This window comes from Kitasatospora sp. NPDC040550 (assembly GCF_055594965.1).
Genome location: NZ_JBVIWC010000013.1, coordinates 1 through 55,499 on the forward strand (window position 1 = coordinate 1; position 55,499 = coordinate 55,499).

Sequence of the window (55,499 nt, forward strand, 5' to 3'; positions counted from 1 at the left end):
TGCCCGCCGCCACCGCGGCCGCCGCCATGCGCGCCCGCGGCCTGGACACGTGGCCGGTGGTCGACCCCGACGGCCACGCCATCGGCCTGCTCAGCTTCTAGGCCGGCCCTGCCGGCGCCGACGCGCCGGCAGCCGCGTCTCCAGGGAGCTGTCCCCGGCGGCGTTCAGCATTGGGCCGCCGTCCTGGTCGGGGTCGCCCATCGCGTCGAGCATCAGGGTGCCGGTTCCCGGTCGCAGGCGGGTGTCGAGGGCAGGGGGTCGGACTCCGCGGGGACGGCCACCGAGTACTCCTCGCGGCCCCGGTCCCGGACCGGCCGGGGGCGCCCGCACGACTGCCGGGCTCCTGGCCCCGCGGGGAGCGGTCGGCCGGCGATCGGGGACTGAGGGGCAATCGCGTCCGGGGCGGCCTGGCAGGCTGGTCAGGTGTCGGCGGCCGACTCCTGGCCGCGCGGGGAACGGCGGAGCTCTTCGTTGATGCGCAGGGCTTCTTCGAGTTGGTCCTCGAGGATGACGATGCGGCAGGCGGCTTCGATGGCGGTGCCCTGGTCGACGAGGTCGCGGGCGCGCATGGCGATGCGCAGCTGGTAGCGGGAGTAGCGGCGGTGGCCGCCGTCGGAGCGCAGCGGGGTGATGAGGCCCTGTTCGCCGAGGGAGCGTAGGAAACCGGGGGTGGTGCCGGTCATCTCGGCGGCGCGGCCCATGGTGTAGGCGGGGTAGTCGTCATCGTCGAACGAGCTGACGGCGTCGGGGGTGTGCGGTCGGATGGTTGCCGTGGTCACTGCACCTCTTCTTGTTGTTGTGCCTGGGGACGCGCTGAGGGGCCCCGGGGCCATTGCGGCTCCCGGGGCCCCGAAGGGTTCTACACCATCTTCCGGCCTTCGGCCGGCTTCCTCATATCCGCACTGCCCCGGGATAGGGGGCATGCGGGGATCGCGTATGCGTGACCGGAAACCACCGTCCTTGCCTTGGGGTCTTCGGATTCCGCCCGGGCGACTTCCTCACGGGCCGGGCGATCCTGATGGCGCTCTGTCCCCTCCGTTCATCCTCTGTACTGACCTGGTACTGCGGAACTGCTGGTACTTCGCACTACGTGGTAGTGCCAACCACTCGGTACTGCTGTGGCGGTCCTTGCGGTCCACCTGGTCCGGCAGCCAGCCCCGTCGCCCGTCCTGCTCGACCACTCGGCTTGGAACCCCACTGCCGGACTCCCCGTGCGCGCGCCCGCAGTCTGGGCGCCTTCACCGGGATACCGCGTACTTCGACTGCTGGTACTGCACTTACCGAACTGCGGTACCGCTCGGTGGCGACCCCTGATGCCTGCGGGCCGCCCGGCCCGGCCGCCGGTCCTGTCGCCTTACTGCACCATCCCTGGCTTCAAGACCCTGCAACCGTACCGACCTGCGAACTCCTGTACTGCTACCGCCAGTTCGTGTCTGGCGGGTACCGCTGATCTCGTCGACGAGAGAAACACTAGCCACGGAGTGCACCAATGTCTACTCCAGCGGGCATAGATTTTTCGGCGCCGGTCGGGGAGGTAGTCTTCGCCCCGCACGGGGTGGGGCGGGGCCTGTCGCCGCAGCCGCGCCCAGGGCGGAGGACGCCGCGTCCCGCGGCCAGGACCACGAGTGAACGGGAGGCAAGCGGTGGAAGGGCCGCAGGCCGCGCGGCAGGTGCGCACCCCCGACCCCCATACCCAGGCGTCGCTGGCGGCGGCCATAGGCGAAGCAGTGCGCGACCGGGACGAGCGGGGCCTCCGCCGGCTTCTGGCCCGCTTCGCCGAACAGGCCGCCATCACGGACCTGCCCGCCCTGCGCGAGGCCATCGACACCCCCCACGGCGATGACGATCCGCCGGAGGCCCGATAGCCCGGTCGGCCCGCCGCGCTCCCGGACCGGAAGGCTCGGACAGCGGCATCACAGGTCAGGCAGACGCATCCGGCCCCACGCGGCGGATACCACCCCCGCCTCGGGCACTCCGGGCTCCACCGCTCGACCACCATCGCGCTGGTGTCCCGTGTGGCCGGGGCCCACAGCGGAGCAGCCCGGCCACACGGCCCCGCCCCGCCGAACGCAGCCCTGGCCTGCGAAGGGCCGAGGGCTGCGTCACGGCGTATGACCCGCCCCCCTACCTGCGCCCGGAGCGCCGGCTACCCAGACGCATGCCGCCGAGCACGAGGGCGGCGAGGAACAGGACGATCCCGATCACGAGCAGCCACAGCAGGCCCTTCACGAGGGCACCGACGAAGCCGAACACCACGGCGATCAGGACGATGAACAGAAACAGTGCCATCGCGGCTCCGCCTTTCTCACTTGTCGCGCTTCAAGGCGCCCTTCACACGGTCGGCGACGTCGCGCACGCCGTCCTTGACGTCCTCGGCGGCCTGCTTGAGCTTCGACTCCGCCTGGTCGGCCTGCCCCTCGCCCTTCAGCTCCTGGTCACCGGTCAGGTCCCCGACCTTCTCCTTGGCCTTGCCGGTCACGTTCTGCGCCTTGTTCGACAGGTCACCCATCGGTTGCTCCGTCCATCCGGTAGTGCACGAATCCCGCTGTCTGATCGTCCATCTTTGCCCGGTTTTGGGGATTTTATGCTCGCGGCACGACTGACGAGGCGCGGGCCGTCCCGAGGGGACCGCCCGTGAGACCGGACGGCGGCGCGAGGCGGTACGCGGGCCGGGGGATCTGCGCCGCGTACCGCCGGCCTGCTGACCGCGGTCAGATGACCGCGGCCAGGCGCCCGGCTCAGCGAGGCGCTCCTGCGGGCGGGCACGGGTGGCGGTCCGGGTTGCCGGGGGTGTCGGGGTCCTGCGGGGGCCAGGGCTGGGTGGCGAGCTGGTGGCGCAGGGCGTCGAGGCGGGCCAGGTGGGTGTCGAGGACGGTGCGGGTCGCGGTGCTCTGCTCGCGGATGCGCAGCTCGATGGCGGCCAGGCGGTCCTCGATGTGCTGCCATCGGTCCCGGGCCGGGGGGTCAGGCGCGTCGTTGGTCACTGTCGTGGCGGAGGCGGTCGGTGCGGTCGGTGAGGTCGTCGAGGCGGGCGGCGAGGTCGGGGTGGGCGTCGCCGAGGTGGCGGCGCATACCGGTCAGGGGCGCTATGAGGCCGGCCGGGTCGGTGGCGCCGAGGGCGGTGGTGAGTGCGTCCAGGGCGGGCCCGGCTTCGGGGGTGTGGCCGGGGGCGGCGGTGATCCGGGCGGCCAGGACGCGCAGGTCGGCGGCGTGGTCGCGGGCCCAGGCGTCGACGGCGCGGTCGGCGGCGCGGCGGTCGCGCACGGCCTTGACCCGCTCCGCGCCGGTGGCCGTGGTGCCGGTGGTGGCGGCGGCGGTGGGGCCGGCGGGGCGCAGGCGCAGGTAGCGGTTCTCGGCGGCCTGGCGGCTGGCGACGCCCATGGGCTGGGCGAGGTCGGCCCAGGTGGCGCCCGCGGCGCGGGCGGCCTCGACCATCGGGGCCTCCCATCCGGCGAGCTGGGTACGCAGCTCCCGCAGCAGCACGAGGGCGGCCAGCGCCTGCTCGGCACCGCCGTCCTGCGCGTCCTCTGCGGGGCGGCCGGGCACCCGGGCCGTGCGCACGGCGTCGTCGATGACGGCGAGCGCCGCGGCGGCGGCGAGGAAGGAGACCGGCTCGGGCCCGGCTGCGGGCTTCGGGGGCTTCGTGCTCATGCAGTCATTCTACGGACGACATCAGCGGTTTGTCATTGGATGGATGACGTGCTACAACGGTGTCAGGTGAAGCGCACTGGCACCCAACGATCAATGGAGGTGTTTCGCGATGCTGCTGCGCACTGACCCGTTCCGCGAACTCGACCGGCTGACCCAGCAGTTCCTCAACACGACCGGTACCTGGTCGCGGCCGACCCCGATGCCGCTGGACGCCTACCGCGCCGGTGACGAGTACGTGATCTGCTTCGACCTGCCGGGGGTGGCCCCGGACGCGATCGACATCGACGTCGAGCGGAACATGGTGACCGTCAAGGCCGAGCGCCGTCCGCACCGGCAGGGTGACGACGTGAAGTGGGAGCTGTCCGAGCGCCCGCTCGGCATCTTCTCCCGCCAGGTCATGCTCTCCGACACCCTCGACCCGGAGGGGATCACCGCCGACTACGACGCCGGCGTGCTGACCCTGAGGATCCCGGTCGCCGAGAAGGCCAAGCCCCGCAAGATCGCCATCGCCCACGGCGACGGCCGCAAGCAGATCCGGGCCTGACCCCTCCCCGCGCCGTCCCGTGCCGCCCGCAATCCCCCCGGCGGCGCGGCACGGGACACCCCGGCCCCGGCCCGACCTTCCGGACACGCCCGCCGCCCCGCGGGCCCAACGGACAGCGAGCCGCCCCATGACCACCCCGGCGCCAGTTCACGGTGCGGGTGCGCGGCGAGATCGACGACTCCGCCCCGGACCTTCGCCGCGCGCTGTCCCGCGCGCCGGCGGACCGCCGGCAGGTGGTGCTCGACCTGTCACAGCCGCCCCCGACCGGACGGAGGAACCCGCAATGACACTGCACTGGGAGGCGTTCCTGGACCAGGTCCGGGAACGCGGCGAATACGACACGCCCGAGGAAGCCGAACGCTGCGCGCGCGTCGTCCTGGCCCTGCTCGGCGCGCACCTGGTCGGCGCGGTGCGCTCGGACCTCGCGGCCCGCCTGCCCGAGACGCTCGCCCTGGTCCTGCTCAACCCGCTGCAGGCCACCGAACCGCTCAGCCCCGAACGGTTCGTGCGCGCCACCGCCGCCTGGATCGAAGGCGCCGCCGAAACCACCGCCCTGTGGGACATCGGCGCCGTCCTGTCCACCGTCGCCGACGCCGCCGGCGACCAGCTCATGGAGCAGATCCTGCTCCAACTGCCGCCCGGCTACGACGTGCTCTTCGGCCGCCCCGCCGCCGGCCAACGCCCCTGACCCCATCACGGCCGCCCCGGCGCGGCGGCCCACGCCCGGAAGGCCACCGCCATGACCCGGCACCGCCACCTGATCCAGCAGGTTCGCACCCTCGGCCGCTACCCGAGCGACGACGAAGCCGAACACGCCCTCACCGCCGTCCTGGCGCTGCTCGGCTCCCAGCTCACCGGCGACGAACGCTGCGACCTCGCCGCCGCACTCCCCGAACGGGCACGCGCCGTCTTCGCCTCCCAGATCCCCCTGCCCCGACCGGTCTCGGCCCCCGCCTTCGTCGAAGCCGTCGCCGACGCCCTCGGCACCACCCTCGCCGCAGCCCGCTGGGACACCTCTACCGTCCTGGCCGCCCTCACCGACCTCGCCGGCGACCACCTCACCGACCGCATCCTCCACCAACTGCCCCACGGCTGGGCCCTGCTCTTCGGCCGCGCCGACCTCACCCCAACCGCCGCCTGAACGGCCGACCATGACGCGACCGCAACCGCGGATGCCCCACCGACCAGCCCGCCTCGCGGGGCGGCGCCCTTCGCTCAGGTGCACCAGGAACACCGTGGGCCGGCCGTTCCTCGCTCTCGGCCGGGTCCTCCGGTCGGGCGTCGCGCGTTCCGGACCGGGCCGGGGCGGCGCTCAGGCGCGGGGGTCAGGGGCGGGGGTGGGCGGTGTGCCAGGTGGCGACGGCGTCGTGGACGGCCCGGTCGGTGAGCGGTTCGCGGTGACCCCAGTACGGCCTGGCGCGGTTCACCTTGCGGGTCAGCCGGGTGCAGAAGGCGTGCCGACGGGCCCGGTCGTCCCAGTCCTCGGTCATCTCCCCGCTGTAGCGGACGGTGTCCACGACCGCGGACTTGATCCGCTCGTGGGCCAGGTAGCGGGGCAGGTCCTGCTGCCAGCCGGGGGCGCTGCGGCCGAAGTGCTCGGCCCAGCCCTCGACGACCGCCTTCTCCTCCTCCGGCAGGTAGGCCATCTTGTGGAGGTGGACGGCGAGTTCGTAGAGCGGGTCGCCCCACAGGGCGAGCTCCCAGTCGAGGAAGACGGTCTGCCCGGCGCGCAGCAGCAGGTTCTTGCGGTGCAGGTCGGCGTGGACCAGGCCGAAGCAGCGGGGGCGCAGTTCGGCCCAGCCGTCCAGCGCGGGGCGCAGCGGGTCCGCCGGGAAGCCGAGCGCGGCGAACAGGTCGGCGTACTCGGCGGCGTACCGGTCGTGCACGCCGCGGGTCACGTCGGACAGCCGGCGGGCGAAGCCGGGGGTGTCACCGCCCTGGGGCCAGTCGACCGGGAGCCGCGGCAGGGCGTCCAGGGGCACCCGGGCGGCTTCCGCGAAGAAGCGCACGACGTCGGTGAGCACGTGCCGCGGTACGGGCGTGCCGCGCGGGGCGGTGTCCTCCAGCAGCCGGCCCTCCACGAACTCGTGGATCTGGAAGCGTGGTTCGGCGCTGGTGTGCACCACCTGCGGGACGTTGCGCACGTACCGGCCGACGGCGGCCAGGACGGCGTCCTCGGGCCAGACCGCGAGGTCCATCGTGGCGGCGCCCGGGATCGGGATGCGGACCAGGACCGGCGCGCCGTCGAGCGTGTCGACCCGCAGGTTGTGGTTGTAGTACCCGGAGGCGCCGTCGGTGGCCCGGAGTGCCGTGCGGTACAGGGTGATCGGATCGTTGCTCACGGGGTGCCCTCCACGAGTGCGAAGATGACGCGTGCCATGCGGTCCTCGACCGCCGCCAGCGAGTCGATGGGCTGGATCGCGGCGCGCGCCCGGGAGCGGGCGCGCTCGATCGCGTCGTCCGCCGTGCCCAGCCGTTCGGTCAGGAGGCAGGCCGCGAGCACCAGGGTCGGGTAGACCTCGGCGGTCTCCAGCTCGCCGATCGCCCAGCGGGCCGAGCGGTCGGCGGCCGTGCCGTCGCCGCGCCGGGCGTGCACGTAGGCGCGGAACAGTTCCGCGCGCGCCCGCCCCGAACGGTAGTGGGCCCGCTCCAGGTGGTGGCAGGCCGACTGCAGCGCGGCCGCCGCCTCCTCCGTGCGACCGAGGTTGAGCAGGGCCCCCGCCAGCGCGGTGTACGCCTTGCCCAACTCGTGCAGGGCGCCCATCCCCTGCTGCACCTCGATCGCCGCGGAGGCCTCCCGCACCCCGGCCGCGGGGTCGGTGAGCGCCATCAGCTCGGCGCGGTTGACCAGGATGTTGGCCGAGCCGACGAGGGAGCCGGCCCGCTCGTACTCGCGCTCGGCCTCGTGGAGGTGGCGCAGGGAGGCGTCCCAGTCGAAGGCGAACCGGTGGGCGAGGTGGCGGAGCCTGGCGACGTCGCCCCGCAGCTCCGCCGCGTCGTCCGGGGCATCGGCCTGGATGCGCGCCGCCAGCGAGTCGGCGTCCAGGAAGCGTCCCTGGCACATGTGCAGGTCGGCGGCCCAGAGTCCGGCCGTCAGCCGGGTCGCGCCGTCGTGCTCGTCCCAGACCCGGCCGTACAGGCTCAGCGCCTCGGCCGTGCGCCCGGCGATCCGGCGCCCGTTGGCCGCCGCCACCGCCAGGCGGGCGCCGACGGTCGTGGTCATGGTCCATGTCGCCCGGGGCGTCAGGTGGTTGGCCGTACTCGCGTCCCCCATCAGGACCGCGGCCTCGGTCTCCAGGCACAGTGCGGTCTCGGACAGTTCGGGGTCGGCGGCCGGTCCGGCGGCCAGGTGGCCGCGCAGGTCCCGCAGGATGCCCTCCACCGTGGGCCGCCCGCCGTGCCGCAGTGCGCGATCGGCGTGGTCCAGCACATCCGGCCCGCTGAGCCGTTGCGCCCGCAGCCCGTGGTAGACGGCCTCCTGGAGCGCCCGGACGTTGCGTCGGGCGGCCTCCGGCCCGCCGACGGCCGCCTGCCCCGCGGTGCGCTGCGCCGGGACCGCGGTGCCGCTCCCGGCGCCGTAGCGCTCCCAGTAGCCGAACAGGACGGTGTGGATCTCCCGCCCGGCCGCCGGGGAGAGGCGGCTGCGCAGGGCCGCCAGCATCAGCTGGTGCAGGCGGTGGAAGCCGTCCTCGGCGCGGTGGACGAACGAGTAGGAGGTCAGTGCCTCCCACACCAGGCGGTTGCCCGGCAGGTCGAAGCTCCGGGCCAGGTGCCGGAACAGCGGGTAGTCGAACTGCCGGGCGGCGGAGAGCACTTCGAGCAGTCGGACCTCGTCCGCGGCCACGTGCGCCAGGAACCGCTGGAGGATCTCCTCGGCCGACACCGCCGTCCGGGCCCCCCGCCCGGCGGCCGTGGCGGGCTGCTGGGTACGGGTGTCGATCGCCAGGTGGAGGTAGAAGGGGAGCCCCACGCTCGCCTCCGCGATGGCGCTCCGCTCGGCGCCCTCACCGATGCCCGAGTGCTCCAGCAGCTCCAGCCGGGCCTCCATCGGCAGGCCCGCGATCCGGTGCGAGCGGATGATCTGCGCCCAGGCCGGGTCGTAGGCGTTCCACCCGAGCGGCTCCCTGCTCGCCACCACGACCAGGCCGCGGTCCAGTTGGGCGATGAGGTCGCGCAGCCAGGCGTCGGCGGACGCCACCCGCCCCGAGCGCACTGGGGTGGGGACGAGGGCCTCGAAGGCGTCCACGAAGAGCACGTACGGCTTCGCCCGGCTGCCGTCGCGGAGCTCCTCCGCGAACAGGAAGGTCACGGCGTCGACCAGGTCCGCGTTCGACAGGCCGTCCAGGTGCCGCAGGGTCTCGTCCTGACGGATCGTCCGGCGTCGCCGCCCGCTGCGCACCGCGAACTGGGTGAGCTTCACCAGACCGACCGCGCTGCCGAAGACGGGCAGACCGGTCAGCTCGTCCACCACCTGGGTCAGGACCTCGCTCGCGTCGACGAACGGGAGGTCCTTGCGGTTGATCCGCAGATGCGGGTGGAGCCGCTGCCACAGCACCGCGTAGGCGATGTCGAAACGGTCGAACTGCACGCCCTGGGAGCCCAGTTCGACCCGTAGCGCGGCGAGCGCGTCCTCCTGCTGGCGCATCACCGGGTTCTGCAGGTCCAGCAGGGCCGTACGGTGGCCGCCGGCGCACTGGGTCCTCAACTCGCGCAGCAGCCGCGACTTCCCGATCCCCCCGACCCCGGTCAGGTTCAGCACCCGGGGTTCCGGGTCCGCGTGGTCCGACTCCGTCCGCTCCAGCTCCGTCCGCTCCAGCTCCGACCGGAACGCCTCGAGCGCCGCCAGCCGGTCCACGAAGCGTCGCTGCTGCGCCACCGCACGCCGAAACCGCGGTTGAATGCCCACCCCTACCCCCGTCCACCCGTGCCGGTGCCCGTACGCGGAGAAGCAGAACGTGCCGACCGGCACCCTCCGTCCTGTTGTACCAGCTCCCGGCGCCCGGTCTGCCCCGATGGGGCGATGCGGCGAGGGCGGTGGGGCGGCGGGCGGAAATGGGGTTGCCAGGGGCGGTTGGATGGGGGGATGGGGAAGAAGGAGCGGGTGGCGCCGACGGTGTACGTGTCGGTGGACGTGGAGGCGGACGGGCCGATTCCGGGGCCGTACTCGATGGTGAGCTTCGGGGCGGTGGTGGCCGGGTGGGACGACGGGGCGGGGTTCCGGCGGGCGGACGCCGTGGGGGCGGGAGCGGCGGGGTTCTACCGGGAGTTGCGGCCGATCAGTGCGGACTGGGTGCCGGAGGCGCTGGCGGTGTCGGGGCTGGAGCGGGCCGCGCTGGAGGCGGGCGGGGCGGAGCCCGGGTCGGCGCTGCGGGAGTTCGGGCGCTGGGTGGAGCGGGTGCGGACCGGGCCGGACGGGCTGCGGTACCGGCCGGTGATGGTGGCGTACCCGGCGGTGTACGACTGGCAGTTCCTGTACTGGTACCTGATGCGGTTCACCGGCTCCAGCCCGTTCGGGCACTCCGGGTGCCTGGATCTCAAGACGCTGTACGCGGCGCGGGCGGGGGTGCCGTTCGCCGGGATCGGGAAGCGGTCGATGCCGGCGGAGCTGCTGCCGGACCTGCCGCACACCCACCACGCGCTGGACGACGCGCGGGAGCAGGCGGTGCTGTTCGCGAACCTGTGGGAGTGGGACGGGGCTACTCGGGGGTGAGGGCGAGGACGGCGAGGTCGTCGGCGAGCAGGCCCGCGTACCGGTGGACGTCCTGGGCGAGGAAGGACACCACCCGGTCCGGTGCCGTGCTGCCCAGGGCGGCCAGGCGCGGGGCGAGCGGGTAGAAGGCGCCGCCGGCGTCGCGGGCCTCGCTGACGCCGTCGGTGTAGAGCAGGACGGTGTGCCCCGGGGGCAGGGCGACGGTCGTCGGCTTGGCGGGTTCGTCCTCGGGGCGCAGGTGGCCCAGGCCGAGCGGGAGTTCGTCGGCGCAGGCCACCGGGGCGATGGTGCCCCGGCCCAGCAGCAGCGGGGTGGTGTGGCCGCGGTTGACGAACTCCACGCAGTCGGTGCCCGGGCGGTACTGGAGCAGGACGGCGGTGACGAACAGCTCGTCGTCGCCCCGGTCGGCCGCGTCGCGCAGCACCGCGCGGTCCAGCTGGTCGGCGAGCTCGACCAGGCCCGGGGTGTCGTGGGCGGCCGCCCGGAAGGCGCCGAGCACGTCGGCGACGGTGCGGACCGCGCCGAGGCCCTTGCCGCGGACGTCGCCGAGCAGCACCCGGACGCCGAAGCGGGTGTCGCACACCTCGTAGAGGTCCCCGCCGACCAGCACCTCGGCCTGGGCCGGGCGGTACAGCCCGGCGACCCGCAGGCCGCCGGCCCGCTCCGGCACCGGCCGCAGCACGGTGTGCTGCAGGGTCTCGGCGACGGTGCGGGCCTGTAGCAGGGTGCGGTTCTGCCGGGTGCGCTGCCAGGACAGGGCGGTGCCCATCACCCCGGACAGCGCGGTGGCGATGTACACCCAGACGTGGTGCTGCTCGTTGACGTGGCCCGCACGCAGGGCCAGCAGCAGCTGGAGGGCCAGCGCACCGCCCGTGGTGACGGCGGTCAGCACCGGGCCGTAGCTGAACGCGGCCACCACGGGCAGGGCGGTGAGCAGGAAGCCGGCCGCCACCGCGTCCGGGACGACGGCCTCGCTGACCAGGTCCAGGAGCAGCAGGATCACCGGCAGCCAGGGCACCCAGCGCGGCACCCGGGACTGCGCGACCGCGAGCTGCGGCGGGCGGGGGGCGGACACGGCGGGGACCTCCTGGCTGACCGGACCTGGGCGATTCGCCAGGGATGACCGGATTCGTCCCTCCATGCTCCCCCACGGACGGCCCCGTCACGAATGGCCGAACGTCCCGGGTTCCGGCGGGCGGGGACCGCGCCGGGCCGGACCGGGAGCGGACGGTCGGGGGGGCGGTCAGCGGAGGGTGACCGGCAGCGTCTCGTAACCGCGCAGCACCAGGCGGTCACGCCGGGTCGGGACGCCGCCCTGGGCGAGCCCGGGGAAACGATCCAGCAGGGCGGGCACCGCGAGCTCGCCCTCCAGCCGGGCCAGCTGGGAGCCCAGGCAGAAGTGGGTACCGCCGCCGAAGCTGAGCGGCTGGCTGTCCGTGCGGGACGGATCGAACACCGCCGGCCGCTCGTACCGGGCCGGGTCGTGGTTGGCCGCGCCGATCAGCAGGGTCAGCCCGCTGCCGGCCGGGACGGGCAGGCCCTCGACCGACAGGCCCTCCTCCAGGGCGACCCGCGCGGTGGCCTGGACCGGGGAGTCGAAGCGCAGCACCTCGTCGGTGAACCCGGCCGGGGTGACCGTGCCGCTGCGCAGTCCGGCGGCCACCTCGGGATGGCGGAACAGCAGGGCGAGACCGTTGCCGAGCAGGTTGGTGGTGGTCTCGAAGCCGGCCACCAGCAGCAGCACCAGGTTGGCCAGCAGTTCCGCGCCGGACAGCCGCCCACCGTCCTCGACGGCGATCCGGGCCAGGTCGCTGACCAGGTCGTCCTGCGGGCGGGCCAGCCGTTCGGCGATCAGCGCGGTGAAGTAGTCGGACAGCTCGTCGGCGGCCCGGTCGGCGGCGCCCAGCTCGTCGAAGTCCTGGGTGACCTCCAGGGCGACGGTCAGGTCGGAGGCGAGGTCGCGGAAGCGGTAGCGGTCCCGCTCGGGCACGCCGAGCAGCTCGCAGATCACCCCGACCGGCAGCCGGAAGGCGAAGGCGTCCATGAAGTCCACCGGGGAGCCGTCGGCGCCCTGCTCGGCCATCCCGTCCAGCAGTCGGCCGATCGCCGCCTCCACCGCGGGGCGCAGGGCGGCGACCCGGCGGGCGGTGAACACCGAGGCGATCAGCGAGCGGACCCGGGGCTGGTCGGGGGCGTTGCGCTGGAGGATCGAGCGGCCGAACAGGGCGAGCGAGGAGTGCTCGGCGAACTCCGGGGCGAGGCCGGCCGTCATGTCGGCGGTCGCGACGCCGAAGGCCGGCGTGCGGAGCACCTTGTTGACCGCCGCGTAGCCGCTCACCACGAACATGCCGTCCCCGGCCGGAACCACCGGCCCGAGCTCGTGCGCCCTGGCGTAGAGCGGATACGGGTCGGTCCTGACCTCCGTGGTCATCAGCTGCTCGATGATCGCGGCGCCGTCCATCTGGTGCTCCCCTCCGACGTGCTGGTTCCTGGTTCGTGAACAGCGGGCGGGCACGGCGGAGTTCCCGCCGCCGACGGACCCGGCGGCATCGGCGGGTCCGGGGCCGGGCGGCGGCGCGGATAGGCTGGTCGACATGGAGATCTGGATCAACCCGCGTTGTGGCAAGTGCCGGACGGCGCTCAATGAGCTGAACGCCGCCGGGGCGAAGTACACCGTGCGGCGCTACCTGGAGGACCCGCCGACCGCGGCCGAGCTGGAGCAGGTACTGGAGCGCCTGGGTCTGGAGCCGTGGGACATCACCCGCACCGACGAGCCGGTCGCCAAGGAGCTGGGGATGAAGGGGTGGCCCCGGGAGGCGGGCGAGCGGGCCCGCTGGATCGCGGCGATGGCCGAGCACCCCGTGCTGATCCAGCGCCCGATCATCACCGCGGACGACGGGCACGCCGTCGTGGCCCGGACTCCCGAGGTGCTCAAGGCCGTTCTGCCGTAGGCGTTCCCGTCTGCCGTCGGCGGTCCGGCCTGCCGTCGGCGGTCCGGGCCGATCGGTCAGTGGAGCTGGGTCCGCTCCACCGGGCGGCCCGGGTGCCAGTTGAGGACCCACAGGGCGTCGCCGTCCAGAGTGGTGTGCACCACCTGCTGGAGATCCAGCCGGAAGAGGTGGAACGGGGTGGGCGGCGGCTCCGGCAGGTCGGCCGCGAAGGCGGCGAGCTCGTTCTCGTCGGTGACCTCCACCGCGCGGCCGGAGAGCTTGGAGTCCCCGCCGGCCATGGTCTCGTCGCCCGGGTGGGCGTGCAGCGCGAACCGCGCGTCCCGCTGGAGGTCGCGCGCCTTGACCGCGCCGTACATCGACCCGAGCCAGGCGTCGGCGCCGACGAAGTCGACCTCCGACCCGCTCACCCGGGGTGAGCCGTCCTTGCGCAGCGTCGCCAGGACGTGGTGCTTGTTGGCGTCGAAACGGGCCCGTACCAGGGCCGCGAGTTCGGGTGCCTCGTGCTCGAAATCCTGCCAGGTAGCCATGGCGCCAGTCTGGCACCCGGCACCGACGACCGCCGGGTACGAACGGTGCCGCACGGCGGGGTGCGGTGGGCGGGCGTTGTCGGTGAGCGGGCGTTGTCGGTGAGCGGGCGTTGTCGCTGGGCGGACGTTGTCGGTGGGCGGTGCCAGACTGGCGGGGTGACCACCACGAGCTCATCCGCTTCCACGGACGCCTCGAACGCCTCCACCCGGTACATCGCGTTCCTGCGCGCCATCAACGTCGGCGGCCGCACGGTGAGGATGGAGCGGCTGCGGGCGCTCTTCACCGAGCTGGGGCTGGGCGGTGTCCGCTCCTACATCCAGACCGGGAACGTCTTCTTCCACACCGACGAACCCGACCGGGCCGCCCTGACCGCGCGGATCGAGGCGCACCTGGAGCAGGCGCTCGGCTACCCCGTGCCGGTGCTGCTGCGGACGGTCGACGAGGTGGCCGCGCTGCTCGCCGCCGAGCCGTTCCGGGGCGTCGAGGTCACCCCGGACGTCCGGCTGGTGATCGCCTTCCTCTCCGAGCCGCTGCCGGCCGAGCTCGCCGGGCCGCACCGCTCGCCGAAGGGCGACTTCGAGGTGCTGGGCACCGATGCGGGCGCGGCGTACGTGGTGGTCCACCTCCAGGACGGCAAGTGGGTCACCAAGGAGATGTTCGGCACGTCGTACCGGGGCGCGGTGACCTCCCGGTTCCTGCACACCACGGAGAAGATCCTGGCCGCCGCGCGGAAGGACTGACGGCCCGGCCCGGGCGGCGGACGGACGGTATTCGGGCGGCGGACTGACGGGCGGGAAGCCCCCGGGCGGAGTGGGAACCGCGCAGGTGGAGCGGGCGTCTGTCGCTCAGTGAGGTACGAACCCCGCGCCGGGAGCCCGCGCGATCTGGACAGTCGAAGCCGGTCGAACCGACAATCGGGCCATGACGCAGCCTGAGCTCCCCACCGGCGCCGTCCGGCCGTCCGACGCCGAGCGGGACCAGGCGCTCGGGCTGCTCCGGGACGGCGCGGGCAGCGGCCGGCTGTCGCACGACACCTTCCTCGGCCGGATGGACATCGTCCTCCAGGCCACCAGCCGCGACGAGTTGGACGCGGCGGTGGCCGGGCTGCCCACCGGCGGGCCGGTCGAACGCTTCGTCCTGCGGACGGTCGGCCGGGCCTCCGCCTTCGGCACCCGGCTGAACCGGGCCTGGCGCACCGAACGGCTGCCCGGGCTGAGCCTGCCGCAGGCCGGGGCGGGGCTGCTGACGATCGGCCGGATCCCCGGTTCGGGGCTGCGGCTGCACGACGCCTCGGTCTCCCGGCACCACGCCGAGTTGCGGCACGAGAACGGCGGTTGGGTGCTGTACGACCTCGGGTCGACCAACGGCACCCATGTGAACGGGCGGCGGATCGCGGGCGGGATCCCGGTGCGGCCGGGCGACCAGGTGCGGTTCGGGAACCTGGAGTTCCGGCTCGCACCGCACTGAGCCGCGGCGGTACCGGGCCGACAGCGGCCCCGGGTCAGTGCGGGAACTGCCGGGGCGGCCGCTGGCTGGGCAGCTCGTCGCGGAACTCCTCGATGAGGCTGGAGATCTGGCGGGTCACCACGGTGTGCTCCAGCCGGTCCAGGTAGCGGTTCTCGGCGGCCAGCGCCTCGACCGTGACCCCGAAGTAGAGCGTCATCAGCGGATTGACGAAGAGCTGCTCGCCCTTGGTCCGCTCGGTGAACTGCACGTCGCCGAACTCGCCGCGCAGCGCCGCCGCGACCGAGCCGTTGACGATGCTGGGGTGCTTCGGGAAGGCGGCCCGGGCGTGCTCGACGGCGTCCAGGTAGAGCGCGCCCTCCCGGCTGCCGCGCGGGATGGAGAAGGCCCCGAGGTAGCCGCCGGCCCGGTCGATCGCGGCGAGGTTCTCCAGCACCAGGGCGTGGTTGACGCCGTGGTGGGCGTCGATGCCGAAGCCCAGGCAGGCGACCAGCCGCTCCGGCACCTCGGACAGGCCGGCCACGGCGGCCAGGCTCGCCATGTCCTCCTCGGGCGTGCCGAGTCCCGTCTCGTCGCCGCGCATCAGGATGTCGGTGCCGCCGTCCACCAGCAGGACCGCGTCCACGCCCAGGTGGGCGACCAGTCTGCGGTAGGCCTCGCGGAGCAGTCTGACGCCCACCGTCGGGAAGGCCCACACGGTGTCGGGCATCCCGTGCAGCCGCAGCCAGCGGGCCAGCGTGCGTTCCGGGAAGTAGCCCTCGGGGGCCGGGGTGTCGGGCCCGATCCTGGCCACGTCGGGCTCGTGCCAGACCTCGCCGGGCAGCCCGTAGAGGTGGGTGAAGGAGAGGTTGGCCAGGTGCACGTCCTTGCCGGCGGCCCGCAGGGCCAGCGCGATCGGCAGTCCGGCGTAGACGTCGAAACCGCCGCCGGCGCCGGCGATCAGGATGCGCTCGGCGGCCAGCAGCCGCGTGATCAGCGGAGGTTGCAGCAGAGAGGTCACCGCCGGACGGTAGCGCACGGGCGGTGACCTCGGCCCGGAATTGTCAGTGCCGGGTGCCAGGATGCGGACATGACCCAGGATGCCGGCACGGCCCAGGACACGGCGCTCACCCCCGACGTGCTGCTCGAAGCCCAGGAGCGGGCTCGCGAGTTGATCCGGTGCGGCTTCCAGGAGCCGGACGAGATAGCCGAGTCCCTGGTCGAGGTCCTCGACGACCAGGGGCTGACGCAGGAGGAGGCGGAGCGGATCGTCGCTCCGCTGTGGGAGGAACGGCTGGCCGAGCAGGCCCGCTGGCCGAAGGTCACGGACGTGGACCGGCTGGAGCAGGCCTTCGACCTCCTGGAGGACCAGGGCATCGTCGCGGCGATGGACTTCACCTGCTGCGCCGCCTGCGGCTACGCGGAGATCGGCGGCGAGGCGGCGGAGGACTCCCGGGGCTTCGTCTTCTTCCACCAGCAGGACACCGAGGCGGCCGCGGCCGGGCGCGGGCTGATGCTGCGCTACGGCGGCTTCCACACCGGGGAGGAGCCGGACGGGGCCGCGGAGCAGCGGACGGTGGAGATCGGCCGGGCCGTGGTGGCCGCGGTGGAGACGGTCGGCCTTCCGGTGGAGTGGGACGGCTCGCCGCACACGGCGATCCGGGTCGCCCCGCTGGAGTGGCTCAACCGCCTGCCGGAGTAGGAGCGGCCGCGCGCCGGGGAGCGCTGCGGGCTGAGGTCATGGCTCCGACGGTAGGGGGTGCCGGGCCGGGCGCCATCGACCGCCGGCGGTACGCCTCCCCCGGTCGGACCCTCGGGGCGGGGGCTGCCTCGACCCCGACGCGGACGGGTCGAATCCCCCAGGGAGCAGAAGGAGTTGAGGACACTCGTCGACAACGCGCCGACCGCCGGGCAGTAGCTCGACGACGGCTCCGACGCGGCTCGGCCGGTGGGGCATATGTCCTCGGCACGTGCCACGCGCGTAGATCGACGGCCCGCGAAAGGACCCGGCGCTCAGTCGACCAGGCTCCCCAGACCGCCGCCGGCCACGCCCTCGCCCGCCGCCCCCCACAGCGGCGCGGTGCAGCGCTGGTAGGTCGCCTGCCAGTGCGGCCAGTTGCGGGCCACATCGTCGTCGCACTCGGCGAGCAGCCGCTCGACCAGCACCGGGTCGACCCCGTCCAGCAGCCAGGCCAGCGCGTCCGCCGTACCCGGGCCGTCCGCCCCGCGCAGCAGGTCGAGCAGTTCGGCGAGGCCGCCGAGCCGGGAGCTGTCGGCCACCACCAGCTCCATCCGGGGCAGCAGCTGCCGCTCCTCGATCCGCAGGTGGGTCTCCAGCCGGGCGGCCAGGTCCTCCATCGCGTAGGCGACCGGCCAGGCGCTGCCGGTGTCCCGGCTGGCGATCCGGACCAGCGTGGTGACCCGGGTGAAGGAGTGGTCCAGGTTGTGGTGGTCGGCCTCCAGCCAGTTGAGCAGCAGGCGCAGCTCGGGCGCGAAGCGCCGCACGATCGGCCAGATCCGGGTGTCCTGCTGCTCGTGGTGGCAGGTCAGCATGGCGGTCATGAAGGTCCAGTGCCGCAGCACGGCCTCGCCCTTGTCCTCCTCGTCGGGCTGGAGCAGCCGCAGCGCGTTGGGCAGCCGCGCGAGGTCCCGGCGCAGGGCGGCGTGCACCAGCCGCAGGCCGGCGAACCGGACGGTGACCGGCTCCTCGTCCGTGGCCGGCCCGTACGCGTCCCGGGGGTCGACTCCGGGCTCCGCCTGGGCGGGGACGGAGACGGCGGGCGGGGGCAGCAGGTGGATCGGCATGGCACTCTCTTCACGGCTGGTGAGGACGGAGGGGCGGCCGGTGAGGACCGCCCCATCCAAGGTGCTCGCAGTCGATCAGAAGCGAATCAATGTCCGATTGACGCGCAGGTCACGGGCCTGCGCGGGGGTGGGGGCGGCTGCTGCGACCGCCCCCTCCCGAGGCCCGGATCACTCCGAGGCCGGGCCCTCCAGGTTGGCGCTGAGCCACTGCAGGGTGTCCGGGATCATCTTCTTGAAGTCCGAGGTCAGGTGCTTGCCGCCGGGCTGCTCGTAGTACTGGATGGTCACCGGGGCGACGGCCTTGGCCACCCAGCTCTTGACCAGGTCCTTCTCGTAGCCGTTGGCCCCGCCGGCGGTGACGTACATCTTCACGTCGGCCTTGCCCTGGGTGATGAGCAGGTTGGGGTTGTTGGCCGCCTTCTCGGCGTCGTGGCCCTTCCACAGCCCGGAGTCCGGGACGAAGTAGCCGTCGATCGGCACGGCGGCCTTGTAGACGTCCGGGTACTGGAGGGCCATCTTGGCGCTGCAGAAGCCGCCGGTGGAGGCGCCCATCACGCCCCAGCTGTCGCGGCCCTTCAAGGTGCGGAAGTTGGCGCGGACCCAGGCCGGGATGTCCTCGGCCATCCAGGTGCCCATCTTCGGCTGGCCCGGGATGTCGGAGCAGTCCAGCGCGTTCTTCTCGTCGCTGTTGAAGTTCTGCACCGGCATGATCATGATGAACGGGTGGGCCTTGCCCTGCTTGGCCAGCTGCTCGTCCGCCTCCTGGATCGGCAGCTGGTTGTCGGTCCAGGTGTTGTAGCCGTTGCTCTGGCCGCCCGCGTAGAGGGTCAGCACCGGGAAGCCGGTCTTGGCGAACTTGGGGTCGTTGTACTCGGGCGGCAGCCAGACCCAGACCTGGCCGGTGACGCCGGACTTCGCGCCGGTCACCTTGGTCATCATGATCGGGCCGGCGCCGGTGTCCCGGACCTTGTTGAGGCTGGCGGCCGGGCCGGTCGGCATCAGCACCTTCCCGCCGCCCGGGGTGGGCTGGTCGGCGGTGGGCGTCCCGGGGACGGCGCTGCCCGTGGCGCTCGGACCGCCCGTGCCGGTGGTCGCCGCCGGGGTGCCGTCGGCCGAGGAGCCGTTCCCCTTCCCGCCGTCGGACCCTCCGCAGGCCGCGAGCGAGGCGGCCAGGGTGAGCACGGCGGCGCCGGTCAGGACGGCACGGGAACGGGACGACTGCCTAAGCACGGTGAGGACTCTCCGACCGATGTCGCGCCCGGTCCGTCTGACCGGGCGGCGGCCCCCCGGTGGGGCCGGACAGGCCCGGGGGCGCGGGCGCTGTGCGGTCCCCGGAGCAGTGGTGCGCCGTCCGTCGCGGAAGGGCACCTTCCTGCGATCTTATGACGTGGCCCGGGGCGGGCCGGTTGCGAGGTGGCCACCGGAAATCCAATGTTTGTTCGCGATCAGGTAAAGGCCTTCACCGGGCCCGCCGGACGGCGGGGGCCGTACGGCGGGGAGCACGGGCACCGGCCCGTCCGGCCGTCCGGGTTTTGGATGCTTTGCCCAGTGACGGTGGCCCGCACATTCGCAACGATCGCTCCGGCACGCTCTTCGAGCGGGTCCGGGAAGAGTGTGACCGTACCGGTACCGAGCCACCGAGCACCGAGCACCGGGCCACCGAGCCACCGAGGAGAGCGCCATGCTGGAGCAGATCGCCGTCGTCACCGGAGCCGGGAGCGGCGTCGGCCGGGCCGTCGCGGTGGAGCTGGCCGCGGCCGGCTGGCGGCTGGTGCTGGCCGGGCGCCGGGCCGAGCAGCTGCACGGGACGGCCGCGGCCTTCCCGCCGGGCGTGCTGCCCGCCGACGTGGTGCCGACCGACGTCACCGACCCGGCCGCGGTGGACGCGCTGTTCGCGACGGCCGTCGGGCACCACGGCCGGGTGGACCTGCTGTTCAACAACGCGGGGACCTTCGGCCCGGCCGTCCCGGTGGACGAGCTGGCGGTCGAGGACTGGCGGGCGGTGGTCGACCTCAACCTGACCGGCGCCTTCCTCTGCGCCCGGGCCGCCTTCCGGCAGATGCGGGCCCAGTCCCCGCAGGGCGGCCGGATCATCAACAACGGCTCGATCTCCGCGCACGTCCCGCGCCCGCAGTCGATCGCCTACACCGCGACCAAGCACGCGGTGACCGGGCTGACCAAGTCGCTCTCGCTGGACGGCCGCCCGTACCGGATCGCCTGCGGCCAGATCGACATCGGCAACGCGGCGACCGACATGACGGCCGCGATGAGCGCCGGGGTGCGGCAGGCCGACGGCCGGATCGCGCCCGAGCCGACCATGGACGTGGCGGACGTGGCCCGCACCGTGCGGCACATGGCGGCACTGCCGCTGGAGGCCAACGTGCAGTTCGCCACCGTGATGGCGACGGCGATGCCGTACATCGGGCGGGGCTGAGGCCTGCCCCCGGGAGCCCCCGGGAGCCCCCGGCAGCGGGGCGCTCACTCGTCGTTCGAGTAGCGGTACCGCAGCCCGCCGTCCCGCCGCTCCAGCCGGTAGACGCTGGTGGTCGGCCAGTACTCGCCGTCCGCCACGACGGGCAGTTCGGCGCGGAGCACCATCCGCAGGGCGGGCGGCGGGGCGGCGGCGTGGACCCGCTTGCGGTGGCCGTCCCAACGGCCGCCGCACAGTTCGAGGTCCAGGACGAGGGGAGCGGTGCTCATCCCGTGATGGTGTCAGCGCCGCCCCCGCCCGGGAGGTTTGAAGCGGCGCGGCCACTCACACGGGGGACCCCCGTCAGCCGTGGGCTGACGAGGGTCCCGGGGAGAGCAGGGTGCGGGCGAGCGGCATGCGCGCGGGCAGGGTGCGGGCGAGCGGAGTGCTACGGCCGCCAGGTGTCGTTCAGGGTGACGTTCCCCGAGCCCGGCGCGGTCGCCGTCCGGTTGGCGCCGGACTCCCAGGTCACCGCCCCGCTCGCGTCCTTGCGCAGGTACTTGTACTGGAAGGACGTGCCGGCCGGCAGCGAGAGCGCCAGCGACCAGACCGGGTACCCGGCCGAGGACAGCGGCAGCGCCTTGGCCGGGTCCCAGCCGCCGAGCGCCGCGGCGTCGCCGACCACGTACAGGTTCTGCCCGTTCGAGGTGGTCGCGTTGACGTTGAAGGAGGCGCCGGACACCGCCGTGCCGGGCTGGACGTACAGCGCCACCGCGTCGCCCGCGCCGACCGTCGCGGTGAACTGCCCGTTGGCGCCGACCTGGTAGGTCGGGCCGGTGCAGCCCCCGCCGGGCTGCGGGTCGCCGTGCTGGACGTCGCAGTACGTCCCGGCCGGCAGCCCGGTCTGGAAGGTCTGGGTGATCGCGCCGCTCTCGTGGTTGATCGCGACGTAGCCCCGGTTGCCGCGGCCGAAGGCGATCGCGTTGTTGCCGTTGGACCACCAGTCGGTCACCCCGGTGCCGGCGACGGCGTTGCGGAAGCCGACCATGTTGGCGATCTGCCGCCAGGCGTGGGTGCAGTTCCAGCCGTCCTGGTAGCAGGCGTTGACGGTGCCGCCGTTGGGCGGGCCGTCGTCGTTGCTGGTGAAGCCGTAGCCCGAGTAGACGTTGGGCGAGCCGTAGGTCGAGGCCAGCAGGAAGACGTTGGCCAGGGTGTAGGTGCTGCCGTAGGTGTAGTTGAGGGTGGAGCCGTTGCGCTCGGTGTCCCAGTTGTCGACGAAGCTGCGCGCCTGGTTGCTCGGCAGGTAGCCCCAGGAGGCGCCCCAGGTGCTGAGGTTGGCGAGCTTGTCGCCGGTGAAGACGCGCTTGAGGTCGGTGCCGACCCGGAACTCGTCGACGTCGCCGTTGCCGGTGTACTCGGTGGGCTGGACGGGCTCGCCCGCGCCGTAGATGACCTCCTGCACCCAGTAGGCGTTGGGGTTGGCCATCTTGGCCTTGATCGCGGCGAGGTCGGTGGCGGCGATGTGCTTGGCGGCGTCGATCCGGTAGCCGTCGACGCCGAGCGAGCCGAGGTCGTCCAGGTAGTGGGCGATGGTGGTCCGGACGTGGTCGCTGCCGGTGTCCAGGTCGGCGAGGTTGACCAGCTCGCAGTTCTGGACGTTGCCGCGGTCCTGGTAGTCGGTGATCGGCTGGCGGCAGGTGTGGAAGTCCTGGTCCTGGTACGTGCCGGGATAGTTGTACTTGGTGTACGCGGTGCCGCCGGTGCCGGTGCCGGAGCCCGCCGTCATGTGGTTGACGACGGCGTCGGCGATCACCTTCACCCCGGCCGCGTGGCAGGTGTCGACCATGTTCTTGAAGGACGTGCGGTCGCCGAGCCGTCCGGCGATCCGGTAGCTGACCGGCTGGTACGAGGTCCACCACTGCGGGCCCTGGATGTGCTCCTGGGGCGGCGACACCTCGACGAAGCCGTAGCCCTTCGGGCCGAGGGTGGTGGTGCAGGCCTGGGCGACCGAGTCGAAGCGCCACTCGAAGAGGGTGGCGGTGACGTCCTTGCCGTTGTTCGCGGGCGGGGCGGCCTGCGCGGCGGGGGCGCCGAGGGCGGTGCCGAGCGAGAGGGCGAGCGCCGCCGAGGCGGCGAGCGCGCCGGCCGTACGGGCGGGCCTGCGGGTGGGGGTGGTGACCACGTTGTCTCCTGGGGGTGGCTGGGGTGGGGGCAGCCGGGGGCGAAGCTGCAAGAAGCTTCTGTAACTTGCCGGAAACTTGCAGCGCTGAACCTAGGGCGACCGGAACAGACCGTCAAGGTCCCAGGAGATACGTTTCTGCATCGCCGTGGGGCAGCACCCGGCCGGAGCCCGACCGAAGCGCGGCCGGGGCCTTCTCCGAAGCGCGGCCGGAGCCCTTCACGAAGCGCGGCCGGAGCCCGCTCCGGAGCACGACAAGGGCCCGGCGGCCGGAGCCCTTCACGAAGCGCGGCCGGAGCCCGCTCCGGAGCACGACAAGGGCCCGGCGGCCGTAGCCGCCGGGCCCCTCACCTGCCCTGGTTCACCGGTCCCTCAGGAGCCGGTGCGACCTCAGCCGGTCTGGACGGAGGTGTCGTCGATCACGAAGCTGGTCTGCAGCGAGGAGTCCTCGGTGCCGGTGAACTTCACGGTGACCGTCTGGCCCGCGTAGGCCGAGAGGTCGAAGGTGCGCTGCTGGTAGCCGGCCGCGGCGTCCACGTTCGAGTAGGTCTTGAGCGTGGTGCCGTTGACCGAGACGGCCAGCTTGTCGTACGCGGTGCTGCCGGTCTCGGCGGTGTCGACGTGCAGCCAGAAGCTCAGCGTCGCCTTGCAGCCGGCCGGGATGCTCACCGTCTGGGACAGCGTGTCGGTGTGGGTGCTCCCGTAGCCGTCCAGGTACGCCTTCCAGCTACCGCCGTGGGACGGCTCCGAGGAGCTGTTGTCGATCACGCCGCTCGACGCGGTCCACGGCGACGCCGTGCCCGTCTCGAAGCCCGGGTTGCCGAGCAGCTGGGCCGGGGTGCAGGAGCCGCCGCCACCACCGGTGACCGTCCAGGTGAAGCTGGTCGTACCGGACTTGCCGGCCGAGTCCTTCACCGTGACCGTCACGTTGGAGCTGCCCGCGGCGGTCGGCGAGCCGGTGATCACACCGGTCGAGGCGTTGATGGCCAGGCCGGCCGGCAGCCCCGTCGCCGAGTAGGACAGCGGCGCCGTCCCGCCCGAGGCCTTGATCTGCAGGTTGACCGAGCCGCCCACCGCGGTGGACTGGTTGCCCGGGCTGGTGACGCTGACGCCGCCCGGGTTGGGCAGCGAGCCGACGTTGACGGCGGCCCAGGCGGTGGCGACCGCGTTGTACTCGGCGCTGTTGGCGCCGTACAGGTCGGTGGCCGCGTTCAGGGTCGCGGTGCGGGCGGCGGCGTAGTCGGTGGTGGAGGTCATGTAGGCGGTGAGCGCCTTGTACCAGACCTGCGCCGCCTTGTCCCGGCCGATGCCGGAGACGGTGATGTTGTTGACCGTCGGGCTGTTGTAGCTGACGCCGTTGATCACCTTGGCGCCGCTGCCCTCGGCCAGCAGGTAGAAGAAGTGGTTGGCCACGCCGGACGAGTAGTGCACGTCCAGGTTGCCGACGCCCGAGTACCAGGAGTCGGCCGAGGTGCCGTCCTTGGAGGGCTTGTCCATGTAGCGCAGCGGCGTGCCGTTGCCGTTGATGTCGATCAGCTCGCCGATCAGGTAGTCCGGCACGTCCTTCTGCAGGTTCGCGTAGAACTCGACCATCGTGCCCATGATGTCGGAGGTGGCCTCGTTGAGGCCGCCGGACTCGCCCGAGTAGTTCAGGTTGGCGGTGGCCGAGGTGACGCCGTGGCTCATCTCGTGGCCGGAGACGTCGAGTTCGGTGAGCGGGTGGGTGTCGCCGGAGCCGTCGCCGTAGGTCATGCAGAAGCAGCCGTCGTCCCAGAACGCGTTGACGTAGCCGGTGTCGTAGTGCACCCGGCTCATCGCGCCGACGCCGTCGTTCTTGATGCCGTTGCGGCCGAAGGTGTTCTTGTAGAAGTCCCAGGTGACGGCGGCGCCGAACTGGGCGTCCACGGCGGCCGACTCACGGTTGCTGGCCTGGCCGTTGCCCCAGGTGTCGGAGGACTTGGAGAACAGCGTGCCGTTGCCGGAGGTGCCGTTGTTCATGTCCGTGGTGTACTGGCCGCCGCGGGTGGCGTCCTTGAGCGAGTAGGTGGAGCCGCTCTGGGTGGTGGTCAGCGGGACGGTGCCGACGAAGACGCCGTTGCCGGAGCCGCGCTTGATGCCGTCCGCCTTGCTGAGCACGGCACCGGTCTTGGCGTCGGTGACGACGTGCAGCTTGCTCGGGGTGCCGTCCGACTCGCGGCCGTTGACCACGGTCTCGTAGGCGAGCTTCGGGGTGCCGTCGGCGGCCCAGACGACCAGCCGGGGCGCGCCCTCGACGGTGCCCTGCTCGGCGGCGAGCGCGGCCTCCTGGGCCTTCGGCGCGGCCAGTGCGGGGGTGGTGTTGACGCCGGCGAGGTTGGCCTCGCTGGCCTTGGTCACGCTCTTGGTGGCGCCGGTGGCGTCCTGGTGGACGATCAGGTCGCCGCCGAGGACGGGGAGTCCGGCGTAGGTGCGCTCGTAGCGCAGGTGGCGAGCGCCGTTGGCGTCCTGGACGACGTCCTTGGTGACCAGCTGCTCCTTGCCGTCCAGGCCGAGCGCCTGGGCCAGGGAGGCGGTCTGCTGGTTCGCCGAGGCGATCAGCGCGGCCCGGCTGGCCTGCTGGGTGGCGACGGCGGTCGGCGCGTCCGGAGCCGCCTGCGCGATCACCGGTATGCCGGTGACCAGCAGCGCGGTGGTGGCGGCCATGACAACCGCTGCCTTCCGGACGTGGGCGTGACGTGACATGCGGACTCCTTTTCCGACCGGCAGACCGGGTGGATCGACTCGGCGTGCGCGGTGGAGGGACCTGGGCCGCGGTTGCGGCGCAGTGGGGGCCCCCGCCGGGTGCAACGGGGGTGCGGTTGCAGTGCTTTGCGTTGCTTTGCGTTTGCGTCGGCGTTGCAGTGCGGTGCGGTGCGGTGCTCGCACGTCGTGCAGGGTTCGTTGCAAGGTCGGGAGGCGCTGCACCTGAACTCGGGCAGCTGCACCGGGGGGTGGGGCCCCCTCGTCTGCAGCCGGAGGAATCGTGGCAGCAAACGCGCCGTTAATGACAGATGCATGCCACCGATTGGCCGATTAATTACCGAAACCGTATGCACGACGCTTAGTCAGTTGTGTTACGGCATGACGAAGTCTTGAACACGGTTTTCATGCCCCCGGCAAAGTTCGATCACCACCGGAGGTGACTGACCAGCGGTCAGGGCCGGTGCCCGCCCCGACCGGGGCCCGGCAGCGCCGCACCGGGGCGGCACGTCACACTTCCGGCCGTGCCATCGCCGGTTTCCGGCCATTCCCCGGCCGGAACGGAACCGGGCCCCGCAGCGCCCGGCCGGAACGGAACCGGGCCCCGCTCCGCCCGGACGGCGGTGCGGGGCCCGGGAACCGGGGCCGGCGGGATCAGCCCTGCACGAACACCGCCACGGTGCGACCCGGCACGGTGAACGTGCCGGTGGCCGGGTCGAAGCCGGACTGCTGCACCACCCGGTCCACCCCGCCCGCCTGGACGGGGTGCAGCGCCTGGCTCGTCCCCTTCGCGGCGGCCACGGTCTGCGCCTGCGCGGTGGGCGTGGCGTTGAAGACGACGGTGATGCCCTTCGCCGCCCCCGCCAGCCCGGTACCGTCCAGGTGCAGGGTGATCACCCCGGGCGTCTCGCCGGGCGTGCCGGAGAGCGGGTACGACAGCCGCTGCTGGACGTCGGCCAGGGTCGGCAGCGAGAACAGCGGCGAGGACTGCTTGATCCGCAGGAACTCCTGGAACTGCGCGGTGGTCGCCCGGATGTCGGCCGCTCCCACGGTCAGTCGCGGGTTCGCCAGCAGCGGCCCGGCGGTCGGCCAGAGCTCCTGGTCGTCCTTGGCCGGCGGCAGGCCGCGGCCCCAGCCGTTGCCCTGCGAGGCGTCCCAGTGGATCGCGTTGAACCAGTCCCCCGAGTCATAGGAGTTGGAGTCCAGCGACTTGGAGCGCAGCAGGTCGCTGCCCGCCTGGGCGAAGCCCGCGCCCTGGGTGAGCGCGGTCAACGACAGCCCGAGCGCCTGCATCCGGGCCCGGTCGGCGGGCGCGGTGGTGGTCGGCAGCTTGTACGCGAGCGCGTCGAACAGGTCGGTGTTGTCGTGGGCGTCCACGTACTCCACCGCCTCGCCCGGCTTCGCCGCGTACCCGGTCGGGGAGCCGTTGTAGTCGACCTGCGCCCCGGTGACGGCCTTCCCCGAGCTGTCGGTGAAGGAGTAGCCGGCCAGGTTGCCGGTGAGCCCGACCTTCAACTGGTCCATCTGGTGCAGCAGTCGGGCCTTCTGCTCCTGCGGGCTGCCGTTCGCGGCCGAGCCGTTGGGGTCGGTGTACAGGCCCGAGGCGAAGCCCTGCTGCGGCGCGGAGCCGAGCATGAAGTTGCCGCCGCGGGCGGCGTCGCGGAGCCGGTCGTCGAAGGTGGCGATGCCGGTACCGGCCATGTTGGCCTGGGTGGCCTGCGGGAACCGGGCGTTGTTCGCGACGGTGCCGAAGTTCCAGCCCTCGCCGTAGAGGAAGACGTTCCTGCCGTCCACGCCGTCCGACTCGGGCGTCATCTTCCGCAGCGCGGCCTGCACGTCCAGCATGGTGGACTTCGGGTCCAGGCCCATCAGGTCGAAGCGGAAGCCGTCGACCTGGTACTCCCTGGCCCAGAGCGTCACCGAGTCGACCACCAGCCGGTTCATCATGGCGTGTTCGGGCGCGGTGTCGGCGCAGCAGCTGTCCGTCGTCACCTTGCCGTCGGCGTCCAGCCGCTGGTAGTAGCCGGGCACCACCTTGTCGAGCACCGAGTGGTCGGCCTGGCCGGCGGCGGCGGTGTGGTTGTAGACCACGTCCAGCACCACCCGCAGTCCGGCCGCGTGCAGCGCCTGGACCATCTGCCGGAACTGCACCGTCCGGGCCGTGCCGTTCGGCTCGGTGGCGTACGAGCCCTCCGGCACGTTGTAGTGCAGCGGGTCGTAGCCCCAGTTGTAGGCGTCGTCGGCGGCCACGGCCGCCACGCACTCCTGCTGCTTCGGGCCGTCCGGGGGCAGGGACTTGAGGTCGCAGGCGGGCAGCTTCTGGTCCGCCCGGTTCTCCCGGATGGTGGCGATGTCGAAGGTCGGCAGCAGGTGCACCGTCGTCACCCCGGCCTTGGCGAGGTCGCGCAGGTGCCGCATCCCGGCCGAGTCGGACTCGGTGAACGCCAGGTAGGTGCCGCGTTCGGCGGCCGGGACGCTGGTGTCCTCCACCGAGAAGTCCCGGACGTGGAGTTCCTGGATCTGCTGCTGCGCGGGCGGGACGGCCTTCGGGCGGGCCTGGTCGTCCCACCCGGCCGGCTTGAGCTCCTTGGCGTCCAGGTCGGCGACCAGGCTGCGCCTGGAGTCGGTGGAGAGCGCCACCGAGTACGGGTCGGTGACGGTGTTGACCACCAGCTGCTGCACCGAGGGCGCCCAGACCTTCACCTGGTACAGGTAGTACTTGCCGTCCAACTCCTTGCGGTCCCGGACGACTTCCCACACCCCGGTCTCGTCGTCCAGCTTCATCGGCAGCGTCCGCGGGGTGCCCCCGGTGGCGCTGTCGAAGACCTGGACGGACACCTGCTGGGCGGTCGGCGCCCAGAGCGAGAGGGCGACCTTGCCGTCGTAGTGGGCCGGGCCGAAGTCCACCTTGCCGGTGCGGCGGGCGTACAGGTCGTCCAGTGCGCCCGGGGTCTGGACCCCGGTGCCGGCCAGCACGGCGCCGCTGGGCAGGTGTTCGGTGAACAGCAGCTGGCTGCGCAGCGCGGCCGGGACGCGCGCGGTGTCCCGGTTGTCCACGGTGAAGGCCCGGTAGCCCGCCAGGTGCGGGTACGCGGCCTTCTGGGCGTCGGTCAGCCCGCCCGCGACGGGGGTGAGCCGGATCCAGGTGCCGGGCTTGGACAGCACGCCCTTGTCGGCGCGGATGCCGCCCTCGGGGTCGTAGACCAGCTGGGCGCTGGTGCCGCCGGCCAGGGCCTGGTCGGTGGCGCCGTAACCGGCGGGTACGACGACGGTCCGCGCGTCGATCCACTGGGCCCTGGCGCTGCCGAGGTCCAGCTGCGAGGCGGCGGCCGGGTTCTGCGGCAGCAGGTAGCCCTCGCGGCCGCCGAGGATCCACACCTCCTTGCCGTTGACGGCGAAGTCCAGCCACTGGTCGGCGGGCAGGTCCTTGTCGTTGCCGTTGTGCAGGATGTAGCTGAGGCTGGTCGCCCCGGGGGCGAGCGGCACCTCGAAGACGGCGCCGAAGGCATCGCGGCGCACCGGCAGCAGCGGCTTGCCCCAGTCGGTGGGGGCGGCGGCGCCGGTCCAGTCGTGCAGGCCCCAGCCGTCGTAGTTCCCGTCGGCCCGGTTGTAGTGGATGACGGCGGTGTCGGCGGGCGGGCTGCTGGTGGGGCCGGGGTTCGTGGTGCGGACGGTCGGGTCGCCCTGCTTCAACCACACCTCGCCGCTGCTGCCCAGGTCGAGGTGGCGGTCGGCGTCGACGTCCTTGGCGCCGTTCTTCTCCACGATGAAGCCGAGGTCCGAGGCGCCGGGCTTGAGCCGCACGTAGGCGAAGGCGCCGTACGCGTCCCGCCCGGTGAAGGGGTGTCCGGCGGGCCAGGTGGTGCCCTCGCCGTCGGCGAGGTCGCCCCAGGCGTACAGGTTCCAGCCGTCGTAGTCGCCGTCCGGCCGGTTGTAGTGGACGACGGCGTACGGGCGGGCGCCGGCGGTGGGCACCGGCTTGGGCGCGGGGGTGCCGGTGGTGAAGCTCGCGGTGGCGGAGCGCAGGTGGCCGCTGGAGTCCTGGACGACGGCCTTGTAGCGCACCACCGTGCCGGGGGCGACGGCGCCCAGGTCCTGGGTCACCGCGTACGTCCCGGTGTCGGCGGTGCCGAGCGTCTGCCACGGCCCGTTGCCGGTCTGGGCGGCGAAGGTCACCCGGTCGAAGCCGCCGTCCGTCTTCGCCCCGATCGTCACGAGCCCGGTCGAACCGTCCGCCGGCGGCCGCACCGACAGCTGTGGCGCGGCGGCGACCGGCGCGAGCCGGGCGCCGGCCTTGAGGACGACGGAGGACAGCGCCGGAACGGTGACGGTCACCTTGCGGTCGGCGCCGCTGGTGATCCGCGATCCGGCGGCGGGGTAGACCGGGTCGAAGCCCATCCCCGCCGAGAAGGTGTCCAGGGTGACGGTCTTCGCCTCGGTGGCGTTGTTGACCGCCACCAGGTACTCGACCTGCTGCGCGGCGTCGATCCGGGAGAAGGCGTACACGCCCGGGCCGTCGGCGGCGTAGCGCTGGATCTGCGCGCCGTCGGCGAGCGCCGGGTTGTCGTGGCGCAGCTTCGCCAGGCCGGCGATGCCCTGGTAGAGCTCGCCGCCCTGCCCGTACCGGTCGGCCGCCCCCGAGGGGCCGCCGAGCACCCGGTCGGCGTTGTAGGAGGGCGTCTTCGAGGCGAACATGTCCTGCCGGGCGTCCTTGTCGCCGCCCGCGCCGGTGAAGCCCTGCTCGTCGCCGTAGTAGACGACGGGCTGGCCGCGGGTGAGGAACTGCAGCTCGTTGCCGAGCCGGTCCTTCTTGAGCAGGGTGGCGTCGTCGGCGCCCGGGTTGTCGGCGAGCAGGAAGGAACCGAAGCGGCCCATGTCGTGGTTGCCGAGGAAGGTCGGCAGCTCGTAGGCGTCGGTGTCGGCGCTGGTGTAGCGGTAGTCCTGGCCGTAGACGTCGGCGAGGTCGCGCGCCGAGCCGCCCTGGGAGACGTACGAGCGGGCCGCGCCCTGGAACGGGAAGTCCAGGGTGGCCTGGAGCTTGCCCTTGGTGACGTAGGGCGAGGTGACGGCCGGGTCGCCGGAGTAGACCTCGCCGAACATGAAGAACTTCTTGTTGCCCTGCTTGGCGGCGAAGTCCTTGAGCGCGGGCGCCCATTGCTGCCAGAAGGCCATGTCGACGTGCTTGACGGTGTCGATCCGGAAGCCGTCCACCCCGGCGTCCTTGACCCACTGCTGGTAGACCTGCTCGAAGCCCTTGACCACCTTGGGGTTCTGGGTGTCGAGGTCGTCCAGGCCGTTGAAGTCGCCCTCGGTGGCGGACTCGCCGACGAAGGTCGAGTCGCCCCGGTTGTGGTAGAGCGCCGGGTCGTTGAGCCAGGACGGGGTCTTGGCGGTGGCGTCGGCGGGCTTGCGCAGGACCGGGGTGTAGGGGAAGGAGTCCTTGGTGATCTTCGGCCAGGGGGCGCCCGCGTCGGCGACCGCGGTCTCGTCGACCGGGTTGCCGTCCGCGTCGAGGGTCGGGTAGGCGCCGGTGGACCGGTAGGAGTGCTGCTGTTCCGCGGCGTCGATGACGTCGGCGGTGTGGTTGGTGATGACGTCGAAGAAGACCTTGATGCCGCGCGCGTGCGCCTTGGCTATCAGCTCCTTGAGCTGGTCGTTGGTGCCGAAGTGCGGGTCGACCTGGGTGAAGTCGGTGATCCAGTAGCCGTGGTAGCCGGCCGAGGCGTCGGCCCCGCTGCCCTGCACCGGCTTGTTCTTGAAGATCGGGGCCAGCCAGATCGCGGTGGTGCCGAGGTTCTGGACGTAGTCGAGCTTCTGGATCAGGCCGGCCAGGTCGCCGCCGTGGTAGAAGCCCTTGTCGGTCGGGTCGAGGCCGTTGTCCAGCCGGGCACCGGTGATGCCGCCGGTGTCGTTGGCGGTGTCGCCGTTGGCGAAGCGGTCGGGCAGGACGAAGTAGAACTGCTCGCGGGTGAGGTCGTGCCGTCCGGCGGTGGCCGCCAGGGCGGCGTCCGAGGGCGGGGGCGGCGGGGCGGCGGCGAGGGCCGCGGGGGCGCCGCCGAGGGTGGCGGCGGTCAGCGCGGCGGCCAGCAGGACGGCCGTGCGGCCGGGTCTGCGGGCGGGTCCGCGGGGAGGACTGCTCCGTCGGGGGCGGAGCGGCGTATCGGCCACTGAGGGGCTCCCTTAGGGGAAGGGGCGATCGATTTCCCAGGAAGCTAGCGGCCTGCAATCTGTTTCAGCAAGATGCAGAAAGCGTTTCGTCCCGGGAAATTCCAGGCCACCGGCCCGCCCGGCCACCCCGGTTACGCTCGAACGGCCGAGCGCGTGACAATGGGACGTATGTCCGTCCCACCGGTAAGCACCAGACCCGACCGCACCCCCTACCCCGGTGGGATCCGCCCCCTACCCCTGGAGGGGGACAGCCGGTGAAGAATCCACTTCCAGAGGATGAGCAGACGGCTACGAGTGGTCTGGCAGACTTCTCGTCCATGGGGGAACCGACCGAGATCCAGCGAGGCGACGCCCGGCGCGCCGACGCGGCCCACGGTGGCGGTTCCGAGGCGACCGAGGCCACGCCGGCCCGGCTGCCCGAAGGAGCCACCCGTGCCGCCCAGACCCGCACCGCCGCCCTGCGCGGCCGCATCCGGGACCAGCGGCGCTCACCGGCCCGACCGCGGATCTGGTTCGAGCTCGCCCTGATCGGGATCAGCTACTGGCTCTACTCGCTCGTGCGCAACGCCGTCCCGGAGCAGGAGGCGATAGCCCAGAAGCACGCGCGCTGGATCTGGGACCTGGAGAAGGACCTCGGCATCGCGGTCGAGCGCTCGATCAACCACGCCGTGGACGGCGTCGGGTGGCTCATCACCGGGATGAACTACTACTACGCGACCCTGCACTTCATCATCACCATCGGTGTGCTGGTCTGGCTCTACCGCAGCCACCCGGGCCGCTACGTCGCCGCCCGCACGGTGCTGTTCGTCACCACCGGGATCGCCCTGGTCGGCTTCTACTTCTTCCCGCTGGCCCCGCCGCGGCTGATGACCGACGGCGGCTTCATCGACACCGTGCAGGCCCACCACACCTGGGGCTCGTTCGCCTCCGGGCCCGCCGCGCACGTCTCCAACCTGTACGCGGCGATGCCCTCGATGCACATCGGCTGGTCGATGTGGTGCGGCCTGACGATCTTCTTCCTGGCCCGCCGGACCTGGGTCCGGGTGCTCGGACTGATGTACCCGGCGGCCACCCTGGTGGTCATCATCTCGACCGCCAACCACTTCTGGATGGACGCCGTCGGCGGCGAGATCTGCCTGACGGTCGGCTTCCTGGCCGCCCGCTGGCTCTACCACGAGTGGGTCTACAAGCTGCCGCAGGTGCCCGCCCGGGAGCAGGCCGAGGAGCCGGTCACCGTGCCGGAGCAGTGGAGCGAGCCCGCGGTCAGCAGCGCACGGCGCTAGCCGACGGCCGGGGAACGACCGACGCGAGAGGGGCCCCTGATCCAGGGGCCCCTCTCGCGTGCCGGTCAGGCCGACCCGTAGAACAGCCGGTCCACCACCGCCCGGGCCCGCCGGGTGGTGCGCCGGTAGTCGTCCACCAGCTCCCCGCTGTGCCCGGCGCCGTACCCGAGGTAGCGGGCCACCCCGGCCAGCTCCCGGGCCTCCCCGGGGAAGCTGTCCCCCGGCCGCCCGCGCACCAGCATCACCGCGGAGCGCACCCGGGAGGCCAGCACCCACGCCGCCTCCAGCACCTCCGCGTCGGCCGGCTCCACCAGCCCGGCCCCGACCGCCGCCGCCAGGGCGGCCCTGGTCCGGGTGGTCCGCAGGCCCGGCACCTCGTGCCCGTGCTGGAGCTGGAGCAGCTGCACCGTCCACTCCACGTCCGCCAGCCCGCCCCGGCCGATCTTGGTGTGGGTGGTCGGGTCGGCACCGCGCGGCAGCCGCTCGGCCTCGATCCGCGCCTTGATCCGGCGGATCTCCACCAGGTCCCGCTCCGGCACCCCGGTGCCCGGGTAGCGCAGCGGGTCGATCAGCTGCCGGAACCGCGCGCCCAGCTCCTCGTCCCCGGCCACCGGCTCGGCCCGCAGCAGCGCCTGGCTCTCCCAGGCGTGCGACCAGCGCCGGTAGTAGGCCGCGTACGAGGCCAGGGTGCGCACCAGCGGGCCGCTGCGCCCCTCCGGCCGCAGGTCGGCGTCGACCAGCAGCGGCGGCTCGGTGGACGGCGCGGCCAGCAGGGTGCGCAGCTCATTGCAGACCGCCTGGGCGGCCCTGGCCGCGTCCTGCTCCAGCGAGCCGAGCAGCGGCTCGTGGACGAAGAGCACGTCCGCGTCCGAGCCGTAGCCGAGCTCGTGCCCGCCGAAGCGGCCCATCGCGATCACCGCGATCCGGGTCGGCAGGCCCCCGTGCTCGGCCTCCCAGCCGGCCACGCAGGCGCGCAGCGCGCCCTGGAGGGTGGCGGCGTTGAGCGCGGTCAGCGCCTCCCCCGCGACGTCCAGCGCCTCGGCCGGGTCGTCGCCGAGCCGGCCGAGCACGTCCGCGGCGGCCGTCCGGAACAGCTCCCGGCGGCGCACCGAGCGGGCGGCGGCCACGGCGGCGGCGGCGGACCCGGCCCGGCCGACGGCGGCCAGTATCTCCGACTGGAGCGCCGCCCGGCCGCGCGGCACCGGGCCCTGCGGGTCGCCCAGCATGGCCACCGCCTCGGGGGCGCGCAGCAGCAGGTCGGGAGCGAGCCGGCCGGCCGACAGCACCCGGGCGAGCTGCTCGGCTGCGGCGCTCTCGTCCCGCAGCAGCCGCAGGTACCAGGGGGTGCGGCCGAGCGCGTCGGAGACCTGGCGGAAGTTGAGCAGCCCGGCGTCCGGGTCGGCCGACTCGGCGAACCAGCCGAGCAGCACCGGCAGCAGGGTGCGCTGGATCGCGGCCTTGCGGCTGACCCCGGAGGCGAGCGCGCTGATGTGCCGCAGCGCGGCGGCCGGGTCGGTGTAGCCGAGCGCCTCCAGCCGGGCCCGGGCCGCCTCCGGGGTCAACCCGGCCGCGCCGGGCGGCAGTTCGGCGACGGCGTCGAGCAGCGGCCGGTAGAACAGCTTCTCGTGCAGCCGCCGCACCTCGACCGCGTGCCGCTTCCACTCGCGCTGCAGCGCGGCCACCGGGTCGGAGCGGGTGTCGTCGTTGATCAGCGCGGCGAGCGAGCGGGCGAGCCGGCGCTGGTCCTCCTCGGCGGTGGGCATCAGGTGGGTGCGGCGCAGCCGGTGCAGCTGGATGCGGTGCTCCAGCGAGCGCAGGAAGCGGTACGCGGTGTCCAGCGAGGCAGCGTCCGCCCGGCCGACATACCCGCCGCGGGAGAGCGCGGCCAGCGCCTCCAGGGTGTTGCCGCTGCGCAGCGCCGGGTCGGTGCGGCCGTGCACCAGCTGGAGCAGCTGGACGGAGAACTCGACGTCGCGCAGTCCGCCCGGGCCGAGCTTGAGCTGGCGGTCGACCTCGGGGGCCGGGATGGAGTCGATCACCCGGCGGCGCATCTGCTGCACGTCGGTGACGAAGTTCTCCCGGGCGGCGGCCTGCCAGACCATCGGGGCGAGCGCCTCGACGTACGCGGCGCCGAGCTCGGCGTCCCCGGCGACCGGACGGGCCTTGAGCAGGGCCTGGAACTCCCAGGTCTTGGCCCACCGCTGGTAGTAGGCGAGGTGGCTGGCCAGGGTGCGCACCAGGGGGCCGTTGCGGCCCTCCGGGCGCAGGTTGGCGTCCACCGGCCAGATGGTGCCCTCGCCGGTGGTGTCCGAGCAGAGCCGGGTGAGCGCGGCGGCCAGCCGGGTGGCGGCCTTGACGGCCGCGTGCTCGTCCACGCCCTCGCGCGGCTCGGCGACGAAGATGACGTCCACGTCGGAGACGTAGTTGAGTTCGCGGCCGCCGCACTTGCCCATCCCGATCACCGCGAGCCGGCAGGCCGCGGCGGCCTCCGGGTCCTGCTCGGCGGCGAGGTCCAGGGCGGTCTGGAGGGTGGCGCCGGCCAGGTCGGCGAGTTCGGCGGCGGTCTGGGCGAGGTCGGTGGTGCCGGTGAGGTCGCGGGCGGCGATGGCCAGCAGGCAGCGCCGGTAGGCGATCCGCAGGGCGTTCTCCGGGCTGCGGTCGGTGCCCCGGACGCCCTCGGCGAGGGCGCGGCGGAAGTCCGCCGGCCCGGGGTGCATGTCGCGCAGTTCGAAGGTGACCAGCGCGTGCCAGTCGTGCGGGTGCCGGGCGAGGTGGTCGGCGAGCGCGGTGGAGACGCCGAGCACGCCGAGCAGCCGGTCGCGCAGCGGCTTGGAGGTGGTGAGGGTGTCCCGCAGGGTGTGCCGTTCGGCCTCGTCGGCGGCCTCCAGCAGCCGGGCCAGGCCCAGCAGCGCGAGGTCGGGGTCGGCGGTGGCGCCGAGCGCGTCCAGCAGCACCGGGTCGTCGGCCAGGCCCTCCAGCCCGGGGCCGTCCAGCAGGCGCACCGCCTTCGCGGGATCGGTGAACCCGCGCCGGACCAGCCTGATCTCGGGCCGGCTGACCCGGCTCCCGGCCCGCTGTTCCTCCACCGCCATCGGCCCCTCCATCCGTCCGCCCCCGCAGGCAGGTTACGCGCCCCGGCGGCCCCGCGCCGGGCGTGACCGCCGGGTGGACCGCCCCCGTGACGACGGCCCCGCCGCCGCCCGGGCGGGCGGCGGCGGGGCCGGAGGGGTTCGGACCCGCCGCTCAGAGCACCTGCTCAGAGCACCTGGAGGTTCTTGCGCAGCTCGAACGGGGTCACCTCGGAGCGGTATTCCTCCCATTCCTGGCGCTTGTTGCGCAGGAAGAAGTCGAAGACGTGCTCGCCCAGGGTCTCGGCGACCAGCTCGCTGCGCTGCATCAGGTCGATGGCCTCGCCGAGGTTCTGCGGCATCGGCTGGATGCCGAGGGCGCGGCGCTCGGAGTCGGTCAGCGCCCACACGTCGTCGTCGGCGCCGGGCGGGAGCTCGTAGCCCTCCTCGATGCCCTTGAGGCCGGCCGCGAGGGTGACGGCGTAGGCGAGGTACGGGTTGCAGCCGGTGTCCAGGGAGCGGACCTCGATCCGGGTGGAGCCCTGCTTGCCCGGCTTGTACATCGGCACCCGGATCAGCGCCGAGCGGTTGTTGTGGCCCCAGCAGATGTACGAGGGGGCCTCGCCGCCGGCGCCGGCGGTGCGCTGGGAGCCGCCCCAGATCCGCTTGTAGGAGTTCACCCACTGGTTGGTGACGGCGGCCGTCTCGGCGGCGTGCCGCAGCAGGCCGGCGATGAACGAGCGGCCGACCTTGGAGAGCTGGTACTCGGCGCCGGACTCGTGGAAGGCGTTGCGGTCGCCCTCGAACAGCGAGAGGTGGGTGTGCATGCCGCTGCCGGGGTGCTCGGAGAACGGCTTGGGCATGAAGCTCGCGTGCACGCCCTGCTCCAGCGCGACCTCCTTCATGACCAGGCGGAAGGTCATGATGTTGTCGGCGGTGGACAGCGCGTCGGCGTAGCGCAGGTCGATCTCCTGCTGGCCGGGGGCGCCCTCGTGGTGCGAGAACTCGACCGAGATGCCCATCGACTCCAGCATGGTGATGGCCTGTCGGCGGAAGTCGTGGCCCACCCCGCGCGGGGTGTGGTCGAAGTAGCCGGACTGGTCGGCCGGGATCGGCGCGGTGCCGTCGCCGGGCAGGTTCTTCAACAGGAAGAACTCGATCTCGGGGTGGGTGTAGAAGGTGAAGCCCTGGTCGGAGGCCTTCTCCAGGGTGCGCTTGAGCACGAACCTGGGGTCGGCGTAGGAGGGCGAGCCGTCCGGCATCAGGATGTCGCAGAACATCCGCGCGGTGCCCGGGGTCTCCGAGCGCCACGGCAGGATCTGGAAGGTGGTCGGATCCGGCTTGGCGATCATGTCGGATTCGTACACCCGGGCGAATCCCTCGATCGCCGAGCCGTCGAAGCCGATGCCCTCCTCGAAGGCCTGCTCCAACTCGGCCGGCGCCACCGCCACCGACTTGAGGAACCCGAGCACATCGGTGAACCACAGCCGGACGAACCGGATGTCACGCTCCTCGAGCGTCCGAAGCACGAACTGCTGCTGCTTGCCCATGGGGACAGTCTCACCTCTGCTCTTTACGCTCGTGTTACGCCCGGGAGGCCCCCGAAAGACCTCGTCGAGCGATTGCCCCCATCATGGCCGATCCCCGCCCGGCACGGCAGGGCCGACCCCCCTGGGGCTCGTCCTCGCAGGACATTGCGTCAGTTAGACGATTAGACTTCGGAGCATGCCCACTCTCCGTCTCGCCCTGAGCCAGATCGACCCCTGGGTCGGTGACCTCGACCGCAACAGCGATGAGGTGGTGCGCTGGACCAAGCAGGCCGTGGAGGCCGGCGCCCAGCTGGTCGCGTTCCCCGAGATGGCCCTGACCGGCTACCCGGTCGAGGACCTCGCGCTGCGCGGCTCCTTCGTCGAGGCCTCCCGCGGCGCCCTGGTGGAGCTGGCCGCCCGGCTGGCCGACGACGGGCTGGGCGAGGTGCCGGTGGTGGTCGGCTACCTCGGGCGCTCCGACCACGCCTCGCCGCGCTTCGGCCGCCCCGCCGGGTCGCCGCAGAACTGCGCCGCGGTGCTGCACCGGGGCGAGGTGGTGACCCGCTTCGCCAAGCACCACCTGCCCAACTACGGCGTCTTCGACGAGTACCGCTGGTTCGTCCCCGGCGACCAGCTGCCCGTGCTGCGGCTGCACGGGGTGGACGTCGCGCTGGCGATCTGCGAGGACATCTGGCAGGACGGCGGCCGGGTCACCGCCGCCCGCGAGGCCGGGGCCGGCCTGCTGCTGGTCGTCAACGGCTCGCCGTACGAGCGGAACAAGGACGACCAGCGGCTGGAGCTGGTGCAGCGCCGCGCGGCCGAGGCGGGCTGCACCCTGGCGTACGTCAACATGGTCGGCGGCCAGGACGAGCTGGTCTTCGACGGCGACTCGATCGTGGTCGGCGCGGACGGCGAGGTCCTGGCCCGCGCACCGCAGTTCGAGGAGCACCTGGTGCTGCTGGACCTCGACCTGCCGGCCGCCGGCAGCGACCACACCGACGGCCTGCTGCTGAGCGACGGGCTGCACCTGGTCCGCACCGAACTGAGCGACGCGCCGGCCCCGGTGCCGGCCGGCCCGCCCGCCGCCGCCATCGCGCCCCGACTGTCCGACGAGGCCGAGATCTGGGCCGCGCTGGTCTCCGGCACCCGGGCGTACGTGGTCAAGAACGGCTTCCGCTCGGTGCTGATCGGCCTCTCCGGCGGCATCGACTCGGCCCTGGTGGCCGCGATCGCGGTGGACGCGCTCGGCGCCGACCACGTGCACTGCGTCTCGATGCCCAGCCGCTACTCCTCCCAGCACTCCCGGGACGACGCGGCCGAACTGGCCCGCCGCACCGGGCTGCACTTCCGGACCGTCTCCATCGCCCCGATGTTCGACGCCTACCTGGACGCCACCGAGCTGACCGGCCTGGCCGAGGAGAACCTCCAGTCCCGGCTGCGCGGCACCCTGCTGATGGCGATCTCCAACCAGGAGGGGCACATCGTGCTCGCGCCCGGCAACAAGAGCGAGCTGGCGGTCGGCTACTCCACCCTGTACGGCGACTCGGTGGGTGCCTACGGCCCGATCAAGGACGTCTACAAGTCACTGGTCTTCCGCCTCGCCCGCTGGCGCAACGAGGAGGCCGAGCGGCGCGGCGAGGTGCCGCCGATCCCGGAGAACACCATCGTCAAACCGCCGTCCGCCGAGCTGCGGCCGGACCAGGTGGACAGCGACTCGCTGCCCGACTACGACCTGCTGGACAGCGTGCTGGACCGCTACATCGAGGGCGACGAGGGCCGGGACGCGATCGTCGCGGCGGGCTTCGACCCGGCCGTGGTGGACCGGGTGGTCCGGCTGGTCGACACCGCCGAGTACAAGCGGCGCCAGTACCCGCCGGGCCCGAAGATCTCGGTGAAGAACTTCGGCCGGGACCGCCGGCTGCCGATCACCAACCGCTGGCGGCGCGGCTGACCCCCCGAGGGCTCAGCTGTACGTGAAGGCGGCGGCCACCGCGAGGTGGTCGCTGCCGTCCCGGGGCAGGGTGCGGGAGTCCACCGGCCGGAGCCCGCCCTTGCTCATGATCTGGTCGATCCGCGCCATCGGGAACGCCGCGGGCCAGCTGAACCCGAAGCCGTCCCCGGCCGCGCCCTGGGCCGAGCGCATCTGCGAGGTGACCGGCGCCAGGCTGCGGTCGTTCATGGTGCCGTTGAGGTCGCCGAGCAGCAGGACCTTCTTCACCGGCTCGGCCTGCACGGCGTCGCCGAGCGCCTGGGCGCTGATGTCCCGCTGGTGGACGGTGAACCCGCCCTCGGCCTTGAGCCGGACGGACGGCAGGTGGGCGACGTACACCGCGAGCGGGCCCTGCGGGGTGGTCACCTCGGCCCGGAACGCCCTGGTCCAGCCCATCCTCAGGTCCACCGGGGCGACCCCGCCGATCGGGTACTTCGACCAGAGCCCGACCGTCCCCTCCACGGAGTGGTACGGGTACGCCGCGGCGAGCCCGGTCTCGTACTCCCGCAGCTGGCTGCCGGCCAGCTCCTGGAGGGCGACGATCTGGGCGTTCGAGGCCACCAGGCCGCGGATGGTGCCCGGCACGTCGGTGTTGCCCGCGGCGACGTTGTGGCTGACCACCGTCCAGTCGCCCTTGCCGCCGCTCTTGTCGGACAGCAGCCCGCCGAACAGGTTGACCCACAGCACGGCGGGCACCAGCAGGGCGATCAGGGCGGTGGCGGAGCGGCGCAGCAGCGCGGGCACCAGCAGCACCGGGACTGCCAGCCCCACCCAGGGCAGGAAGGTCTCCAGCAGGCTGCCGAGGTTGCCGACGCTGTTCGGCACCTGGGCGTGGAGGCCCAGCAGCACGGCGGTGAGCAGGGCCAGCAGGGCGATCAGCAGTCCGCGCCGCCAGGTGCCGCTGCCGCGGGCGTCCCGGCCCCAGTGCCGCAGGCCGAGGAAGCCGCCGGTACGGCCCACGTCCTCGCCCGCACCGCCACGGGCCGTGGTCCGTTCGGTGCTGTCCGCCTGCGCCATGCCGTGGCTCCCGTCGCTCGTGCCGTCGCCGTCCGTTGTCCGGTCCGTGGGGGTACGGGCGCGGTGCCGGACTGGTGCCGGTTCGATCGGTTACCCGGCTCAGCCTATGCCGGGACAGACGCGCGGCCCCGGGAGCGGGTTCCGGCGTGGCCCGCTTTGGTGAGCCAGGCCACGTCGGACACGAAGGAGTGAAACCTCAGCGGCGCGCGATGCCGTCGAGCACGGAGTCGACCAGCTGGCGGGAGAGGTCCGGGTCCTCCAGGTCGGTGTCGTCCGAGAGGACGCTGCGGTAGAGGATCGGCCCCATCAGCAGGTCGCCGAGCAGTTCCACGTCGAGGTCGTCGCGGATCAGGCCCTCGGCGACGGCCCGCCGGATCGCGAGGATGCCGACCTCGCGGCGCGGCTTGATCACCCGTTCCCGGTAGGCGTTGTGCAGCTCCGGCAGGGCCTGCATCTGGCCGAGCGTCGCCTTGAGCACCCAGCGGGTGCGCTTGGCCAGGCCCCGCCGGCGGATGTAGTCGACCATCGCGATCAGGTCCTCGCGGGCGCCGGCGCCGGTGGGGGCCGGGATCGGCTCCTCCAGCCGGCTGACCAGGTCGACCAGCAGGGCCTCCTTGTTGGGCCAGCGCCGGTAGATGGTCGCCTTGCCGACGCCGGCCGCGGTGGCGATGCCCTCGATGGTGAGTTCGGACAGCGCCTTGCCGTCGGCCATCAGGTCCTCGACGGCGGTGAAGATGGCCTGCTCGGCGGCCTCGCTGCGGGGCCGGCCGCGGCGTACCGCCGCGCAGGACTGCCCGGTGTCGGCGCTCGGCGTGTCCGTCCTCATCCCCGCTGCCTCTCGCTCGCTGGTTCCGGGCGCACGGGCGCCGCGGTGGTCCGCCGGTCCGGGCCGGGGCCCTGCCGGTCGGGGGCACCGACCGGCAGGGCCATTGTCGCTCAGCCGTCCGCAGGTCAGGCGGCCGCGGCCGCCCGGGGCTGGTCCTGCTGCCCGGGAACCTGCCCGCCCGGGCCGCCGGGAACACCCGCGGGGGCGGCGGCGCGGCGCGGGAGCAGGAACCAGGCGACCAGCGCGCCGACCAGCGAGATGCCGACCGAGAGCGAGGCCACCACGTGCATGGCGTGGATGAAGGAGTCGTTCGCCGGACCGATCAGCCCGTCGGCCAGGCCCCCGGGGACGTGGTCGACGAAGGCCCGGGTGGACTCCAGCGACTCGGCGGCCCGGTCCAGGTTGGCCCCGGCCTTGTCCTGCACGGCCTGGGGCAGCTGGTGCAGCGGGCCGGTCATCCCGTCGCGGTAGACGGTGGAGAGCACCGCGCCGAGCACGGCGACCCCGAGCGAGCCGCCGACCTGGCGGAAGGTGTTGTTGACGGCGGAGCCGGCGCCGGCCTTCTCGCGGGGCAGCGAGCCCATGATCGCGACGGTGACCGGCGGCATGACGTGCGCCATGCCGGCGCCCATCACCAGGCCGAGCACGACCAGCACCCAGATCGGGGTCGTCGCGGTGAGCACGGTGTAGCCGACGAAGCCGAGCGCGACCAGCACCATGCCGCCCGCGGCCGTGGCGGCGACCCCGAAGCGGTCGACCACCAGCCGGGCCCGGGGGGCGAACACCAGCTGGGCGGCGGCCAGCGGGAGCATCAGCACGCCGGCCTGGAGGGCGCTGTAGCCGCGCACGCTCTGGGTGTAGAAGACGCCGAAGAAGGAGACGCCCATCAGCGCGAAGAAGATCACCGCGACGACCACCACCGAGGCGCTGAACACCTTGTTGCGGAACCAGGTGACGTCCAGCGCGGGGAACGGCGTACGGCGCTCGAACCAGACGAAGGCGACCAGCGCGAGCACGCCCAGCAGGGTCGGGCCCCAGGCCGCGAACGCGGTGAAGTCGGCCAGCTCGCCGCCCTTGATGATGCCGTAGATCAGCGCGACCAGGCCGATGATCGACAGCAGTACGCCGACCGGGTCCATCCGGCCCGGGTTCGGGTCCTTGGACTCGGGGATCAGGACGGTCATCGCGATCAGCGCGACGATCACGATCGGCACGTTGACCAGGAAGACCGAGCCCCACCAGAAGTGCTCGATTAGCAGGCCGCCGGTGATCGGGCCGATGGCGATGGCCAGGCCGACCGCGCCGGCCCAGATGCCGATCGCCTTGGGCTGCTCGTCCCGCTCGAAGACGTTCATGATGATCGCCAGCGTGGCGGGCATCGCGAGCGCGCCGCCGACGCCCATCAGGGCGCGGTAGCCGATCAGTTCACCGGGCGAGGCGGCCATCGAGGAGAGCAGCGAGGCGATCCCGAAGACCACCATCCCGCCCAGCAGGGCGCGCTTGCGGCCGAAGCGGTCGCCGAGCAGGCCCGAGGTGAAGAGCAGCCCGGCGAACACCAGGGTGTACGAGTTGATCGCCCATTCCAGGTCGCTCTGGGTGGCGCCCAGTCCGACCGGGGCGGGGGTCGCGATGGTCTTCATCGCGACGTTGAGGATCGAGTTGTCGAGCACGACGACGAGCAGGGCGAGCACCAGGGTGCCCAGGATCGCCCAGCGCCGGCGGTGGATGGCTTCCGGCACGCGGGGTGGCGCGGCTGCGGTGGTCATTGGTCTTCCCGTCCGTGTTGGCGTGGCACTGGCGGGCATTTGCGAGTCGCTTGCGTCTCGTAACCCCCTGGACCAGGGTAGCGGCCAATACGATACGAGACGAGTCCGTTTCGTAAAATGGAAGCAAAGCCCGAGGGGTGCGAGGGGCCCGAGGGGCCCGTGTGGCGCGGATCGCACCCCGCCGACCGCACCCCTCTTTGCGCACACGCCGGGGCGTGCAAGCATGGAGGTGATCCGGGGACGCCGTACGGCGCCACGAGACGACAACCCTTCAGGAGCCCGTTCGATGAACGCTTCTTCGCCTTCGCCTGCCCAGAACCAGGCGTCGACCGCCACCCTCTACGGCGGGGTCACCAACCGTCGCGTGACCGTCCGCGACCTCGCCGCCGCCAAGCAGCGCGGCGAGAAGTGGGCGATGCTCACCGCCTACGACGCCCTCACCGCGGGCGTGTTCGACGAGGCCGGGATCCCCGTCCTGCTCGTCGGCGACTCGGCCGGCAACTGCCACCTCGGCTACGAGACCACCGTGCCGGTGACCATGGATCAGATGGTGATGCTCTCCGCCGCCGTCGTCCGCGGCACCCAGCGCGCCATGATCGTCGCCGACCTGCCGTTCGGCTCGTACCAGGAGTCGCCCGCGCAGGCCATGCACAACGCGGCCCGGCTGATGAAGGAGGCCGGGGTCGGCGCGGTCAAGCTGGAGGGCGGCGAGCGCAGCGCCCGCTCCATCGAGCTGCTGGTCGAGGCCGGCATCCCGGTGATGGCCCACATCGGCCTCACCCCGCAGTCGGTGCACGCCTTCGGCGGCTACCCCGTCCAGGGCCGCGGCGACGAGGCGGCCCACCAGCTGCTCCGCGACGCCAAGGCCGTCCAGCAGTCCGGCGCCTTCTCCGTGGTGCTGGAGGCCGTCCCGGCCGAGCTGGCCGCCCAGGTCACCGAGCAGCTGGCGATCCCGACCGTCGGCATCGGCGGCGGCCCGGAGACCGACGCCCAGGTGCTGGTCTGGACCGACATGGCCGGCATGACGGCGGGCCGGGTGCCCAAGTTCGTCAAGAAGTACGCCGACCTGCGCGGCGTCCTCGGCGAGGCCGCCCGCGCCTACGCGGAGGACGTCCGCACCGGGGCCTTCCCCGCCGAGGAGCACAGCTTCCACTGACGGCTCCCCCCGCCCCTGCTCCGAGCCGCTCGGAGCAGGGGCGCTGTCATGCCGGGGAGGGCCGTGACAGCGGGCTGACAGCCCGGGCCGCCGGGCGACAGGGCGCTGACAGCCGGGCCGGACAACCTGGGGGCATGACAGGAATCGCGACCGCCCCGAACACGCGGGGAACAGCCGGGAACGCCGTCGAGGTCCACGGCATCGTCAAGCACTTCGGCACCACCAAGGCCCTCGACGGCGTCGACCTCACCGTCCGCGAAGGCACCGTCCTCGCCCTGCTCGGCCCCAACGGCGCCGGCAAGACCACCCTGGTACGGGTCCTCTCCACGCTGATCAAGCCGGACGCCGGCACCGCGTTCGTCGGCGGCTACGACGTCCTGCGCCAGCCCAAGCAGCTGCGCCGCACCATCGGCCTGACCGGCCAGTACGCCTCCGTGGACGAGCTGCTCTCCGGCTACGAGAACCTCTACCTGATCGGCCGGCTGCTCGACCTCTCCAGCCGGGAGGCCAAGGCCCGGGCCACCGAGCTGCTGGAGCGCTTCTCGCTCACCGAGGCCGCCAAGCGGATCGCCAAGACCTACTCCGGCGGCATGCGCCGCCGCCTCGACCTGGCCGCCAGCATGATGGGCCGCCCCCGGGTGCTCTACCTGGACGAGCCCACCACCGGCCTGGACCCGCGCACCCGCAACGAGGTCTGGGACGAGGTGCAGCGGATGGTCTCCGAGGGCAGCACCGTGCTGCTGACCACCCAGTACATGGAGGAGGCCGAGCAGCTCGCCGACGAGCTGACCGTCATCGACCGGGGCAAGGTGATCGCCGCCGGCGGCGTCGCCGAGCTCAAGGCCAAGGTCGGCGGCCAGATCCTCCAGGTCCGCCCCGCCCACCCGGCCGAACTGCCGGAGCTGGCCCGCTGCCTGCACGAGAACGGCATCACCTCCGCCACCTTCTCCCCCGACGACGGCCTGCTCGCGGTGCCGCTCACCGGCGAGGAGCAGCTCACCACCGTGATCGGGGTGCTCGGCGGCCGCGGCTTCGCGATCGCCGGCATCGACACCAAGGTGCCCAGCCTGGACGAGGTCTTCCTCGCCATCACCGGCAAGCCCGCCGCCGACGCGACCACCGCGCCCGCCGCCGACCTCGTCAAGGAGCCCGTCGCATGACCACCGCCACCCTCACCCCCGCCCCGGTCCGGGACCCGGCGGCCGACGAGACCCGGATCGGCCCGTCCGCCACCCTGCGCCACATCGGCGCGCTGACCCGCCGCAACCTGATGCGGATCAAGGCCGACCCGGAGTCGATGTTCGACGCCGTGCTGATGCCGATCGTCTTCACCGTGCTGTTCGTCTACGTCTTCGGCGGCGCCATGATGGGCGGGGACCAGGACAAGTACAAGCAGTTCATGATCCCGGGACTGCTCGGACAGACCGGCATGACGCTGGCCCTGGCCGTCGGCACCGGGCTGAACACCGACTTCCAGAGCGGGGTGATGGACCGCTTCCGGACCCTGCCGATCGGCCGGGCCGCCGTCCTGCTCTCCAAGATCGTGGCGGAGACGCTGCGGGCCCTGCTCTCCTCCCTGATCCTGCTGACCTTCGCCTTCATCCTCGGCTTCGAGCTCAAGACCGGCGTCCCGGAGCTGCTGGCGGCGGTCGGCCTGTCGCTGGTGTTCGGCATGTCGATCGTCTGGATCTCGATGCTGCTGGGCATGTCGATGAAGAGCGCCCAGGCCGTCCAGGGCGTCTCCATGCTGGTCCTGATGCCGATGCAGTTCGGCAGCTCGATCTTCGCGCCGACCAGCACCATGCCGGGCTGGCTCCAGGCCTTCACCAAGGTCAACCCGCTGTCCGCGCTGGCCGACGCCTCCCGCGCGCTGCTCAACGGCGAGGGGGCGGTGGCCCATCCGGTGATGGTCGTGCTGATCTGGTCCGCCGCCTCGACCGCGATCTTCGCCCCGCTCGCGGTGGCCCGCTTCCGCAAGCGGACCTGAGCGAGCCGGGGACGAGGGCCGGGCGGCGACCGTGGACAGGAAACCGCCCGGTACGAACGGACGGTCGGCCGGTGACCAGGGGACGGGCACCGGCCGGCCGACCGCTCAGCCGATCAGCTCCTCCAGCAGCGCCTGGGTCTGCTGCTGCGTCATCCCGCTGCCGCCGGCGTGCGCCGCCTCGAACCCGGCGTCGCCCAGCAGCCCCCGCATCGCGACCGCCGTCCGCTCGCGCTCCACGCGGTCCAGGAAGCCACCCTTCGGGCCGTTCAGCTGCTTGTGCGCACCGATCAGCACCGCTGCCTGCCGGGCCCGCTCCAGGTCGCCGTCCCGCTCCGCGAAGGCCGCCAGCACCCCGACCACGGCCGGCACCACCATGATCGTCATCTGTTCGGCGAAACCGCTCGCGGCCGTCACCGAGAGCAGCAGCCGACGGCCGTCACGCAGCTGGGCGTACCCGTCCTCCGGATCGCCGGCCCGGGCCGTGAGCCAGCCCCGGGAGCACCGCAGCAGCCCGCCGACGACGCCGGGGACGAACCCGCCCGCACTGATCCCGTCGAGGTGCGACAGCGCCGCCTTGGCCTCCTCGAACTCGCCGCGATGGGCGTGCAGGGCGCAGAGCGTCAGGTGGCCGAACAGCAGGGCGCCGGTGGTGGACTGGTTGAGGCCGGTGCCCTCGATGGCGGCCAACGCCTCCCGGATCAGCCGCTCGCCGCGCTCCAGGTCGTGCTCCAGCACGGCGCTGCCGAGGTTCACCTGCAGCATGGGCACCTCGTGCGGCGCGCCCAGCTGCTCGGCCAGCGCGATCGCCCGCTCGTACGCGGCGGCCGCGCCCACGGCGTCACCCCGGTTCGCCAGCGACTCACCGCGGGCCGACAGCGCCTGGGACACCCCCCAGAGGTCGCCCGCCTCCTCGAACAGCTCCAGGGAGCGCAGGCCGTCCCGGATGCTCTGCTCCTCGCCCTCCGGCCAGTCGTTCAGCATCCTGGCCCGGACCTGCAGGGCGAACGCCAGGTCGCTCGGATCGCCGTGCCGCTCGCAGCCGCGGACCGCGTCGTCCATCAGCTGCTTCATCAGCTCCAGGCGGCCGGCCAGGAAGGCGCCGAACACCCGCATCAGCGCCGGGAAGCGGTAGCCCTGCGGCAGCTCCGGGGTGTAGCTGTCCAGCAGCTGCTCCGCGATCCTGACCGCGTCCTTGTCGCCGAGCACGTCGAGGTTCCCCTCGAACATCCCGATCAGCCGGTACATCGCGGCCAGTCGGCGGGCCTCCTCGATCACCCCTGGAGGCATCGGGACGCCGTACTCGAGCACGTTGCGCTCCAGCGGCACCGGCGGCGGGGCGTCCGGGGCGAACGGGTCCGGGCCGAGCGCGGCGATCGCGGTGTACCAGCCGCGGGCCTCCATGCTGTAGCCGCGCAGCGACCAGTACCAGCCCATGCCGACGCCGAGGGCCAGCGCCTGCTCCTCGTCCGCGAGGTCGATCGCCCGGCGCAGCGCGGCCCGGATGTTGTCCTGCTCGCGCTCCAGCACGTTCAGCCAGTGCAGCTGCTGCGGGCCGTGGACGTTCAGGTCGGCGGTGGCGACCAGCGCCCGGAAGTGCGCCAGGTGGCGGGCGCCGGTGGCGTCGCGGTCGGCGGCGGACGCGGCCAGGCGCTCGGTGGCGTACTCGTGGATGGTCTCCAGCATCCGGTAGCGCGGCTGGACGCCGTCGTCGGCCAGGTCCGCCACCAGCAGGGACTTGTCGACCAGGGAGAGCAGCAGGTCGGCGACCTCCGGGCCGACCACCTCGGTGCCGTCGGCACAGACCGCCTCGGCGTCCTCCAGCTGCCAGCCGCCGGCGAACACCGAGAGCCGGCGCAGCACCGCCCGTTCCCGCTTGCCCAGCAGGTCCCAGCTCCAGTCGACCACCGCGCGCAGGGTCTGCTGGCGCGGCAGCAGGGTGCGGCTGCCGGCGGTGAGCAGGGCGAAGCGGCCGTCCAGCCGGTCGGCGATCTGGCGGGCCGTCATCACCCGCAGCCGGGCGGCGGCGAGTTCGATGGCCAGCGGCAGGCCGTCCAGGCGGCGGCAGATCTCGGCGCAGGCCTCCGGGTCGCTCTGCGGGTCGAAACCGGGGCGGGCGGCGGCGGCCCGCTCGGTGAGCAGCCGCAGCGCCACCGGGTCCGGCAGCGGCTCGACCGGCAGGGCCGTCTCGCCGGGCACGCCGAGCGGCTCCCGGCTGGTGGCGAGCACGGTGAGCCCCGGGCACTCGGCGAGCAGGGTGTCGACCAGGTCGGCGGCGGCCTGGATCAGGTGCTCGCAGTTGTCCAGGACGAGCAGCATCCGGCGGGGCCCGCAGTGCTCGACCAGTCGGCGGATGGGATCCTCGGCGCGCTTCTCCATCACCTCGGCGACCATGCCGGCGCTGTGCAGCACGATCTCGCGCAGGCCGAGTGCGGAGACCACGGCGGCCGGGACGGCCTCCGGGCTCTCCAGCGGGGCGAGTTCGGCCAGCCAGACGCCGTCCGGCCACTGCCCGGCGGACTGCTCGGCGCGACCGGCCTCGACCGACAGCCGGGTCTTGCCGGAGCCGCCCGGGCCGGTCAGGGTCACCAGTCGATGCGTCGTCACCAGGCCGCGCAGGGCGGTGAGATCGCCCTCGCGGCCGACGAAGCTGGTCAGTCGGCCGCGCAGGTTCCCGGTGGCGCGCGGGAGTTGGGGCGCCGGGGCGGGGGACTGCGGGGCGGGGGGCTGCGGCTCCTGCGGTCGGGCCGGGGACGCGGTCGTGGGTGCGGTCGTGGGCGCGGTCGTGGGCGCGGCCGCGGGTACCAACGCGGCCGGGGCCGGGGCCGGCTCGGCCGAGCTGAGCAACTCGGCGTAGCAGTCCTGGAGTTGACGGCCGGGGTCGACGCCCAGCTCGTCCGCCAGGGCCCGCCGGGTGCGCTCGTAGTGGCGCAGCGCCTCGGCGGTGCGGCCGCTCCCGTGCAGCGCCCGCAGCATCAGCAGTTGCAGGGGCTCGTCCAGCGGCTGCCGTTCGCACAGCTCGGCCAGTTCGGCGACCAGCTCGGAAGCCCGGCCGAGGCCGAGGTCCGCGGTTATCCGGTGCCGGCGGGCCTCGTCGCGCTGGGCCTCCAGCCGGGCGGCCGCGGCGGCGCGGTCGGGCAGGTCGGCCAGGGCGGGACCGCGCCACAGCGCCAGGGCGGCGCGCAGCCGCTCGGCGGCCAGGGCGCTGTCACCGGCGTCGAGCGCGTTCCGGCCCTCGGTGCTCAGCCGCTGGAAGTCGGCGAGGTCGGTGGCCGGGTCGGCCAGCCAGTACCCGGCCGGCCCGGAGCCGACCCGCTCCCGGCCGATGGTGCGGCGCAGCCGGCCGACCAGGGTCTGCAGGGCCGCGGCGGAGTCCTGCGGTGGTTCGGCGTCCCACACCTCGTCCACCAGCAGGTCGGCCGGGACCGGCCGGCCCTGCCGCAGGGCCAGCGCGGTGAGCAGCGCCCGCAGCCTGGCCCCGCCGAGCGGGACCGGCGTGCCGTCGTCGTGGTGGGCCGTGGTGGTACCGAGGATGCCGTAGTGCACCGGACCATTCTGGTCGATGGACGGCGGCCCGGCCGCACAATTGTGCCGGCCCCTCCCCCGCCCCCCGGGGCGCATCGGAACCAGGCACCTCCCCTCGGACGTTCACCCTGGGCCGCTTGTCCGGCCACCGGCCCGCCCGGCATGATCGGGTCCAGCCGGTATCCGCCATCCCTCTGCCCACGGAGCACCCACAGATGACCTTCGCCGCCACGCCGCGCTCCCGCAGCGAGGACCGCCGGATCAGCCCGGTGTTCTGGGTGCTCCTCGCCACCCTGGGCACCTCCGCCTGGGCGGTGTACTCCGGCTACGGCAACGCCTCGTTCGGGGTGTTCCTGTTCGTGATCTCGGGCTGGATGGTCTCGCTCTGCCTGCACGAGTACGCCCACGCCCGCACCGCCCTGCACGGCGGCGACATCACCGTCGGCGCCAAGGGCTACCTCACGCTCAACCCGTTGAAGTACGCCAACGTGCTGCTCAGCTTCGTGCTGCCGATCGTCTTCATGATCCTCGGCGGCATCGGCCTGCCCGGCGGCTCGGTCTGGATCGAGCGCAGCCGGATCCAGGGCCGGCTCAAGCACAGCCTGATCTCGGCGGCCGGGCCGCTGGTGAACGTGGTGATCGGGGCGACCCTGCTGATCCCGATCGGCGCGGGCTGGCTGGACGACCCGACGGTGCACGCGGTCTGGAACGGCTACGAACTGCCCTACTCGCCGTTCGCCGGCGCCCTGGGCTTCCTGGGCTTCCTCCAGCTCAGCGCGGCGGTGCTGAACCTGCTGCCGATTCCCGGCCTGGACGGCTACGGGATCGTCGAGCCGTGGCTCTCGTACAAGACCCGGCGCGCGGTGGAGCCGTTCGCGCCGTACGGGTTGCTCGCGGTGTTCGCGTTGCTGTGGCAGCCCGAGGTGAACTCGTTCTTCTTCGGCATCGTCCACGGCCTGATGAACCTCTTCGGCGTGGACCAGGACTACCCGACGCTCGGCCGGTACCTGTTCAGTTTCTGGAAGAACTAACCCTGCTCGGCGGCGGCCGCCGCCTCGGCGATCTTCGCCTTGCGCCGGTTCAGCCAGAGCACGTTGCTCGCCACACCGGCCAGCGGGAGCCAGATCAGCCCGATCCAGAAGCCCTCGACCATCGAGACCACGGCGGCCGCCAGCGCGAGGACGACGACGAGCAGGGCGAAGAGGGACGTGCGAGGCATGGCGCGGAGCTCCTAGGACCGGGTGCGGACGGCCGGGGTCGGCCGCCACCCATTGTCGCCGACCTCACCCCCGGACCGGGTCCAGGGGTGAGGTCGACACGAACCTCCGACTGCTACACGTCGGTGATCCGCAGGCCCGCGTGGGCCTTGTAGCGGCGGTTGACCGAGATCAGGTTCGCCACCAGCGCCTCCACCTGGTGGGCGTTGCGCAGCCGGCCCGCGAAGATGCCGCGCATGCCGGGGATCCGGCCCGCCAGGGCCTGCACGACGTCGGTGGCCGCCCGCTCGTCGCCCAGCACCATGACGTCGGTGTCGATCCGCTCCACCGACTCGTCCTGGAGCAGCACCGCCGAGAGGTGGTGGAAGGCGGCGGTGACCCGGGAGTCCGGCAGCAGGGCGGCGGCCTGCTGGGCGGCGCTGCCCTCCTCCGGCTTGAGCGCGTAGGCGCCCTGCTTGTCGAAGCCGAGCGGGTTGACGCAGTCGACGACGATCTTTCCGGCGAGTTCCTCGCGCAGCGCGGTCAGGGTGGCGGCGTGGCCGTCCCACGGGACCGCGATGATCACCACGTCGCTCTCCCGGGCGACGGTGGCGTTGTCGGCACCGCGCACGCCGGCGCCCAGCTCGGCGGCCGAGGCCTCGGCCCGGGCGGCGTCGCGGGAACCGATGATCACCTGCTGGCCGGCCTTGGCCAGTCGCAGGGCCAGGCCGCGCCCCTGGTCGCCGGTGCCACCGAGGACACCGACCACCAACTGCGAGACGTCCGGCAGCTCGTGGGCCGGGTTTGTCGCTGAATCGAGGGAAGTCATGGGCCGATCTTCCCAAACCGCGGGCCCGGCGCGACATCCTGGCCCGCATGGACGCAGTGAGAGTTTCGGCACTTCGTGAACGACTCACGGGCACCGGCTGGTTGGAGGCGGTCGGCGGCTTCGCCGGCGCGCTGCGACGCTCGGTGGACCGGCGCGGGGCCGGCGAGCTGCTGCTGGTCGGCACCGAGGCCTACGAGCCCTGGCACCTGGCCGCCCACCTGGAGGACGAGGCCGCCTGGTCGGCCGTCCCCCGGCTGGCGCCCACCCTGCTGCGGCACGCACCGCCCGCCGCCGCCCCGGCCCATCTGGCGCACGGCCTGCGGCGGCTCACCGAGGCCGGGCGCGGCGCCACGGTACTGGTGGTGGCCCCCGGCGCGGCCGGTGCCCCGCTGCTGGAGCGGGTGCGGGACGCCCGCCGGCACGGCGCGACCGTCCTGGCCCTGGACGGCGCCGACCCCACCCGCCGGGGCGACCTCACCGACCCCGCCGGTCTCGCCGGTTCCACCGCCCCCGCCGGTTCCACCACCCCTGTCGGTCTCGCCGACCTCGCGGGTCTCGCGCACGAGCGGCTCGCCGTCGGCACCGCCGCCGAGGAGCCCTTCGACCTGGCGCAGCACCTGGTCAGCGCCGCCGCCGGACAGCCGGTCGGCCGCCGCTCCGCCCTGGACCGACTGGCCGACCTCGCCGGCCGGCTCACCTCACCGCCCGCGTTCACGCGCTGGTGATAAATCCGTTGCGGTCCGGGAACCGGCCGTCCCAGGATGGTCGTTCGTGAACGACGACGAACCACCGCCCACCGGTCGGGCGCGCACCCTGCTGCGCTCGCTGGCGCCCGACCTGTCCCCCTGGCGCGCCTCGCGGGACTTCCGCTACCTGTGGACGAGCGGCTGCATCACCAGCTTCGGCAGCTTCCTGACGTACGTCGCCGTTCCGATGCAGATCAAGGAACTCACCGACTCCTCCTTCGCGGTGGGCCTGATCGGCGCCGTCGAACTCGTTCCGCTGATCGTCTTCGGCCTCTGGGGCGGCGCCCTCGCCGACGCCCTGGACCGCCGCAAACTGGTGCTGCGCTCCGAGGCCGCGCTCGGGCTGCTCGCCGGGCTGCTGCTGCTCAACGCCCTGCTGCCGCACCCGCTGCTGTGGCCGATCTACCTGGTCGCCGCCCTGGTCGCGGCCTGCGACGGGCTCCAGCGCCCGGCGCTGGACTCGCTGCTGCCGCGGGTCGTCGCGCACCAGCACCTGTCGGCCGCCTTCGCCCTCAAATCGCTGTACCACAACGTCGCTTCGGTGGCCGGTCCGGCGCTGGCCGGGATCGTGGTGGCGGTGTCCGGGGTGCAGACCGCGTACGCGCTGGACGTGCTGACCTTCGTGGGCTCGCTGCTGCTGCTCGTCCGGATCAGGGCGGTGCCACCGGCCACCGGCGCCGAGCGCCCGTCGATCCGGGCGGTGCTCACCGGTGTGCGGTACGCGTGGAGCCGCAAGGACCTGCTCGGCACCTACGCGATCGACCTGTGCGCCATGCTGTTCGCCTTCCCGGTGGCCGTCTTCCCCTTCCTGGCCTCGGACTTGGGCGCGGACTGGGCGCTCGGCCCGATGTACGCCGCCGCCGCCGTCGGCGGCCTGCTGGTCGGCGCGACCAGCGGCTGGACGTCCCGGGTCCACCGGCACGGACGGCTGCTGGTGGCCGCCGCGGTCGGCTGGGGCGCGGCCATGACGCTGGCCGGACTGTCCGGCAGCGTCTGGGTGGTGCTGCTCGGGCTGGCCCTGGCCGGTGGCGCGGACGAGATCAGCGGGATCGCCCGCTCCACCATGTGGAACCAGTCCATCCCGGACGAGGTGCGCGGCCGGATGGCCGGCGTCGAGCTGCTCAGCTATTCCGTCGGGCCCCAGCTCGGCCAGGTCCGGGCCGGCACCATGGCCGGCCTGATCGGCGTCCGCGCCGCCGTCTGGACCGGGGGCCTGGCCTGCGTCGCCGCCGTCCTCGCCCTCGCCGCCGCCCTCCCCCGCCTGCTCGCCTACGACGACCGCACCGACCCGCACACCGCCGCCGTCCGCGCCGCACACGAACGCGCCGCCCGCGAGACCCCCGCCCCGGCCTGACCACCCCGGGGCGGCCGGGCTACTGCGCCCCGTCGTCCTTGGGGCGGTCGCTCCAGCGCGGGTCGTTCTGCCACTCGCGGTTGCGTTCGTCCGCGGTGTCCAGGGCGTGGGCGGCCTCCTCGCGGCTGGCGTAGGGGCCGAGGCGGTCCTTGGCGGGGCACTCCGGGCCCTCCTCGACCTTGGCGTGCTTGATGCAGTAGAACCACTCGCCGGGTTGGCCGGTCGGCTTGCGGTGGAATCCGAGGGGCATGGCGTTCTCCCGTCCAGACGTTGGGGTCGGTACCGATCATTCCCCGGGCGGGGCCGCCGTGCACACCGCGCGGGAACCGCCGGGTGGCGGCGGGGGCGGCGACTAGACTCGCCGGCATGGCTCTCGTACCCGGCATCCAGTCCCCCACCCGCAAGGTCCCGGCGCACATCGCGCGCCCCGAGTACGTCGGGAAGCCCGCGCCGACGCCGTACACCGGGCCCGAGGTGCAGACCGCCGAGACGATCGAGAAGATGCGGATCGCGGGCGGGATCGCCGCCCGGGCGATGGAGGAGGCGGCGAAGCTGATCGCCCCCGGCGTCACCACCGACGCGCTGGACGTGGTCGCCCACGAGTACATGTGCGACCACGGCGCCTACCCGTCCGACCTCGGGTACCGCGGCTTCCCCAAGTCCGTCTGCACCTCCGTCAACGAGGTGATCTGCCACGGCATCCCGGACTCGACCGTGCTGCAGGACGGCGACATCGTCAACATCGACGCCACCGCCTACATCCACGGCGTGCACGGCGACCTCAACGCCACCTACCTGGTCGGCGACGTGGACGAGGAGTCCCGGCTGCTGGTCGAGCGCACCCGGGAGTCGCTGAACCGGGCGATCAAGGCGGTCAAGCCGGGCCGTCAGATCAACGTGATCGGACGGGTCATCGAGTCCTACGCCAAGCGCTTCGACTACGGCGTGGTGCGGGACTTCACCGGACACGGCATCAACACGTCGTTCCACTCCGGCCTGATCGTCCCGCACTACGACAGCGAGCGGGCCACCGAGGTCATCAAGCCCGGCATGACGTTCACCATCGAGCCGATGCTCACCCTGGGCACCTACGACTACGAGATCTGGCCGGACGGCTGGACGGTCGTCACCAAGGACCGCAAGCGCACCGCCCAGTTCGAGCACACCCTGGTGGTCACGGCGGACGGCGCGGAGATCCTCACCCTGCCGTGACCCGCCTTCGGCACCGGCGAGCCCCGAGCCGAAGGGGCGCGCCGGTGCCGGGCGAGTAGCAGCCCTAGCCGATCAGCCACTGCTCCTCGGCGACGGCGCCCACCTCGGTGCAGGCGTCGGTGAGCACGTCCAGGACGCGCAGCGGGTCCGGCAGCGGCAGTTCGGGCCCGCGCAGCCACCGCACCTCGGAGCCGTCCGGCAGCGCGGCGGGCGGGAGCAGGGTGTACGAGCCGCGGCAGTGCCAGCGCAGGCCGGGGTGCTCGGACACGGTGTCCGGGGTGGAGTCGAGGGCGCTGTCCCACCACTCGTCCTCGTCCTGGGGGGTGCCGCGGGTGGCGGTGAAGAAGAGGTAGCGGTCCTCGCCGAGGGCGGCGACCGGGCCCTCGACGCCCAGCGCGGTCAGCCGCTCCAGGGCGAGCCGGCCGGCCTCGGCGGGGACGTCCAGGACGTCGTGCACCCGGCCGGTGGCGGTGACGAAGTTGGCCTGGGGGTCGCGGGAGAGCCAGCGGGAGAGCTGCTCCGGGTCGGTGGTGGCCTGGGTCTGCCAGGCGAAGGAGACCGGGTGCCGGGCCGGGGCCGGACAGGCCACCCGGTCGCAGGAACACCGGTAGCCGGCCGGGTGGGCCGCGGGTGCGAGGGGGAATCCGGCGCGCACCGCGCCGAGCAGCTGTTCCAGTCTGGCGGCCGGGTCCGCGCCTCCCGGGCGGGCCCGCTCACGGTCACGCTTCTGCCACCAGGTCGTCCACCTGCTGCCGGCTTCCATCGTGCCCCTTCCGCGCAACTGCCGTGCCTGGTGCGACACAGCGTTCGACGTACCACTCGGACGCAACACGCGGCGCCCCCCGCTGCTTCCCGGGGCGGTGCTCGGCCCTGCTGTCCGCGCCCCGCCGACCGCGGCCGGGGTCACCGGA

46 protein-coding genes are annotated in these 55,499 nt (G+C 73.1%); 19 read left to right on the forward strand and 27 right to left on the reverse strand.

The genetic code is table 11. The features are described 5' to 3' along the window. Positions 1–419: 419 nt before the first annotated feature. Positions 420–701 carry a helix-turn-helix domain-containing protein gene (locus tag ACZ58X_RS20110; RefSeq protein ID WP_470335140.1) on the reverse strand — a complete coding sequence of 94 codons (282 nt, stop codon included), beginning with the start codon at positions 699–701 and terminating at the stop codon, positions 420–422. 942 nt (positions 702–1,643) lie between these two features. On the opposite strand from ACZ58X_RS20110, the gene ACZ58X_RS20115 reads away from it, so the two are divergent. Further along, positions 1,644–1,865 carry a hypothetical protein gene (locus ACZ58X_RS20115; protein ID WP_470334970.1) on the forward strand — a complete coding sequence of 74 codons (222 nt, stop codon included), beginning with the start codon at positions 1,644–1,646 and terminating at the stop codon, positions 1,863–1,865. Positions 1,866–2,124: 259 nt separating this feature from the next. Here the strand turns inward: ACZ58X_RS20115 and ACZ58X_RS20120 are convergent, their stop codons facing one another. The 4 genes from ACZ58X_RS20120 to ACZ58X_RS20135 form a co-directional block, all read right to left on the reverse strand. Next, positions 2,125–2,289: a hypothetical protein gene (locus ACZ58X_RS20120; RefSeq protein WP_218206507.1), complete on the reverse strand. Its 165-nt coding sequence runs from the start codon at positions 2,287–2,289 to the stop codon at positions 2,125–2,127. Between the two features lie 16 nt (positions 2,290–2,305). Then, a complete protein-coding gene (locus tag ACZ58X_RS20125) occupies positions 2,306–2,509 on the reverse strand; it encodes a CsbD family protein (RefSeq protein WP_470334971.1) in 204 nt (67 codons plus the stop codon). A 229-nt stretch (positions 2,510–2,738) separates the two neighbouring features. Beyond that, positions 2,739–2,984, reverse strand: a complete 246-nt coding sequence (locus ACZ58X_RS20130; protein WP_470334972.1) for a hypothetical protein — start codon at positions 2,982–2,984, stop codon at positions 2,739–2,741. After that, the gene (locus ACZ58X_RS20135) at positions 2,965–3,651 is read right to left on the reverse strand and encodes a type III effector protein (protein WP_470334973.1); all 687 of its coding nucleotides are present in this window, start codon (positions 3,649–3,651) and stop codon (positions 2,965–2,967) included. Before ACZ58X_RS20135 ends, ACZ58X_RS20130 begins: the two co-directional genes overlap by 20 nt. Positions 3,652–3,760: 109 nt before the next feature. Between ACZ58X_RS20135 and ACZ58X_RS20140 the strand changes: the two genes are divergently transcribed. The 3 genes from ACZ58X_RS20140 to ACZ58X_RS20150 all read left to right on the forward strand — a co-directional run bounded on the left by ACZ58X_RS20140 (position 3,761) and on the right by ACZ58X_RS20150 (position 5,336). Next, positions 3,761–4,195 carry an Hsp20/alpha crystallin family protein gene (locus ACZ58X_RS20140; protein ID WP_470334974.1) on the forward strand — a complete coding sequence of 145 codons (435 nt, stop codon included), beginning with the start codon at positions 3,761–3,763 and terminating at the stop codon, positions 4,193–4,195. A 283-nt stretch (positions 4,196–4,478) separates the two neighbouring features. Beyond that, complete coding sequence (locus tag ACZ58X_RS20145) at positions 4,479–4,883, forward strand: DUF2267 domain-containing protein (RefSeq protein WP_470334975.1); 405 nt, start codon at positions 4,479–4,481, stop codon at positions 4,881–4,883. Between the two features lie 51 nt (positions 4,884–4,934). Next, positions 4,935–5,336, forward strand: a complete 402-nt coding sequence (locus ACZ58X_RS20150) for a DUF2267 domain-containing protein (RefSeq protein WP_470334976.1) — start codon at positions 4,935–4,937, stop codon at positions 5,334–5,336. Between the two features lie 184 nt (positions 5,337–5,520). Here the strand turns inward: ACZ58X_RS20150 and ACZ58X_RS20155 are convergent, their stop codons facing one another. Together ACZ58X_RS20155 and ACZ58X_RS20160 are read right to left on the reverse strand one after the other, a co-directional pair. Then, complete coding sequence (locus tag ACZ58X_RS20155) at positions 5,521–6,537, reverse strand: phosphotransferase family protein (protein WP_470334977.1); 1,017 nt, start codon at positions 6,535–6,537, stop codon at positions 5,521–5,523. Further along, the gene (locus tag ACZ58X_RS20160) at positions 6,534–9,071 is read right to left on the reverse strand and encodes a hypothetical protein (protein ID WP_470334978.1); all 2,538 of its coding nucleotides are present in this window, start codon (positions 9,069–9,071) and stop codon (positions 6,534–6,536) included. The genes ACZ58X_RS20155 and ACZ58X_RS20160 overlap by 4 nt, the downstream gene beginning before the upstream one ends. Positions 9,072–9,278: 207 nt before the next feature. Here ACZ58X_RS20160 and ACZ58X_RS20165 point away from each other — a divergent pair, with 207 nt between their 5' ends. Continuing rightward, positions 9,279–9,905 carry an exonuclease gene (locus ACZ58X_RS20165; RefSeq protein ID WP_470334979.1) on the forward strand — a complete coding sequence of 209 codons (627 nt, stop codon included), beginning with the start codon at positions 9,279–9,281 and terminating at the stop codon, positions 9,903–9,905. Here ACZ58X_RS20165 and ACZ58X_RS20170 read toward each other — a convergent pair. Then, the gene (locus tag ACZ58X_RS20170) at positions 9,892–10,980 is read right to left on the reverse strand and encodes a PP2C family protein-serine/threonine phosphatase (protein ID WP_470334980.1); all 1,089 of its coding nucleotides are present in this window, start codon (positions 10,978–10,980) and stop codon (positions 9,892–9,894) included. The genes ACZ58X_RS20165 and ACZ58X_RS20170 overlap by 14 nt on opposite strands. Positions 10,981–11,148: 168 nt before the next feature. Then, positions 11,149–12,501 carry a cytochrome P450 gene (locus tag ACZ58X_RS20175; protein WP_470334981.1) on the reverse strand — a complete coding sequence of 451 codons (1,353 nt, stop codon included), beginning with the start codon at positions 12,499–12,501 and terminating at the stop codon, positions 11,149–11,151. Between ACZ58X_RS20175 and ACZ58X_RS20180 the strand changes: the two genes are divergently transcribed. Next, entirely contained in the window at positions 12,500–12,856 is a 357-nt protein-coding gene (locus ACZ58X_RS20180) for an arsenate reductase family protein (protein WP_470334982.1), read from the forward strand. The two genes, ACZ58X_RS20175 and ACZ58X_RS20180, sit on opposite strands and share 2 nt — an antisense overlap. A 56-nt stretch (positions 12,857–12,912) precedes the next feature. On the opposite strand, the gene ACZ58X_RS20185 is transcribed toward ACZ58X_RS20180, so the two are convergent. After that, the gene (locus ACZ58X_RS20185) at positions 12,913–13,383 is read right to left on the reverse strand and encodes a pyridoxamine 5'-phosphate oxidase family protein (RefSeq protein ID WP_470334983.1); all 471 of its coding nucleotides are present in this window, start codon (positions 13,381–13,383) and stop codon (positions 12,913–12,915) included. A 156-nt stretch (positions 13,384–13,539) separates the two neighbouring features. Here ACZ58X_RS20185 and ACZ58X_RS20190 point away from each other — a divergent pair, with 156 nt between their 5' ends. Beyond that, on the forward strand, positions 13,540–14,124 hold the full coding sequence (locus ACZ58X_RS20190) for a DUF1697 domain-containing protein (protein WP_470334984.1): 585 nt from the start codon (positions 13,540–13,542) through the stop codon (positions 14,122–14,124). Between the two features lie 181 nt (positions 14,125–14,305). Then, positions 14,306–14,851: an FHA domain-containing protein gene (locus ACZ58X_RS20195; RefSeq protein ID WP_470334985.1), complete on the forward strand. Its 546-nt coding sequence runs from the start codon at positions 14,306–14,308 to the stop codon at positions 14,849–14,851. Positions 14,852–14,885: 34 nt separating this feature from the next. Here ACZ58X_RS20195 and ACZ58X_RS20200 read toward each other — a convergent pair whose 3' ends face one another. Continuing rightward, a complete protein-coding gene (locus ACZ58X_RS20200) occupies positions 14,886–15,848 on the reverse strand; it encodes a DUF1152 domain-containing protein (protein WP_470334986.1) in 963 nt (320 codons plus the stop codon). 69 nt (positions 15,849–15,917) lie between these two features. Between ACZ58X_RS20200 and ACZ58X_RS20205 the strand changes: the two genes are divergently transcribed. Further along, positions 15,918–16,529, forward strand: a complete 612-nt coding sequence (locus ACZ58X_RS20205) for a DUF6891 domain-containing protein (protein ID WP_470334987.1) — start codon at positions 15,918–15,920, stop codon at positions 16,527–16,529. A gap of 311 nt (positions 16,530–16,840) precedes the next feature. Here the strand turns inward: ACZ58X_RS20205 and ACZ58X_RS20210 are convergent, their stop codons facing one another. Together ACZ58X_RS20210 and ACZ58X_RS20215 are read right to left on the reverse strand one after the other, a co-directional pair. After that, a complete protein-coding gene (locus tag ACZ58X_RS20210) occupies positions 16,841–17,632 on the reverse strand; it encodes a hemerythrin domain-containing protein (protein WP_470334988.1) in 792 nt (263 codons plus the stop codon). A 168-nt stretch (positions 17,633–17,800) separates the two neighbouring features. Then, complete coding sequence (locus tag ACZ58X_RS20215) at positions 17,801–18,862, reverse strand: alpha/beta hydrolase (protein ID WP_470334989.1); 1,062 nt, start codon at positions 18,860–18,862, stop codon at positions 17,801–17,803. A 451-nt stretch (positions 18,863–19,313) separates the two neighbouring features. Between ACZ58X_RS20215 and ACZ58X_RS20220 the strand changes: the two genes are divergently transcribed. After that, positions 19,314–20,066, forward strand: a complete 753-nt coding sequence (locus ACZ58X_RS20220; RefSeq protein WP_470334990.1) for an SDR family oxidoreductase — start codon at positions 19,314–19,316, stop codon at positions 20,064–20,066. A 44-nt stretch (positions 20,067–20,110) separates the two neighbouring features. Here the strand turns inward: ACZ58X_RS20220 and ACZ58X_RS20225 are convergent, their stop codons facing one another. The 4 genes from ACZ58X_RS20225 to pulA form a co-directional block, all read right to left on the reverse strand. Then, positions 20,111–20,332: a hypothetical protein gene (locus ACZ58X_RS20225; RefSeq protein ID WP_470334991.1), complete on the reverse strand. Its 222-nt coding sequence runs from the start codon at positions 20,330–20,332 to the stop codon at positions 20,111–20,113. 158 nt (positions 20,333–20,490) lie between these two features. Next, complete coding sequence (locus ACZ58X_RS20230) at positions 20,491–22,224, reverse strand: carbohydrate-binding module family 20 domain-containing protein (RefSeq protein ID WP_470334992.1); 1,734 nt, start codon at positions 22,222–22,224, stop codon at positions 20,491–20,493. 387 nt (positions 22,225–22,611) lie between these two features. Then, positions 22,612–24,942, reverse strand: a complete 2,331-nt coding sequence (locus ACZ58X_RS20235; protein ID WP_470334993.1) for a M4 family metallopeptidase — start codon at positions 24,940–24,942, stop codon at positions 22,612–22,614. Positions 24,943–25,593: 651 nt separating this feature from the next. Next, positions 25,594–31,107, reverse strand: coding sequence for a pullulanase-type alpha-1,6-glucosidase (gene pulA / locus ACZ58X_RS20240; protein ID WP_470334994.1), 5,514 nt, complete (start codon positions 31,105–31,107; stop codon positions 25,594–25,596). Positions 31,108–31,424: 317 nt separating this feature from the next. Here pulA and ACZ58X_RS20245 point away from each other — a divergent pair, with 317 nt between their 5' ends. Continuing rightward, positions 31,425–32,390: a phosphatase PAP2 family protein gene (locus tag ACZ58X_RS20245; protein WP_470334995.1), complete on the forward strand. Its 966-nt coding sequence runs from the start codon at positions 31,425–31,427 to the stop codon at positions 32,388–32,390. Positions 32,391–32,455: 65 nt separating this feature from the next. Here the strand turns inward: ACZ58X_RS20245 and ACZ58X_RS20250 are convergent, their stop codons facing one another. Both ACZ58X_RS20250 and glnA read right to left on the reverse strand, forming a co-directional pair. Next, on the reverse strand, positions 32,456–35,482 hold the full coding sequence (locus tag ACZ58X_RS20250) for a bifunctional [glutamine synthetase] adenylyltransferase/[glutamine synthetase]-adenylyl-L-tyrosine phosphorylase (protein ID WP_470334996.1): 3,027 nt from the start codon (positions 35,480–35,482) through the stop codon (positions 32,456–32,458). A 164-nt stretch (positions 35,483–35,646) separates the two neighbouring features. Next, positions 35,647–37,008, reverse strand: a complete 1,362-nt coding sequence (glnA, locus tag ACZ58X_RS20255) for a type I glutamate--ammonia ligase (RefSeq protein WP_375892633.1) — start codon at positions 37,006–37,008, stop codon at positions 35,647–35,649. Positions 37,009–37,183: 175 nt separating this feature from the next. Here glnA and ACZ58X_RS20260 point away from each other — a divergent pair, with 175 nt between their 5' ends. Next, on the forward strand, positions 37,184–38,938 hold the full coding sequence (locus ACZ58X_RS20260) for an NAD+ synthase (protein WP_470334997.1): 1,755 nt from the start codon (positions 37,184–37,186) through the stop codon (positions 38,936–38,938). 12 nt (positions 38,939–38,950) lie between these two features. Here ACZ58X_RS20260 and ACZ58X_RS20265 read toward each other — a convergent pair whose 3' ends face one another. The 3 genes from ACZ58X_RS20265 to ACZ58X_RS20275 form a co-directional block, all read right to left on the reverse strand. Beyond that, positions 38,951–39,994, reverse strand: a complete 1,044-nt coding sequence (locus ACZ58X_RS20265; protein WP_470334998.1) for an endonuclease/exonuclease/phosphatase family protein — start codon at positions 39,992–39,994, stop codon at positions 38,951–38,953. Between the two features lie 196 nt (positions 39,995–40,190). Continuing rightward, a complete protein-coding gene (locus ACZ58X_RS20270) occupies positions 40,191–40,820 on the reverse strand; it encodes a TetR/AcrR family transcriptional regulator (protein WP_470334999.1) in 630 nt (209 codons plus the stop codon). Positions 40,821–40,945: 125 nt separating this feature from the next. Beyond that, the gene (locus ACZ58X_RS20275; protein ID WP_470335000.1) at positions 40,946–42,586 is read right to left on the reverse strand and encodes an MFS transporter; all 1,641 of its coding nucleotides are present in this window, start codon (positions 42,584–42,586) and stop codon (positions 40,946–40,948) included. A gap of 286 nt (positions 42,587–42,872) precedes the next feature. Between ACZ58X_RS20275 and panB the strand changes: the two genes are divergently transcribed. The 3 genes from panB to ACZ58X_RS20290 all read left to right on the forward strand — a co-directional run bounded on the left by panB (position 42,873) and on the right by ACZ58X_RS20290 (position 45,729). After that, positions 42,873–43,742, forward strand: coding sequence for a 3-methyl-2-oxobutanoate hydroxymethyltransferase (gene panB / locus ACZ58X_RS20280; protein ID WP_470335001.1), 870 nt, complete (start codon positions 42,873–42,875; stop codon positions 43,740–43,742). Positions 43,743–43,876: 134 nt separating this feature from the next. After that, positions 43,877–44,902, forward strand: coding sequence for an ATP-binding cassette domain-containing protein (locus tag ACZ58X_RS20285; protein WP_470335002.1), 1,026 nt, complete (start codon positions 43,877–43,879; stop codon positions 44,900–44,902). Further along, positions 44,899–45,729, forward strand: a complete 831-nt coding sequence (locus ACZ58X_RS20290; RefSeq protein ID WP_470335003.1) for an ABC transporter permease — start codon at positions 44,899–44,901, stop codon at positions 45,727–45,729. The genes ACZ58X_RS20285 and ACZ58X_RS20290 overlap by 4 nt, the downstream gene beginning before the upstream one ends. A gap of 105 nt (positions 45,730–45,834) precedes the next feature. Here ACZ58X_RS20290 and ACZ58X_RS20295 read toward each other — a convergent pair whose 3' ends face one another. Beyond that, positions 45,835–49,272, reverse strand: a complete 3,438-nt coding sequence (locus ACZ58X_RS20295) for an AfsR/SARP family transcriptional regulator (protein WP_470335004.1) — start codon at positions 49,270–49,272, stop codon at positions 45,835–45,837. A gap of 194 nt (positions 49,273–49,466) precedes the next feature. Between ACZ58X_RS20295 and ACZ58X_RS20300 the strand changes: the two genes are divergently transcribed. Further along, positions 49,467–50,282, forward strand: a complete 816-nt coding sequence (locus ACZ58X_RS20300) for a site-2 protease family protein (RefSeq protein ID WP_470335005.1) — start codon at positions 49,467–49,469, stop codon at positions 50,280–50,282. On the opposite strand, the gene ACZ58X_RS20305 is transcribed toward ACZ58X_RS20300, so the two are convergent. Next, positions 50,279–50,470, reverse strand: coding sequence for a hypothetical protein (locus ACZ58X_RS20305; protein ID WP_470335006.1), 192 nt, complete (start codon positions 50,468–50,470; stop codon positions 50,279–50,281). The genes ACZ58X_RS20300 and ACZ58X_RS20305 overlap by 4 nt on opposite strands. Before the next feature lie 113 nt (positions 50,471–50,583). After that, positions 50,584–51,276, reverse strand: a complete 693-nt coding sequence (gene npdG, locus ACZ58X_RS20310) for an NADPH-dependent F420 reductase (RefSeq protein WP_470335007.1) — start codon at positions 51,274–51,276, stop codon at positions 50,584–50,586. Between the two features lie 47 nt (positions 51,277–51,323). On the opposite strand from npdG, the gene ACZ58X_RS20315 reads away from it, so the two are divergent. Both ACZ58X_RS20315 and ACZ58X_RS20320 read left to right on the forward strand, forming a co-directional pair. Further along, a complete protein-coding gene (locus tag ACZ58X_RS20315; protein ID WP_470335008.1) occupies positions 51,324–52,001 on the forward strand; it encodes a hypothetical protein in 678 nt (225 codons plus the stop codon). A gap of 46 nt (positions 52,002–52,047) precedes the next feature. Further along, positions 52,048–53,376 (forward strand): MFS transporter, encoded by a 1,329-nt coding sequence (locus ACZ58X_RS20320; protein ID WP_470335009.1) that lies wholly within the window; start codon positions 52,048–52,050, stop codon positions 53,374–53,376. 19 nt (positions 53,377–53,395) lie between these two features. On the opposite strand, the gene ACZ58X_RS20325 is transcribed toward ACZ58X_RS20320, so the two are convergent. Next, entirely contained in the window at positions 53,396–53,626 is a 231-nt protein-coding gene (locus ACZ58X_RS20325) for a hypothetical protein (protein ID WP_470335010.1), read from the reverse strand. A 116-nt stretch (positions 53,627–53,742) separates the two neighbouring features. Here ACZ58X_RS20325 and map point away from each other — a divergent pair, with 116 nt between their 5' ends. Further along, the gene (gene map / locus ACZ58X_RS20330; protein WP_350504627.1) at positions 53,743–54,588 is read left to right on the forward strand and encodes a type I methionyl aminopeptidase; all 846 of its coding nucleotides are present in this window, start codon (positions 53,743–53,745) and stop codon (positions 54,586–54,588) included. 64 nt (positions 54,589–54,652) lie between these two features. On the opposite strand, the gene ACZ58X_RS20335 is transcribed toward map, so the two are convergent. Next, entirely contained in the window at positions 54,653–55,351 is a 699-nt protein-coding gene (locus tag ACZ58X_RS20335) for a bifunctional DNA primase/polymerase (protein WP_470335011.1), read from the reverse strand. Positions 55,352–55,499 lie beyond the last annotated feature (148 nt).

Excerpts from the sequence above, each read along its gene's own strand:
- ACZ58X_RS20110 (WP_470335140.1), bottom strand. The coding sequence starts at position 701 with ATGGGCCGCGCCGCCGAGATGACCGGCACCACCCCCGGTTTCCTACGC.
- ACZ58X_RS20120 (WP_218206507.1), bottom strand. The coding sequence starts at position 2,289 with ATGGCACTGTTTCTGTTCATCGTCCTGATCGCCGTGGTGTTCGGCTTC.
- ACZ58X_RS20125 (WP_470334971.1), bottom strand. The coding sequence starts at position 2,509 with ATGGGTGACCTGTCGAACAAGGCGCAGAACGTGACCGGCAAGGCCAAG.
- ACZ58X_RS20135 (WP_470334973.1), bottom strand. The coding sequence starts at position 3,651 with ATGAGCACGAAGCCCCCGAAGCCCGCAGCCGGGCCCGAGCCGGTCTCC.
- ACZ58X_RS20140 (WP_470334974.1), top strand. The coding sequence starts at position 3,761 with ATGCTGCTGCGCACTGACCCGTTCCGCGAACTCGACCGGCTGACCCAG.
- ACZ58X_RS20145 (WP_470334975.1), top strand. The coding sequence starts at position 4,479 with ATGACACTGCACTGGGAGGCGTTCCTGGACCAGGTCCGGGAACGCGGC.
- ACZ58X_RS20150 (WP_470334976.1), top strand. The coding sequence starts at position 4,935 with ATGACCCGGCACCGCCACCTGATCCAGCAGGTTCGCACCCTCGGCCGC.
- ACZ58X_RS20165 (WP_470334979.1), top strand. The coding sequence starts at position 9,279 with ATGGGGAAGAAGGAGCGGGTGGCGCCGACGGTGTACGTGTCGGTGGAC.
- ACZ58X_RS20180 (WP_470334982.1), top strand. The coding sequence starts at position 12,500 with ATGGAGATCTGGATCAACCCGCGTTGTGGCAAGTGCCGGACGGCGCTC.
- ACZ58X_RS20175 (WP_470334981.1), bottom strand. The coding sequence starts at position 12,501 with ATGTCGACCAGCCTATCCGCGCCGCCGCCCGGCCCCGGACCCGCCGAT.
- ACZ58X_RS20185 (WP_470334983.1), bottom strand. The coding sequence starts at position 13,383 with ATGGCTACCTGGCAGGATTTCGAGCACGAGGCACCCGAACTCGCGGCC.
- ACZ58X_RS20195 (WP_470334985.1), top strand. The coding sequence starts at position 14,306 with ATGACGCAGCCTGAGCTCCCCACCGGCGCCGTCCGGCCGTCCGACGCC.
- ACZ58X_RS20205 (WP_470334987.1), top strand. The coding sequence starts at position 15,918 with ATGACCCAGGATGCCGGCACGGCCCAGGACACGGCGCTCACCCCCGAC.
- ACZ58X_RS20210 (WP_470334988.1), bottom strand. The coding sequence starts at position 17,632 with ATGCCGATCCACCTGCTGCCCCCGCCCGCCGTCTCCGTCCCCGCCCAG.
- ACZ58X_RS20220 (WP_470334990.1), top strand. The coding sequence starts at position 19,314 with ATGCTGGAGCAGATCGCCGTCGTCACCGGAGCCGGGAGCGGCGTCGGC.
- ACZ58X_RS20225 (WP_470334991.1), bottom strand. The coding sequence starts at position 20,332 with ATGAGCACCGCTCCCCTCGTCCTGGACCTCGAACTGTGCGGCGGCCGT.
- ACZ58X_RS20235 (WP_470334993.1), bottom strand. The coding sequence starts at position 24,942 with ATGTCACGTCACGCCCACGTCCGGAAGGCAGCGGTTGTCATGGCCGCC.
- ACZ58X_RS20245 (WP_470334995.1), top strand. The coding sequence starts at position 31,425 with ATGGGGGAACCGACCGAGATCCAGCGAGGCGACGCCCGGCGCGCCGAC.
- ACZ58X_RS20250 (WP_470334996.1), bottom strand. The coding sequence starts at position 35,482 with ATGGCGGTGGAGGAACAGCGGGCCGGGAGCCGGGTCAGCCGGCCCGAG.
- glnA (WP_375892633.1), bottom strand. The coding sequence starts at position 37,008 with ATGGGCAAGCAGCAGCAGTTCGTGCTTCGGACGCTCGAGGAGCGTGAC.
- ACZ58X_RS20260 (WP_470334997.1), top strand. The coding sequence starts at position 37,184 with ATGCCCACTCTCCGTCTCGCCCTGAGCCAGATCGACCCCTGGGTCGGT.
- ACZ58X_RS20265 (WP_470334998.1), bottom strand. The coding sequence starts at position 39,994 with ATGGCGCAGGCGGACAGCACCGAACGGACCACGGCCCGTGGCGGTGCG.
- ACZ58X_RS20270 (WP_470334999.1), bottom strand. The coding sequence starts at position 40,820 with ATGAGGACGGACACGCCGAGCGCCGACACCGGGCAGTCCTGCGCGGCG.
- ACZ58X_RS20275 (WP_470335000.1), bottom strand. The coding sequence starts at position 42,586 with ATGACCACCGCAGCCGCGCCACCCCGCGTGCCGGAAGCCATCCACCGC.
- panB (WP_470335001.1), top strand. The coding sequence starts at position 42,873 with ATGAACGCTTCTTCGCCTTCGCCTGCCCAGAACCAGGCGTCGACCGCC.
- ACZ58X_RS20285 (WP_470335002.1), top strand. The coding sequence starts at position 43,877 with ATGACAGGAATCGCGACCGCCCCGAACACGCGGGGAACAGCCGGGAAC.
- ACZ58X_RS20290 (WP_470335003.1), top strand. The coding sequence starts at position 44,899 with ATGACCACCGCCACCCTCACCCCCGCCCCGGTCCGGGACCCGGCGGCC.
- ACZ58X_RS20300 (WP_470335005.1), top strand. The coding sequence starts at position 49,467 with ATGACCTTCGCCGCCACGCCGCGCTCCCGCAGCGAGGACCGCCGGATC.
- ACZ58X_RS20305 (WP_470335006.1), bottom strand. The coding sequence starts at position 50,470 with ATGCCTCGCACGTCCCTCTTCGCCCTGCTCGTCGTCGTCCTCGCGCTG.
- npdG (WP_470335007.1), bottom strand. The coding sequence starts at position 51,276 with ATGACTTCCCTCGATTCAGCGACAAACCCGGCCCACGAGCTGCCGGAC.
- ACZ58X_RS20315 (WP_470335008.1), top strand. The coding sequence starts at position 51,324 with ATGGACGCAGTGAGAGTTTCGGCACTTCGTGAACGACTCACGGGCACC.
- ACZ58X_RS20325 (WP_470335010.1), bottom strand. The coding sequence starts at position 53,626 with ATGCCCCTCGGATTCCACCGCAAGCCGACCGGCCAACCCGGCGAGTGG.
- map (WP_350504627.1), top strand. The coding sequence starts at position 53,743 with ATGGCTCTCGTACCCGGCATCCAGTCCCCCACCCGCAAGGTCCCGGCG.
- ACZ58X_RS20335 (WP_470335011.1), bottom strand. The coding sequence starts at position 55,351 with ATGGAAGCCGGCAGCAGGTGGACGACCTGGTGGCAGAAGCGTGACCGT.